At 64.0% G+C, this 57,671-nt stretch carries 47 protein-coding genes and 1 tRNA gene (1 of these 48 cut by a window edge); 17 read left to right on the forward strand and 31 right to left on the reverse strand.

Annotated features, from left to right (window positions below; all coding sequences use genetic code 11):
* Window positions 1-516: 516 nt before the first annotated feature.
* Window positions 517-1,125: a tyrosine-type recombinase/integrase gene (locus tag LQ772_RS15875; protein WP_231322202.1), complete on the forward strand. Its 609-nt coding sequence runs from the start codon at window positions 517-519 to the stop codon at window positions 1,123-1,125.
* Between the two features lie 7 nt (window positions 1,126-1,132).
* Window positions 1,133-1,549, forward strand: a complete 417-nt coding sequence (locus LQ772_RS15880; RefSeq protein WP_231322205.1) for an H-NS histone family protein — start codon at window positions 1,133-1,135, stop codon at window positions 1,547-1,549.
* A gap of 131 nt (window positions 1,550-1,680) precedes the next feature.
* On the opposite strand, the gene LQ772_RS15885 is transcribed toward LQ772_RS15880, so the two are convergent.
* The 9 genes from LQ772_RS15885 to LQ772_RS15925 form a co-directional block, all read right to left on the reverse strand.
* Window positions 1,681-2,577: a hypothetical protein gene (locus tag LQ772_RS15885; protein ID WP_231322207.1), complete on the reverse strand. Its 897-nt coding sequence runs from the start codon at window positions 2,575-2,577 to the stop codon at window positions 1,681-1,683.
* 131 nt (window positions 2,578-2,708) lie between these two features.
* Complete coding sequence (locus LQ772_RS15890; RefSeq protein ID WP_231322210.1) at window positions 2,709-3,746, reverse strand: alpha/beta fold hydrolase; 1,038 nt, start codon at window positions 3,744-3,746, stop codon at window positions 2,709-2,711.
* Between the two features lie 52 nt (window positions 3,747-3,798).
* The gene (locus LQ772_RS15895; RefSeq protein ID WP_231322212.1) at window positions 3,799-4,662 is read right to left on the reverse strand and encodes an enoyl-CoA hydratase/isomerase family protein; all 864 of its coding nucleotides are present in this window, start codon (window positions 4,660-4,662) and stop codon (window positions 3,799-3,801) included.
* Window positions 4,659-5,282, reverse strand: a complete 624-nt coding sequence (locus tag LQ772_RS15900; RefSeq protein WP_231322214.1) for a cysteine hydrolase family protein — start codon at window positions 5,280-5,282, stop codon at window positions 4,659-4,661. The genes LQ772_RS15895 and LQ772_RS15900 overlap by 4 nt, the downstream gene beginning before the upstream one ends.
* Before the next feature lie 11 nt (window positions 5,283-5,293).
* Window positions 5,294-5,833 (reverse strand): hypothetical protein, encoded by a 540-nt coding sequence (locus tag LQ772_RS15905; RefSeq protein WP_231322217.1) that lies wholly within the window; start codon window positions 5,831-5,833, stop codon window positions 5,294-5,296.
* Window positions 5,834-6,098: 265 nt separating this feature from the next.
* Window positions 6,099-6,368: a DUF1330 domain-containing protein gene (locus LQ772_RS15910; protein ID WP_231322219.1), complete on the reverse strand. Its 270-nt coding sequence runs from the start codon at window positions 6,366-6,368 to the stop codon at window positions 6,099-6,101.
* 86 nt (window positions 6,369-6,454) lie between these two features.
* Window positions 6,455-7,858, reverse strand: coding sequence for an epoxide hydrolase family protein (locus LQ772_RS15915; protein ID WP_231322220.1), 1,404 nt, complete (start codon window positions 7,856-7,858; stop codon window positions 6,455-6,457).
* Window positions 7,859-8,214: 356 nt separating this feature from the next.
* Window positions 8,215-13,827, reverse strand: a complete 5,613-nt coding sequence (locus LQ772_RS15920; protein WP_231322222.1) for a trifunctional serine/threonine-protein kinase/ATP-binding protein/sensor histidine kinase — start codon at window positions 13,825-13,827, stop codon at window positions 8,215-8,217.
* A 168-nt stretch (window positions 13,828-13,995) separates the two neighbouring features.
* Complete coding sequence (locus LQ772_RS15925) at window positions 13,996-14,418, reverse strand: organic hydroperoxide resistance protein (protein ID WP_231322224.1); 423 nt, start codon at window positions 14,416-14,418, stop codon at window positions 13,996-13,998.
* 240 nt (window positions 14,419-14,658) lie between these two features.
* On the opposite strand from LQ772_RS15925, the gene LQ772_RS15930 reads away from it, so the two are divergent.
* The 4 genes from LQ772_RS15930 to LQ772_RS15945 all read left to right on the forward strand — a co-directional run bounded on the left by LQ772_RS15930 (window position 14,659) and on the right by LQ772_RS15945 (window position 17,545).
* On the forward strand, window positions 14,659-15,030 hold the full coding sequence (locus LQ772_RS15930) for a response regulator transcription factor (RefSeq protein ID WP_231322225.1): 372 nt from the start codon (window positions 14,659-14,661) through the stop codon (window positions 15,028-15,030).
* 78 nt (window positions 15,031-15,108) lie between these two features.
* The gene (locus LQ772_RS15935) at window positions 15,109-15,747 is read left to right on the forward strand and encodes a response regulator transcription factor (protein WP_231322227.1); all 639 of its coding nucleotides are present in this window, start codon (window positions 15,109-15,111) and stop codon (window positions 15,745-15,747) included.
* 293 nt (window positions 15,748-16,040) lie between these two features.
* The gene (locus LQ772_RS15940; protein WP_231322230.1) at window positions 16,041-16,892 is read left to right on the forward strand and encodes an SDR family NAD(P)-dependent oxidoreductase; all 852 of its coding nucleotides are present in this window, start codon (window positions 16,041-16,043) and stop codon (window positions 16,890-16,892) included.
* An 80-nt stretch (window positions 16,893-16,972) separates the two neighbouring features.
* Window positions 16,973-17,545 (forward strand): NADPH-dependent FMN reductase, encoded by a 573-nt coding sequence (locus LQ772_RS15945; RefSeq protein WP_231322233.1) that lies wholly within the window; start codon window positions 16,973-16,975, stop codon window positions 17,543-17,545.
* Window positions 17,546-17,575: 30 nt separating this feature from the next.
* Here LQ772_RS15945 and LQ772_RS15950 read toward each other — a convergent pair whose 3' ends face one another.
* The 5 genes from LQ772_RS15950 to LQ772_RS15970 all read right to left on the reverse strand — a co-directional run bounded on the left by LQ772_RS15950 (window position 17,576) and on the right by LQ772_RS15970 (window position 22,164).
* Complete coding sequence (locus LQ772_RS15950; protein ID WP_231322235.1) at window positions 17,576-18,784, reverse strand: YbfB/YjiJ family MFS transporter; 1,209 nt, start codon at window positions 18,782-18,784, stop codon at window positions 17,576-17,578.
* 103 nt (window positions 18,785-18,887) lie between these two features.
* Window positions 18,888-19,124, reverse strand: a complete 237-nt coding sequence (locus LQ772_RS15955) for a tautomerase family protein (RefSeq protein ID WP_231322237.1) — start codon at window positions 19,122-19,124, stop codon at window positions 18,888-18,890.
* Between the two features lie 65 nt (window positions 19,125-19,189).
* On the reverse strand, window positions 19,190-19,900 hold the full coding sequence (locus tag LQ772_RS15960) for an SDR family NAD(P)-dependent oxidoreductase (RefSeq protein WP_231322239.1): 711 nt from the start codon (window positions 19,898-19,900) through the stop codon (window positions 19,190-19,192).
* A 119-nt stretch (window positions 19,901-20,019) separates the two neighbouring features.
* Complete coding sequence (locus LQ772_RS15965; protein ID WP_231322241.1) at window positions 20,020-20,952, reverse strand: LysR family transcriptional regulator; 933 nt, start codon at window positions 20,950-20,952, stop codon at window positions 20,020-20,022.
* Between the two features lie 114 nt (window positions 20,953-21,066).
* A complete protein-coding gene (locus LQ772_RS15970; RefSeq protein ID WP_231322242.1) occupies window positions 21,067-22,164 on the reverse strand; it encodes an alpha/beta fold hydrolase in 1,098 nt (365 codons plus the stop codon).
* Between LQ772_RS15970 and LQ772_RS15975 the strand changes: the two genes are divergently transcribed.
* The gene (locus LQ772_RS15975) at window positions 22,163-22,732 is read left to right on the forward strand and encodes a cytochrome P460 family protein (protein ID WP_231322244.1); all 570 of its coding nucleotides are present in this window, start codon (window positions 22,163-22,165) and stop codon (window positions 22,730-22,732) included. The genes LQ772_RS15970 and LQ772_RS15975 overlap by 2 nt on opposite strands.
* 127 nt (window positions 22,733-22,859) lie before the next feature.
* On the opposite strand, the gene LQ772_RS15980 is transcribed toward LQ772_RS15975, so the two are convergent.
* The 7 genes from LQ772_RS15980 to LQ772_RS16005 all read right to left on the reverse strand — a co-directional run bounded on the left by LQ772_RS15980 (window position 22,860) and on the right by LQ772_RS16005 (window position 27,022).
* On the reverse strand, window positions 22,860-23,216 hold the full coding sequence (locus tag LQ772_RS15980; protein ID WP_231322246.1) for a cupin domain-containing protein: 357 nt from the start codon (window positions 23,214-23,216) through the stop codon (window positions 22,860-22,862).
* A gap of 62 nt (window positions 23,217-23,278) precedes the next feature.
* Complete coding sequence (locus LQ772_RS15985) at window positions 23,279-23,980, reverse strand: type 1 glutamine amidotransferase domain-containing protein (RefSeq protein WP_231322248.1); 702 nt, start codon at window positions 23,978-23,980, stop codon at window positions 23,279-23,281.
* 322 nt (window positions 23,981-24,302) lie between these two features.
* Complete coding sequence (locus tag LQ772_RS15990) at window positions 24,303-24,668, reverse strand: nuclear transport factor 2 family protein (protein ID WP_231322250.1); 366 nt, start codon at window positions 24,666-24,668, stop codon at window positions 24,303-24,305.
* Window positions 24,665-24,808, reverse strand: coding sequence for a heme-binding protein (locus tag LQ772_RS15995; protein ID WP_231322251.1), 144 nt, complete (start codon window positions 24,806-24,808; stop codon window positions 24,665-24,667). Before LQ772_RS15995 ends, LQ772_RS15990 begins: the two co-directional genes overlap by 4 nt.
* Entirely contained in the window at window positions 24,769-25,212 is a 444-nt protein-coding gene (locus tag LQ772_RS17455) for a GlcG/HbpS family heme-binding protein (protein ID WP_425600811.1), read from the reverse strand. Before LQ772_RS17455 ends, LQ772_RS15995 begins: the two co-directional genes overlap by 40 nt.
* Window positions 25,130-25,966 carry an enoyl-CoA hydratase/isomerase family protein gene (locus LQ772_RS16000; RefSeq protein WP_231322253.1) on the reverse strand — a complete coding sequence of 279 codons (837 nt, stop codon included), beginning with the start codon at window positions 25,964-25,966 and terminating at the stop codon, window positions 25,130-25,132. Before LQ772_RS16000 ends, LQ772_RS17455 begins: the two co-directional genes overlap by 83 nt.
* Window positions 25,967-26,806: 840 nt before the next feature.
* Window positions 26,807-27,022 carry a TonB-dependent receptor gene (locus tag LQ772_RS16005; protein WP_231322256.1) on the reverse strand — a complete coding sequence of 72 codons (216 nt, stop codon included), beginning with the start codon at window positions 27,020-27,022 and terminating at the stop codon, window positions 26,807-26,809.
* Window positions 27,023-27,501: 479 nt separating this feature from the next.
* Between LQ772_RS16005 and LQ772_RS16010 the strand changes: the two genes are divergently transcribed.
* Entirely contained in the window at window positions 27,502-27,645 is a 144-nt protein-coding gene (locus tag LQ772_RS16010) for a hypothetical protein (RefSeq protein ID WP_231322257.1), read from the forward strand.
* Between the two features lie 307 nt (window positions 27,646-27,952).
* Here LQ772_RS16010 and LQ772_RS16015 read toward each other — a convergent pair whose 3' ends face one another.
* Window positions 27,953-29,179, reverse strand: coding sequence for a DesA family fatty acid desaturase (locus LQ772_RS16015; protein WP_231322259.1), 1,227 nt, complete (start codon window positions 29,177-29,179; stop codon window positions 27,953-27,955).
* Between the two features lie 357 nt (window positions 29,180-29,536).
* Between LQ772_RS16015 and nhaA the strand changes: the two genes are divergently transcribed.
* Both nhaA and LQ772_RS16025 read left to right on the forward strand, forming a co-directional pair.
* Window positions 29,537-30,760 carry a Na+/H+ antiporter NhaA gene (nhaA, locus tag LQ772_RS16020; protein ID WP_231322261.1) on the forward strand — a complete coding sequence of 408 codons (1,224 nt, stop codon included), beginning with the start codon at window positions 29,537-29,539 and terminating at the stop codon, window positions 30,758-30,760.
* 131 nt (window positions 30,761-30,891) lie between these two features.
* Window positions 30,892-32,028 (forward strand): sensor histidine kinase, encoded by a 1,137-nt coding sequence (locus LQ772_RS16025; RefSeq protein ID WP_231322263.1) that lies wholly within the window; start codon window positions 30,892-30,894, stop codon window positions 32,026-32,028.
* Between the two features lie 212 nt (window positions 32,029-32,240).
* On the opposite strand, the gene LQ772_RS16030 is transcribed toward LQ772_RS16025, so the two are convergent.
* Entirely contained in the window at window positions 32,241-32,600 is a 360-nt protein-coding gene (locus LQ772_RS16030) for a hypothetical protein (RefSeq protein WP_231322265.1), read from the reverse strand.
* Window positions 32,601-33,823: 1,223 nt separating this feature from the next.
* Here LQ772_RS16030 and LQ772_RS16035 point away from each other — a divergent pair.
* Entirely contained in the window at window positions 33,824-34,438 is a 615-nt protein-coding gene (locus LQ772_RS16035; protein WP_231322267.1) for a tyrosine-type recombinase/integrase, read from the forward strand.
* A 296-nt stretch (window positions 34,439-34,734) separates the two neighbouring features.
* Here LQ772_RS16035 and LQ772_RS16040 read toward each other — a convergent pair whose 3' ends face one another.
* On the reverse strand, window positions 34,735-35,982 hold the full coding sequence (locus LQ772_RS16040; protein WP_231326081.1) for a site-specific integrase: 1,248 nt from the start codon (window positions 35,980-35,982) through the stop codon (window positions 34,735-34,737).
* Window positions 35,975-36,208, reverse strand: a complete 234-nt coding sequence (locus LQ772_RS16045) for a hypothetical protein (protein ID WP_231322270.1) — start codon at window positions 36,206-36,208, stop codon at window positions 35,975-35,977. The genes LQ772_RS16040 and LQ772_RS16045 overlap by 8 nt, the downstream gene beginning before the upstream one ends.
* Window positions 36,209-36,337: 129 nt before the next feature.
* Here LQ772_RS16045 and LQ772_RS16050 point away from each other — a divergent pair, with 129 nt between their 5' ends.
* The 6 genes from LQ772_RS16050 to LQ772_RS16075 all read left to right on the forward strand — a co-directional run bounded on the left by LQ772_RS16050 (window position 36,338) and on the right by LQ772_RS16075 (window position 47,395).
* Window positions 36,338-36,601, forward strand: coding sequence for a helix-turn-helix domain-containing protein (locus LQ772_RS16050; RefSeq protein WP_231322272.1), 264 nt, complete (start codon window positions 36,338-36,340; stop codon window positions 36,599-36,601).
* Window positions 36,602-37,351: 750 nt separating this feature from the next.
* The gene (gene hsdR, locus LQ772_RS16055) at window positions 37,352-39,823 is read left to right on the forward strand and encodes an EcoAI/FtnUII family type I restriction enzme subunit R (protein ID WP_231322274.1); all 2,472 of its coding nucleotides are present in this window, start codon (window positions 37,352-37,354) and stop codon (window positions 39,821-39,823) included.
* 3 nt (window positions 39,824-39,826) lie between these two features.
* Complete coding sequence (locus LQ772_RS16060) at window positions 39,827-41,284, forward strand: type I restriction-modification system subunit M (protein WP_231322277.1); 1,458 nt, start codon at window positions 39,827-39,829, stop codon at window positions 41,282-41,284.
* A complete protein-coding gene (locus LQ772_RS16065; protein WP_231322280.1) occupies window positions 41,281-43,563 on the forward strand; it encodes a restriction endonuclease subunit S in 2,283 nt (760 codons plus the stop codon). Before LQ772_RS16060 ends, LQ772_RS16065 begins: the two co-directional genes overlap by 4 nt.
* A 3-nt stretch (window positions 43,564-43,566) precedes the next feature.
* Window positions 43,567-46,095, forward strand: a complete 2,529-nt coding sequence (locus LQ772_RS16070) for an AAA family ATPase (RefSeq protein ID WP_231322282.1) — start codon at window positions 43,567-43,569, stop codon at window positions 46,093-46,095.
* 4 nt (window positions 46,096-46,099) lie between these two features.
* The gene (locus LQ772_RS16075) at window positions 46,100-47,395 is read left to right on the forward strand and encodes an McrC family protein (protein WP_231322284.1); all 1,296 of its coding nucleotides are present in this window, start codon (window positions 46,100-46,102) and stop codon (window positions 47,393-47,395) included.
* Window positions 47,396-47,750: 355 nt separating this feature from the next.
* On the opposite strand, the gene LQ772_RS16080 is transcribed toward LQ772_RS16075, so the two are convergent.
* From LQ772_RS16080 to LQ772_RS16105, 6 genes are all read right to left on the reverse strand, one after another.
* Window positions 47,751-47,827 (reverse strand) — tRNA-Arg (locus tag LQ772_RS16080).
* A gap of 278 nt (window positions 47,828-48,105) precedes the next feature.
* Complete coding sequence (locus LQ772_RS16085) at window positions 48,106-50,004, reverse strand: M61 family metallopeptidase (protein ID WP_425600812.1); 1,899 nt, start codon at window positions 50,002-50,004, stop codon at window positions 48,106-48,108.
* A 136-nt stretch (window positions 50,005-50,140) separates the two neighbouring features.
* Window positions 50,141-52,039 (reverse strand): M61 family metallopeptidase, encoded by a 1,899-nt coding sequence (locus LQ772_RS16090; RefSeq protein ID WP_231322287.1) that lies wholly within the window; start codon window positions 52,037-52,039, stop codon window positions 50,141-50,143.
* Between the two features lie 270 nt (window positions 52,040-52,309).
* A complete protein-coding gene (locus tag LQ772_RS16095) occupies window positions 52,310-53,800 on the reverse strand; it encodes an amino acid permease (protein WP_231322289.1) in 1,491 nt (496 codons plus the stop codon).
* Window positions 53,801-54,055: 255 nt separating this feature from the next.
* Complete coding sequence (locus LQ772_RS16100) at window positions 54,056-55,351, reverse strand: sterol desaturase family protein (protein ID WP_231322291.1); 1,296 nt, start codon at window positions 55,349-55,351, stop codon at window positions 54,056-54,058.
* Window positions 55,352-55,526: 175 nt separating this feature from the next.
* A protein-coding gene (locus LQ772_RS16105) for an outer membrane beta-barrel protein (RefSeq protein WP_231322293.1) crosses the window boundary here: on the reverse strand, window positions 55,527-57,671 show its 3' portion. The gene runs 933 nt beyond the window's last position; only the last 2,145 of its 3,078 coding nucleotides appear in the window; its start codon lies off the right edge, out of view; the stop codon is at window positions 55,527-55,529.

Below are 57,671 nucleotides of genomic sequence, written 5' to 3' on the forward strand. Positions count from 1 at the left end.
CCGAATGATCGCTGGCGGCTGGGTGCTCACACGTCCGTATGCATCAAGCGCCTCTTCCTCCGCCTTCGAGGTTGGCACCAGTGCGCTCAGCCGGCCAGAAGCTTCACAAAAACGTCATGAACTGGACCGAGCAGGCTTCGCAGCCGCACGCGCCTGCGCAGGGAACCGCGCAAGTGGGGGTGCAAACGCAGGGTATCGGGCTGGCCTGATCCACGTTATATCCCGCCGTCTCGGGATAGCGCTTCAGGCCTTCAGCTGTCGGTTCGGACACCGCACACTCCTCGTATAGGACGCTGGCAACACATAGTGACGTTTGCATGTTGAGGGTTTGTTGGCCGGACCTTGCCGCTGACCTGGCACCTCGGGTGGAGCACGGTTCCCCGCGCTCAGTCATGACCACAGCAGCGCGCAGACCGACGTTGGTGATCCAATCTTCCTCAATGCTCGCCAGTAGTACCGCGCGCCAACGTAGGTGCTGCACCCTTGCTGGGGGAAACCCATCACGAGGGTTCAACCATGAAGAACACGCACCGCAAAGTCCCTTGGAACAAGGGCAAGCTGATCGGGCAAAAGGCACCACTCAAGCTCAAGGAACTCTGGGCCATACGGGTAAGGCTCCAGCTAACCGGGCACACACGCAACCTTGCCCTGTTCAACCTCGAGATCGATTCGAAGCTCCGAGGCTGCGACTTGATCTGCTTGCGTGTCCATGACGTCTCGCAAGGAACATCAATCTCTTCGCGGGCAATCGTTCTTCAGCGTAAGACGCGCCGCCCGGTGCAGTTCGAGATCAGCGAGCAGACGAGAGCCGCGCTCCTCTCATGGATTCACTCAGCGCGGCTCGGCTTGGCTGACTACCTGTTCCCCGGCCGGCACGGCCGTGACACCTGTCTCTCGACCAGGCAGTACGCGCGGATTGTGGACGCGTGGGTCGCGTCGATCGGCTTGGACCCGCACATGTACGGTACCCACAGCATGCGTCGCACCAAGGCGGCGCTCATCTACCGGCAAACCAAAAACCTACGAGCCGTGCAACTGCTCCTAGGGCACACCAAGCTTGAAAGTACCGTCAGGTATTTGGGGATTGAGGTGGATGACGCACTTGAAAGCGATCCAGCCCCTTAGGACAACTATGGCCATCAATCTCGATTCGCTTTCGCCAGCCGAACTTCAGGCTCTCATCAAGAGCGCCGAAGCGCAGATGCAATCTGCCCGCAAGAACCACATCCAAGAGGTCAGGACCAAGATTGAGGGGCTCCTTAAGAGCGCAGGCCTGACCATCGACGACGTATACCCCCGCCGCGGTGGGCAAGGCGGCAAAGGTCCGAAGGCTGCTGTAGCACCGAAGTATCGCAACCCGGAGAACCCTGCCCAAACGTGGTCGGGACGCGGCAAGCGCCCACTTTGGCTCTCGGAGGCTCTGAAGAAGAAGGGAGTAACAGCAGACAGCATGCTCATTGGCGGTGCCGCAACGAAGCCCACCCCTGCCAGGAAGGTTGCTGCGAAGGCCACCAAGAAGGCCCCCGCCAAGAAGCCACTAAAGAAGTAGCACGAGCCACTTCGCCATGAGACCCCGCAGGGCTCCTGTCGGGGTTTTTTATGCTCGTGCATTGGAGGAAGCCGAGGCCGGCTTACGGCCAGGAGCGGAAGACAAACGCGGCCCGGGCGCCTAATGATCGATCATGCCAGCAGAGTGTCCACCGGGCGACCGGCAAGCCAAAGTGCCAGGTTGCGCACGTAGCGCCCGGTGGACCGCTGTGCATCGACGCTGTGCGCCAACGCGTTCCCGGGCGCCTCGCTGACGAAGCTCGGTGCGCCCATCGAGGGATCCCAGTTGTAGTCGGCAAAGTGGTGGAAGGTCGATTCGGCGATGGCGGGTCCGCCGGCGTCGGAGACCTCGAATGCGACCACCAGGTTGAACGCCCGGCCAGTCGCCTGGCTCCGGCCCGTGGCGATCACCCGCGCGGTGGGATCGTGCGGTGGGAGTCCGATTGCGCCTTCATGCGGATGAGCCGGCAGATAGCGGACTGCGCCCTCCTCCGCCTCCGGATCCGCGAGCACGGGATGCAGCGGCGGGACGATGTCGACCTGCTGGAAATCGCCATTGGCGCCGGAATGATAGTTGGGCCAGGAAATTTCACGGGTCTGGGTGTCGTCACGCGTTCGTCGGGACGGATCCGGATCAGGGTTCTTGGAATGGAAGAAATGCGCCGCACCAACGCCGCCCAATGTGCAGACCGAGCTGCCCAGGTCCATGTGATCGCGCGTCACCAGCAAGCCGCGGCCTTGCCGACGGAAGCGCGAGATAGCGTCGCAGTCCGCGCTGGTAAGCCCGTCGCCCGTATCCACCGCGAACAACCACAACTGGTCGAACGAGGCGGTGTCGATATGCGACAGCACGCTGTCCGGCGCGCCCGGCGGTTCACGGTCGCGAGCCGTTATCTGGAACAGCGGCATGCCTTGGCTGTCGCGCAGGCTGGCCAGGTAATCGCGCAAAAGACTGAAGCGTCCGATGTTCCAGTCGTCGGCCACCGGCGGGATGGTCGTTTGCAGGAGAATACGGCTGGGCTGCTGCATGGTTCGCTCCGCTCAGCAGGCTGAGAAGTGGGGCCGGGATCGAAGGCCCTCACCGCGGCGATCGTAGGCTCCGCCGGTGACAAAAGCGACCATGCTCGGCAGGCAGAGGCTGCATTCTGCCGTGGATGCGGTTACAGGTGGTCCGCGTCGACCACCGCCTGGACGAATGCTTGGGGTGCTTCTTGCGGCAGGTCGTGGCCTATGCCGCCTTTGACGAGCCTGTGCTGGTACTTGCCGGTGAAACGCTTCGCGTACGCCTCCGCCGGCGGGTGCGGCGCGCCGTTGGCGTCGCCTTCCATGGTGATGGCCGGCACGCCGATGGACGGGAAACGTGCCAGGCGTTGCTCAAGTGCCGCATATTTCGACTCGCCCTTGGCCAGGCCCAGGCGCCAGCGGTAGTTGTGGATGACGATGGCGACCTGGTCGGGATTGTCCAGTGCCGCCGCACTGCGCTCGAATGTGGCCTCGTCGAATTTCCATTGCGGCGAAGCAAGCCGCCAGATCAGCCGGGCGAAGTCGCGGCGATATTTCTCGTAGCCCATGCGACCGCGCTCGGTGGCGAAGTAATACTGGTACCACCATTGCAGTTCGGCCTCGGGCGGCAGCGGTTGACTGCCAGACGCCTGGCTACCGATGAGATAGCCACTCACCGACACCAGGGCCTTCACCCGCTCCGGCCACAGCGCGGCCACGACGTCGGCCGAACGCGCACCCCAGTCGAAGCCCGCCAGGACCGCACGCCTGATCCGGAGCGTATCCATGAAGTCGACCAGGTCCTTCGCGAGCGCGGCGGGTTCGGCGTTGCGCATCGTGCCCGTGGAAAGGAAGCGCGTGGCGCCGTAGCCCCGCGCGTACGGCACCAGCACCCGATAGCCTCTCGCCGCGAGCGCTGGCGCCACCTTGTCGTAGCTGTGGATGTCGTAAGGCCATCCATGCAGCAGGATCACGACGGGTCCATTGGCGGGGCCAAGTTCAGCGTATGCCACGTCGAGCACGCCGGCGTGCACATGCTTCAGCGGACCCAGGGGGCCTTCTGCTCGAGCCAGGTTCGCCACGAGGGCGGGCCGCCCCTGCCCTGCGTGTGCCGGGCCTGGCATGAACAATTGCACTGCAGCCAAGACGGCCGCGGTCAGGGCGCCATGGCGATCGAATCTAAATGTCTTGAACATCGGTTTCTTCCTGTTTGGAGACAAAGTATGTCGGGCGGTGTCGCTCTCCGGCTCACTCAGCTTGCGCACCGGAGCGCACGTCGAAGGTGGGCGCGTCTGGCCTCAGATCGACCAGCCGGCGCCCGAAATCGAGCTCGAAGCTGCTTTGCGTGCCGTAACCGAGCCGGTCGAGTTTCGAGCGGCGCGCACGACTGGCCGAGCTGCTGAGCGCCTCCCAGAAGATCGTGTTGCTGGCCTCAAAGTCCGCTCCCGTCGGTACACCCACACGATTTATCTGGGCCTTCAAAGCAGCCAGCGTGTCGCGGTCGAATGTGGCCAGGCGTCGGGCCAAGCCGTCGACGAACGCATCGAGCGTGTCGTCGTCGATGGTGCGGTTTATCCACCCATAGCGTTCCGCGACATCCGCGTCGAAGTCGTCTCCACTGAGCACGATCTCCAGCGAGCGCGATCGCCCGACCAGGCGTGGCAGCCACTCCAGCGCCCCGCCGCCAAGCGGCAAGCCGACGCCCACCTCGGGATTGCCCAGGAGCGCGCGCTGCCGGCTGGCAAAGCGCAGGTCACAGGCCAGGACAAATTCATTGCCGACGCCGCGTGTGCGGCCGCGGATCTTGGCCACGCTGATCACGGGCGAGCGGCACAACTGCAGGACCACGTCGGTCCACGCGTGTCCGCCCGCGGCGGCCTGGTCCTGCCGTTCGGCGGCCTTGGACGTATCGAAATGGGCGATGAAGAAGTCCGGATCGGCGGACTCGAAGACAAGCACCTTTACCGATAGGTCCTGATCCGCCGCGCCCAGCAACGCATGCAGGTCGGCAATGGCGGACGGAGTGAGCATGTTGATGGGAGGGTTGTCGAAGGCGACCACCCAGATCCCGGCCCGGGATCGGTCAACCGTCCAATGGACCAGGCCGCTCATGAGCCTGGCCGCTCGAGGTCGGCGATCAGCGCATCCGTGGTGGTGATCACATGGGCGTACGTAGGCCCGTTGAGCTCGTGCGCGGCATGCATGGCTTCGGCGCTGAAGGCGGCGGTGGCGTCCTTTACCAGCGTGAGGTGGTAGCCGAGCTCCATGGCGAACCGTCCGGTGGCTTCAATACACGTATTCGCGATGAGGCCGATCAGAATCACGTGGGTGATCTCGTGCTGCTTGAGTTGCACGTCGAGGTCGGTGTTGGCGAAGCCGCTCGAGCCCCAGTGTTCGGCAACCACCACGTCACCCTCCTGCGGCTGGAAGTCGTCGTGGAAAGTGCCGCCCCAACTGCCCTTCTCGAAGATCTGCCGTTGTGCGCCGGAAAGCTGGTACGGCGTCGCGTGCCGCCAGTGGACGTAATCGCCACGTTCCCACCGGTGATGCGGCACGAAAAACACCATCAATCCGACTCGCCGAGCGATGGCGACCAGCGCCCGGAGGTGATCGAGCAGGCGGACCTCCTCGGAAACGGCCCTCAGCCTCGGCCACGACTTTCCCCCTTCACTGAGAAAGTCGTTGTAGGGATCGACGAGCAGCAACGCGGTGGCATGGGACGGATAGCGCATGAGAGCCACCCTCAGGCCGCCGCTTTCGCGTGGCGCAGTGCATGTCGCTCGATGCTTGCCGCGAACAGGGGCGTCTCACCGGCGTTATGTGCGGCGCTGACGGGTTGCCGTTGCGCGCGGAAAAGGTCGAACGGGATCCCTTGTCGGTCGAGGTATGCGGAGAACTCCTCGGTTGGCCGGGTATACACCCGGTTGGTGAATTCGCAGCGTCCATCATCCATCGCCTTGACGCTCAATTCCCAGTTCACTTCCATGGTGGTTCGGCCGGAAGACGTGAAGAGATCCGAGATGGAGCGGAGCAGCAAATGGTGGGGCGAGGATTTCTGCTCGACGTAATGCTGGACCATCGGCGTGCCGCCGATGACCTCGACGTTGATGGACATCCGGCGGCCGTCGCGGGCCCTCGTAGCCCCGGCTGCGACGTGCGCAGGCGAGCAGCCTTGGTACTCCTCGTCCGGCAGGCTGAAGCACCATGCAGGAATGTCGATGTTGTCGAGGGGCGCGTTGATGATGGCCGAGTAGCTGGTATCGACGATGACTGTGTCTTCCATAGGATGCTCCGGGGATAGTCGCTTGCGGGACGGTTTCCGGTAGCTTCCGCCGGCATGAGGGCCGGTGCCATTACCCATTGGTATCGACCGCTACCTTGGTATCGAGCAGGCGTTTCGGAAGCTGCAGCTCGTGTGCCCCACCGCCGCCGGAAGCTCGATCCCGAGCCGCGTGATTACACGCACGGCTTGTCCACATCAGGAGCGCAACCGGAAACCATCCGGGCAGTCGCCGAGTTCGCCCGGCCGCACTGGAAACAGGTAGAGCTCACCTCCCCTCGATGAGGCGCACGTCGCGCTCCGCTGCGCCATCAAGATGGCGAACTGCGAGTTGATATTCAGGGCTGCGATACGCCGCGTTCGCCGTGGCAAGGTCCGCGAATTCAACCACGGCAACATGCTGCAGTTTTCCCGACTCATAGGCGAAAGCCGGCGTGCCAACGGCCAACACCCGGCCACCGTGGGCCTTGATTACCGGCGTCGCCGCTGCCACGTATTTCTCTACGCCAGCCGCGTCCGAGATTGATTGAAAGGTCATGACCCAGTATCCGCTTGGCATCGTTTTTCTCCCGGACGTAAAGCATGCGAGCTGGCGCGTCTCCGCATTAGCGGTTGCCGCGTGTCTCATCGAAGTGGCTTGAACGTCGCGCGCAACTCGTCGACAAACACGGCCGGCTGTTCCCACGCGGCGAAGTGACCGCCTTTGTCGAGCCGGTTGTAGTGGATGAGCTTCGGATACGCGCGCTCGCTCCAGCTCCTGGGCGCCTGATAGAGCTCGTCCGGGAACGCGCTCACGCCGACTGGGATGTCGACGCCTTTGGGCGCGAAGAAGGCCAGCTTGCTTTCCCAGTACAAGCGCGCGGAGGACACGGCCGTGTTGGTCAGCCAGTACAGGGTCACGTTGTCGAGGATATCGTCGCGCGACAGGCCTTCACGGTGGCCATCGAACACGCGCGCGATCAGGGCGTAGCTGCGCGCGTCGTGGTCGAGCATCCAGGCGGCCAGTCCCACCGGGGAATCGGCGAGGGCATACAGGGTCTGCGGGCGGCCTGCCATTTCCTGCGCGTATCCAAGGCCGTGCCGATAGAAGAAGTCGAGCTGTTCATAGGCGTGCTTCTCGTCGGCGGAGAGATCCGCCGGCGCCGGCCGGTGCGCCTGCAATGCGGCTTCGATGTCGGCGGGCACCGTCGCGGGCATGTTGGTATGGATGCCGATGAGTTCGGGCGCCTTGAGTAAGGCCATCTGCTCGGTGACCGCATTGCCCCAGTCGCCGCCCTGGGCGACGAAGCGGTTGTAGCCCAGGCGCTTCATCAGCACGACCCAGGCGCGCGCGATTCGGACGGGATCCCAGCCGGTTTGCGTGGGCTTGCCGGAAAACCCGTAGCCAGGCAGCGACGGGATCACCACATCGAACGCGTCCGCGGGGGAGCCGCCGTATGCGGTCGGATCGGTCAGCGGCCCGATGATTTTCATCTGTTCGGCGATCGAGCCCGGCCACCCGTGCGTGATGATGATGGGCATGGCGTGGGGGTGCTTGGAACGCACGTGGATGAAGTGAATGTCCACACCATCGATGCGCGTGACGAACTGGGGGACCGCATCGAGTCGCGCCTCGAACCGGCGCCAGTCGTAGTCCTTTGCCCAATATGCAGCGAGCTTTCGAAGCGTCGCCAACTGGACGCCCTGGGACTGGTCGTCGACGGTTTCCTTCTCGGGCCACCGGGTGGCCTCGATCCGGCGGCGCAGGTCGTCGAGTTGCGCCTGTGTCGCGTGGAATCGGAACGGCCGGATCGACGTGTCCTGCGCGCTGGTGACGGCCGTTGTGGGGGAGATTGCGGTTGGAGTGTTCATGGCTTGCTCGGAATATGGGGAGGCTGAGACGACCCGGCAGGCGAGTAGCGTGGCCACCGAGATGGCAAGAGCGCACAGGCGGGTCGACGCGCCCCGCACGGCCGTCCGCGACGGGCAGCTGCGCGGGGCGTACATGGCGCTGCCGCGCGATGCATGCGTGGGATAACGGGCGATCATGTCGAATCCTCGGATGGAAAAACCGATGCTCTGGACGCTGCGGCTGCGGAAAGGCACCCGTGCACATGGAGCATGGGCAATCACACCAAGCGTGCCGCGCGCAGTCGATTGCACGAAGGTGTTGCCCGATACCTTCGTATGCGTTTCGGAAACGGGCGTGAGGCATTGGCCTGGGTTCGCGATCGCGCGGTCCTGGGCCGGCAAAAATGAGCGTCACATTCGCCGAGGAAACGCGGGTAACGGCCGAGTCCGCCCCCGGGATGGTGTTAGATCCGTGGCGCCCAGGTATCCCCCGCTCGTGCGCGATGGCGCGTGCCCCGCCCCATCGCGGCGCAGGAGCTCAACGGGCAACGACCCTATTCCGGGATCGCCCCGGTTGCCTGCGCCCCGTCGATCGCTGGCAGCGTGCCGTCGAGCGCCGCCCTCACCTCACCCGCCACGAGTGGAATGACGAAGGAAAATGTGGCGCCGCCATCCTGGTTGGGCTCGGCCCACAGCCGGCCCCGATGGGTTTCGATGATCGTCCGGCTGATGGACAGACCCACGCCCATTCCATCGTCCTTGGTGGTGTAGAAGGCCTCGAAGTACTTCTCCAGTTGCCGCGGGTCCAGACCGATTCCCGAATCCTGGACGCTCAGCCGCACGCCCTCGCCTTTCTCGAACCGTGTACGAATCACCAGTTGTCTTGGGCGTCCTTGCTCCAGCGTGCTCATCGCATCGGAAGCATTGGTCAGCAGGTTGAGGATGACCTGCTGCAACTGCACGCGGTCGCCCGTGACGAGCGGCAGGCGATCGGCAAACTCCGTGCGCAGGCTGACCTGGCTGCACAACAGCGCATTGGACGCCAGCGCCACGACCTCACCGGCCGCCTCGTTGAGGTCGACCAGCTCGGCGAAGGTTTCCTTGCGGGCGAACAGCGAGCGCAGGCGCTTGATGACTTCCGATGCACGGTTGGCGTCGCGGATCGTGCGACGCGCCGTCTCCATCGCGCCCTCGGTGGCCGGCGGCTCGACGGCGAGCATGCGCAGACAAGTCGATGCGTTGGTCATGATGCCCGCCAGTGGCTGGTTCAGCTCATGCGCAATGGAGGCCGAGAGCTGGCCGATGCTCGCGACGCGGTTGGCGTCGGCCAGGCGCAACTGCACTTCGTGGTACCGGCGCAGGCTGTCGCTGGCGGCGGCCTCGGCCGCAACGCGATCGGACAGGTCGAGCACGAAGGAAACGCCCTCCGTCGGCGTGGCCTCGAACAGCGCAGCACCGATGAGCACGGGGACGCGCGAGCCATCCTTGCGCATGAGCTCGCCCTCGAAGGGCGGCGCCACGCCGGTTTCCAGCATCGTCTGCATGACGCGATCGTTGCTTTCAGCCCACTCCGGCGGCAGCAACGCTTTCCACTGCATGCGACCGCTGGCGCGATCGGCGCTGTCGTAACCGATGATCTCCAGGAACGCGTCGTTGCCATCGATGATCCGGCCGTCGAGCGCCCAGGTGAATATCCCGATGATGTTGGAATTGAACAAGCGCCGCACCCTCGCTTCGCGCTCTTGCACTTCCTTGTACAAACGGATGTTCTCCAGCGAGATCGCCGCTTCCGACGCCAGCAGCTTCAGTACCGCGATGCGCGCTGGCGTAAATACGTGGCTCGCGAGCCTGTTCTCCAGGTACAGGACGCCGATGAGGCGGGCCTGCTTGAGCAGCGGCAGGCAGAGCAGCGAGCGAGACGCGTGCTCGATCAGGTAGGGGTCCTGGGAAAACGCGGTCTCCGTAGTCGCATCGGTGATCAGCAGCGGCTCCTGAGTGCGCAGCACGTACTGGAAGACCGACAGGGGCAGCCTGTCGCCGGTCACGATGGACGATTGCTGCAGGACATCCACCGTGTCGCTGTGCGTTACGGCGTCGGCCTCGATGCGATACTCCGCGCCACGCGGAAGTATCAGCAGCCCGCGCTCTGCGCCTGCGTGCTCGATGGCCAGGTGCATGATCGTGTCGACGAGCCGGTCAACCTCGATCGCGGACGAGATCGCCTGGGACACCTGAATCACGGTGGCCAGGTCGAGCTGCTCGACCGGGGTCAGCCAGGTACGACTGGCGTCATGGTGCTCCGCAGGCCTGTCCAGCCCGGGATGCAACCGCTCGAGCTGGCGCACCTTTCCCTGCGCACCCCAACGGCGGTAACCCTCCTGGGCATCGCTCAGATATGCGCGCGCCGCCTTTCCCATGCCGCGGACAAGGAAGAAGTTGCCGGCGCATTCGTTGGCCACCGCCTCGTTGTGGACGTGCCCGTTGTCGCGTGCGGAGCGGATTGCGGCTTCATACAGATGCTCTGCTTCGAGCATGCGCCCCTCGATCCGCGCGATCTCTGCCCCCACGAGAGCGGCCCGGTTTTCGAAGTTCGCAGCCGAACACCCGGCCCAGATTTCCAGTTGGCGGTGATAGCGTGTCGCGATGTCGAAGTGCCGCCCCCGTTCATCCAGAGGCGCGAGATGCCAGCGGGCGGCATGCGCAAGCGCGCCGTAGAAGAAGAAGTCGGCAGTCTCCAGCTGCGATGGCGAGGTCCACAGCAGCCGGTCCGCGTTGTCCGAGGCGCGGATCGCCTCCTCCAGGTCGCCGCAGAAATAACGTCCCTGCAGTTTCCGTGTCCAGTAAAAGAACGTCGCCAGGGCTAGTACCGGGCTGCCGGTGAGGTGGGCCTCGGCCTCGGCTTCGTCGTAGTCGTCGTCGTCGAAGCAGCCGAACCGCGGGGTCAAGCCACGCAGCGTGCGGATCAGCCCCACTTGCGCCGCGCACAGGTCGACCACCATGCCAAAGCCGGCATCGCGTGCGAAGGCCAGTCCGGTTTCCGCATCGGCCTGGATGCCCGCCAGTTCATCGCCGGCCGCGAGGCAGTTGGTGATGAGCGCATCCCAGCTGTACGCGGCGAAAGTGAGGTCGCCCCTGCCGAAGGCGGTGTCGAACGCACGGCGGATCAGATCTCGCCCGCTGGCAAACGGCTCGAACCATGGCATTACCATGTTGCCGAAGACGATGTACGTGCGCGCCTGATAGCGTGTGAGTCCGCGCTGCTCGACCAGTTCGTAGCCCAGGCGGCCGAAGCGGTAGCCATCGCGGTAATTGCCGAAACGTGGCCCGGCGAACGTGGCGAAGAACACGTAGCCGAAGCAGGAACCATCGCTGTGCCCGTGTTCGAGACTGAGGTTGACCATGCGGCACAGAACGAGCGAAGACAGGTTTTCGTCGAAGAAGAAAGCCGGCGTCACGATCTCGGTGAACACATCGAGCATGTCCAGAACGTCCGGATCGGTCGCCAGTGGCAGGTCGACCAGGTCCTCGATACTCCTGTCACCCAGCTGGGCCCAGATGCGCTCATACTCCTGCATGACGACCTCGCGCGGCGGGCGCGCCGTCCAGTCGGTGCCGTTGCGGCGCAGGTAGTCGAGGAAGACTTCCACGCAGAGATCGCCGCGCGAACGCGTGGTGTAAAGGGTCAACCGCAGGCGCGTCACGGTGGCGAAGTCGTGGCGCGTCCCTGCTCGCCGGGCTAGCATTTCCAGCCGCCGTTCGGCCGCGTCGAGATCGGCGGTCATCAGTTCGCATTCGGCGATGAGCGATTCCAGCGCGAACATCAGTTCGTAGTGGAGGGTCCAGTCATCCTCGGCCAGCAGCGCACGCCCTGCCCGCAGATAGGTGAGCGCCGATGCGTATGCCGTGGATGCGCGTGCACGCCGGGCGGCGACCAGATTGAACGCGGCGACCTGCAGCCGCTCGTGGACCGATTCCAGCAGGTGCGCAGCACGGTTGTACTGGTTCACGATCTCGAAGATCGCTTCTTCCCGTCGATCGGCCGGCGTGTGTGCGGCAAGCAACCGGCCGATGCGCAAGTGGGCAGCCGCTCGCGCCGTGGACGGCACCTGCGAATATGCCGCTTCTTGCACCCTGTCGTGGACAAAGCGGTAAGCGCTCCCGTGGCGCCGGACCAGCTCCTGCCGCAGTGCTTCCCACAGGTCCGCCTCCAGGTCCTCGGCCGAGGTCTCGCAGACCGCGCTCAACGTCTGCAGGTCGCTGGCATGGCCCAGGCAGGCGAACGTCTGGATGGTCGCCAGGGTCCGTGGCGGAAGACGAGAGAGCTTGCGCACCATCAGGTCGACGATGTTGTCGCTGTAGCCCTTGGCGAGCGTTCGCTCGCGGTCCCACGTCCATCGCATCGTCGCATGGTCGAACGCGAGCAACCCCTCCTCCGCCAGTGACTTGAGAAACTGGATGGCGAAGAAGGGATTGCCGCCCGTCCTGGCGTGGATGAGTTCGGCGAGCGAGCGCATCTGCGCGGCCGGCGCGCGCAGCGATTCGGCGACGAGCTGTTGCAGGTCGCGCGGGGTCAGCGCAGGCAGGATGAGCGTGCGGACATCCGCGCCGTGTTGGCGGAGCGCATCGAGCGTCCGTGCCAGGGGGTGAAGCATGCTCACTTCATTGTCGCGATAGGCGCCGATCAGCAACACATGGCGCATGTCGCCGGCGGTCAGCAGATCGCCAAGCAGATCCAGGGTCGCCGAATCCAGCCACTGCAGGTCGTCCAGGAACAGCGCCAGCGGGTGTTCCGGACGTGCGAATACGGAGATGAAGCGGCGCACGGCGAGCTGGAAGCGCCGCTGGGCGTCCCGCGCGGGGAGCGCGACGACCGGCGGTTGCTCGCCGATGATCAGCTTCAGTTCGGGCACCAGGTCGAGCAGCAATGCACCGTTGGGCCCCAGCACATCGGCGAACGCATCGCGCCAATGCGCCAGTTCGTCGTCCGGCCTGGCCAGCAGCGGCCTGACCAGTTGCCGGAACGCCTGTGCGAAGGTGGCGTAAGGAATGCCGGCCTTGTACTGATCGAACTTGCCGGAGGCGAACAACCCCCGCGGCGACACCAGCACCTTGTGCAGCTCGTTCACGACGGACGATTTGCCGATGCCGGAGTAACCCGCGACCAGCACCAGCGCGGGCGCTCCGGTTTCGACGACGTCGTTGAACGCGCCGATCAGCTGCTCGATCTCCGCTTCGCGACCGTACAGCTTTTCCGGAATCACCAGGCGCCCGGGATGGTCGTGTTCGCCGAGAGCGATCGCCGCGTCCGGTATCCCTCTCTCGCACGCGTCGATGCACAGCCGAAGATCGTGCGCGACGCCCCGGGCGGTCTGGTATCGGTCTTCCGGCATCTTGCTGAGCAGCCGCATGATGAGATCGGACACTGCCACCGGAAGGCCAGGCACGCATTGCACCGGCGGCGGAGGCCTGCGGGCAATGTGGCAATGCACCCATTCCATCGGATCCGATGCGTTGAACGGCAGTGCGCCGGCGACCATGCGGTACAGAAGGACGCCGAGCGAGTAAAGGTCGCTGCGCGAGTCGACCGAGCGGTTCATGCGTCCGGTCTGCTCCGGCGCCATGTAGGCCAGTGTTCCTGCGATCAGTTCAGGCGGATCGGGCGCCTGCCGCTCGCGGGGCAGCCGCGAGGCGATGCCGAACCCGAACAGCATGACGCGGTCTTCCCCGGGAGCGACCAGAACGTTCGTCGGCTTGATGTCGCGATGTACCAGGCCGCTCTCATGGACTCGCCCGAGCGCACCTGCAAGCGACAGGGCGAGACGGAGAAAACGCGACAGCTCCATGGGCCGCCCATCGAGGCGGCGCTCGAGCGGCTCGCCTTCCTGATGCTCGAGCAGGAGCAGCGTGCGTCCACGTTCGCTCAGCAGATCGATCGGCCGCAGCGCCCACTCGCCATCCAGGTGCGCTCTCAATGCGTACTCGTGCTTCAGGCCTTCGGCCACGGCGGAATGCGGTCGCCCCGAAAGCGGCAGCACCGCGATGCATGCCTGCTCGGTGCCGTCCTCCTGTGTCAGGCTGGCCCGATGGAATTCACGCTCGCCGTCGTCCCAAAGAAACTCGCGGGAGGCGTGGCCACCCTCGATCCCCCACAGAGACGTCAGCGCCATCGGGGCCTCCGGCCGGCAATCGCAACGGATCACGCACGGGCGTGTCGGATGGGATCGACGATACTGCTGCGCTCTGCAGGTTGGCAATCGGGACCGTTACCGACGCGATGCAGCCAATGATGGACCACGCGGCGCCACCGCTGCGTAGCGGTGGCCGCCTGCGGTGGATCAGACCACGTTGATCATCACCCCGATGCTGTCCCTTAGCGCTTTTGAGTACGGACAGATGTCGTGGCCCGCCTTGGCCAATGCTTGCGCGGTCTCCCGGTCCAGGCCGGGCAGCGTGATGTTCAGGCGGGCTGCGAGGGAATAGCCGTCCGCCCCCTGACGCAGGTCGACTTCGGCGTCGACCGCCGCGTCGGGCGGCAGCACCACACGCAGCTTGCGTGCGGCGACACCCATCGCGCCGATGAAGCACGCCGACCAGCCGGCGGCCAGCAACTGCTCGGGGTTGGTGCCGGTGCCGTGCGTCCCGGGCGTGGAGAATCCGACCTCGAGGATGCCGTCATCGCTCTTGGCCTTGCCTCCGTCGCGTCCACCCACCGTGTGGGTCCGCGCCGTGTAGATGACTTTCCGTTCTTGCTCGTTCACGTTGAGCTCCCAAAAAATGACCAGGGGCCCGATGAAACTACGGTTCCGCGCTGCAGGCGATTGCACCTAGGTATCGATCCGTGCCGCAAACCGCGTAGTCCGGTCGAAATCGACACCTAAGTACCATGTGAAGAGAGCCACTACCTGGTGCACCCTTGCGTCAGGAGCTCATCGCGGGGGATCTGGCATGAACAGACATTCGGGCCGCGTAATCCGTGTGCTCGTCACGGATGGCTCGCCATGACTGTGCGTCGCTTAGTGGCGATCGTCGACGACGACCAGTCGGTGCGCGAGTCGCTGCCGGACCTGTTGAAGACGGGCGGATACGATGCCGACGTGTTTGCATCCGCCGAAGACTTTCTCGTCTCGAGCGCCCCCGACCTGGCCGCCTGTCTGGTGGTGGACGTCTACATGCCGGGCATGTCCGGCCCTGCCCTGCAGGAGGAACTGGCGCGGCGGCGCAACCGCATCGCCATCGTTTTCATGAGCGCGCACATCGATGCCAACGTGCGTCGTGAACTGATTGCACGCGGTGCCGCCGACTGCCTGTTCAAGCCGTTCAATGGCGAGGCGCTGCTCGATGCGATCGCTGCGGCCATCGACAACGGATGAGGCCGCATGATGCTTGCATCAGTGTCCCGAAAGGATTATTCACCGCTACGCGACGGCAACTCCGACGAGGTGGCCCCCATGAACAGCGCCGCGCCCATCGTATTCATCGTGGACGACGACATATCGGTGAGGGAGTCACTGGAATCGCTGGTGAAGTTCGAGGGCTGGTGCACCCGGGCATTCGCGACGGCAGGCGACTTTCTCGCGCATCCGAGGGAAGCCCGGCCTTCCTGCCTGATCCTGGATGTCACCCTGCCCGACATCAACGGCCTGGACCTGCAGAGGTTGATCGCCGTGGACCGCGCCGACATGCCGATCATCTTCATCTCGGGCTATGGCGACATTCCCATGACCGTGCGGGCCATGCGCGCGGGGGCGGCGGAATTTCTCACCAAGCCGGTGGAAGACGGAATTTTGCTGGAGAGCATCCGGGCTGCCATTGCGCGCAGCACGGCCGCGCTCGAGGACGTCGCGCGGACCCGGTCGTTGCGTGAAGCGCATGCCTCACTGACGCGGCGCGAGCGCGAAGTCATGGCGCTGGTGGTCTCGGGCTTGCTGAACAAGCAGATCGGCGGGCAACTGGGGATCAGCGAGATCACCGTCAAGGCCCATCGCGGCCGGGTGATGCAGAAGATGCGCGCCAGGTCGGTGCCGGACCTGGTGAAAATGGCGGTGGTGCTGGAGCACGCCAGCGCACCCGCCAGGAATGACGAATAGCCTCTCGCCGGCGAGCCTAGTGGTTCGAACGGATAGCGCTTGATCGAAATCGATCGATGCGCACGACGACTCGCAGCGTCCGCGAGAACATTGGGTTTGGGATTCAGACCGCAGGCTGCAGCCCTACTGCCCCTTCCGCGCGGCAGCTTCTTCAGCAGGGCATTCGGTCGTAGTCGTCGAAGACAACCCGCATCCCCAGGGACAGCCGACACCAAAGTCCACTATCCGGCCCAACGCCTGAGCGTGACACTTTGGCTCGCTGGCAAATGGCCAGATCGAGAAGGTGCACGTCCATGGCACACGAACAACCGACGACGAAAACGCGAACCGGGACGTCACCCGGCACTGCCATGATCACAGGGGCTTCGTCAGGCATGGGGGCGGTGTATGCCGATCGCCTGGCCAGGCGCGGCCACGACCTGATCCTTGTGGCGCGAAGCGCCGAACGACTGTCGGCACTCGCCAACGCGATCTCCGCTGATACCGGTCGCCACGTCGACTACCTTGCGGCCGATCTGCAGCAGTCTGACGAGGTGGACCGCATCGAGGACAGGCTGCGCGGCGACACGCGGATCTCCATGCTCGTCAACAACGCCGGGATCGGATCCTCGATGCCGCTGATCCATTCGGACGTTGCCACGATGCGCGCGATGGTCACGCTCAACGTCGAAGTGCTGATGCGCCTGACCTACGCCGCTGTTCCCCGGTTCGTGCGCCAGGGGCGAGGAACGATCATCAACATGGCCTCCATCGTCGCCATCGCCCCGGAGATCCTCAACGGCGTCTACGGCGGAACGAAGGCGTTCGTGGTCGGTTTCACCCAGTCGCTGCATCACGAGCTGGCGGACAAGGGCATCCGCGTGCAGGCGGTATTGCCAGGCGCGGTAGGCACGCCGTTCTGGGACAAGGCGGGCACTCCGCTGTCGGCTGTCCCCAAGGACATCGTCATGAGTGCGGAAGATGCCGTGGATGCGGCTCTCGTCGGCCTGGACCAGGATGAGCTCATCACCCTGCCCGCGCTCCCGGACATCTCTGCGTGGCAGGCCTACGAGGAGGCGCGGCAGCGGATGATGCCCAATCTCTCGCGCACCGCGCCTGCCGCGCGCTACCGGATGGACCGCTCGCAAGCGGCGGCCTCGGGTTAGCGCAGGGCGATACCACAGGCGCAGCCCAGGCCTGGCCTCGATAGCGCCTCCGTGAAGCCGATTTCGAGAGGGAAAGCACCGTGGAAACCCCACTGAACGTGGCCGTGCTGGTCGGAAGCCTTCGCCGTGCGTCCTACACGCGCAAGGTCGTGATGGCGCTTGCCGGCCTGGCACCGCCCACCCTTGCCTGCCATATCGTCGAAATCGGCGACCTGCCCCTGTATACCGAGGACCTGGATTCGACACCGCCTGCAGCGTGGACGCGATTCCGCGACGAGATCCGCAGGGCGGATGCCGTGCTCATCGCCACGCCGGAGTACAACCGCTCGGTGCCCGGCTGCCTGAAGAACGCGATCGACGTCGGCTCGCGGCCGGATTATCCCAGCGCCTGGGACGGCCTGCCGGCCGCGGTGGTGAGCGTATCGCCCTACAAGCTCGGCGGTTTCGGCGCAAACCACCATGTCCGCCAGAGCCTGGTGTTTCTCAACATGCCGGTGATGCAGCAGCCGGAGGCCTACATCGGCGACGTGGCGACCATGTTCGATGCGCACGACCGGATTTCCTCGCCCGAAAGTCGGGCGTTCCTCGAGCGCCTGATCGGCAGTTTCGCGGATTGGGCGACCCTGACCCGCCGCGCAAGCGCGGTGCCGTAGCTCGTCACGCCCATTGCATGATGCGCCCGCTCACGTCCCGGACGGACGGGCAAGCGGCAGTTTCTGGCGCCACACCAGCACCACGTCGATCGACAGCGCCGCCAGCAGCGCGACACTGCCGCATATGAAGAGCACCGCATAGTTGCCTGTATGCGCGAACAGGTACGACATCGCATACGCTGCCACCGCTTGCAGGACCGCGAAGCTGATCGTTGCCCTGCTCCACGCCGCCTTCTGCTGGGCCGGATGATGCGGCAACAGCTCGTGGATGCGCCCCAGCGCGAGCGGCACGATGCCTGGCGTAAAGGCGCCGACCACGAAGCTCGACAGCATCAGCGAAGCGGCGCCCGATCCCAGGGCCGGGAGCGCCACGGTCACCGCCTCCGCCAGATACGCCAGCCGCAACGCACGCCCGAAGCCCGTGCGATCGGCCATGTGCCCGGTCAGCACCGGTCCCACCAGCGCGCCCAGGCCGAACAGCACCCAATAAGCGGCGCCGACCTGCATGCCCTGGCCCAGGCCGTGCGCGATGAAGGCGACCAGGAAGATCATGTGCGGCACCAGGCCTACGGCGTTCAAGGCGTACTCGGTGTACAGCCCGCGCACCAGTCCCGCGTGCGGCGGCGCAGTGTGGGGATGGCTGGCGGCATTCGCATGTTCCGCGTCCGCCGGCCAACCGCGCCAGGCGGCAATGGTGAGCACCAGCGATATCCCACCCAGGCCCAGCCAGGTACCGGCCAGGCCTCCGCGAAGCAGCAACGGCACGACCGTTCCGGATGCCGCGATACCGGCGCCCACACCCATGAAGATCACTCCGCTCGCTAGTCCGCGCCGGGCTGGCGGCACGTGCGGCAGCACGGTCGGTGCGGCCAGCACCATCAGCGCGCCGCCGGCGAGGCCCGACGCGAAGCGCCAGGCGAAAAACCAGACGAACGACCACGGCCACGCGCAGGCGGCGAGCGCGATCGACGCCAGCAGCATCATGGCGCGGATGGTTACCCGCGATGTCGCCAGGCGCGCGGCGCTGCGCGCCACCAATGCGCCGGCCAGGTAGCCGGCAAGATTGGCCGCGCCAAGGTACGCCGCACTGGAGGCGGCGAACCAGTGGGCGTCCACGATGGCCGGCAACAACGGCGTGTAGGCGAAGCGTGCCAAGCCGATGCCGACCAGGCTGGCGCAAAAGCCCGCCAGCGTGGCTCGCCAGGATGAAACCGCCTGGATGGATGAGAATGTGCGCATGCCTTGGCTCTCCAGCGGCGGGACGACCGCCCGGGCCGGCCCGTCCGCGCCACATCGTCAGGTGGGCCGCCGGTGCCATACACCAGCGTGCGCCGTCGGGGTGCTACTTGGGCTCTGTCGCCCGCCGGCGGCGGAATTCCATCGCCGGCAGCCCGCCCCAACCCCAGTTCTCCAGGTCCACCTCGTCGATCACGACAAAGGTCGATTCGAGCGGCTTGTGCAGCACGTCGAGCAGCAGTTCGCTGACGCCCTTGATGAGTGCGGCTTTCTCTTCCGACGTCGCGGCGTCGCGGCCCGGGGCGGTTCCTTCGCGGGTGATCTGGATGTTCACGTACGGCATGGTGGTCTCCTCGATGGGTGGGGACGGATGCTGACCATCCGTCCCGGGGGTTTCCGATCGATGCGTCAGTGGCCAGCGCTCTGGCCGCCGTCGACGTGCAGGATCTCGCCCGTCACGAAGCCTGCCGCATCCAGGTAGAGCACGGCATTGACGATGTCATCGATCTCGCCCATGCGGCCTACCGGATGCAGGGCGGACAGGAACCCGTGCGTTTCGGGCGCATGCATCGGCGTCTTGATGACGCCCGGCGAAACCGCGTTCACCCGCACGCCGCGCTTGGCGTATTCGATGGCGAGCGACTTGGTGGCCGCGTTGAGACCGCCCTTGGTGAGCGAAGCGAGCACCGAGGGCACGCCGTCGATCGCGTGGTCGGTCAGGCTGGTGGTGACACTCACCACGTGCCCGCTGCCCTGCTTCTCCATCTCGGCGATGGCCAGCTGGGTGATGTGGAAGAAGCCGGTAAGGTTGACCGCGAGATTGCTGGCGTAGTCTTCCGCCGTGAAGGCCGTGAAAGGCTTGGCGGTGAACGTGCCGGCGTTGTTGACCAGCGTATCGATGCGGCCAAAACGCGAGAGCGCTTCGGCAACGATGCGCTCGGCCGTGGCATGATCGGCGATATCGCCGGGTACGGCGATCACGCCGGCGTCGCTCGACGGCCGGATGGAACGGGAGTTGGCGATGACGTGGTAGTTGCGGTCACGGAAGGCCTTTACCAGGCCTGCGCCAATACCCTGGGATGCGCCGGTAACGATGGCGACTTTCTGTTGGCTGTTCATGGTGTTCGTCTCCAGTGAGCTTGATTCGGTTGCTTTGCCGATCGGCGGTCGCCGACACGCCGGAATCTATGAGCGCCCCCGGGGTTTGCGAATCCCCGTCATCCGGCAGACATCCTTCCTCAGCGTGGATGAATCGATCGGCCCGGCGCCGTTTCCATCTCCTTCGCAAGACTGGCGAAACGGGCCCGCAGGCGCGGCAGCGCGAAATCGACGAAGGCCCGCACTTTGGGCACTGACAATCGCCCGTACGGCGACACGAGGTGGATCGGAATCGGCGCCGGCTCCGCATCCGCCAGCACGATGCGCAGCTTTCCCTGCGCCACTTCCTCTGCCACGTGATAGGAAAGCAGGCGCGTGACACCGTATCCCTCTACCGCCGATGCAACCGCGGCACGCACGTTGTTCACCACCAGCCGCGGCGCGAACGGCACGGCGTGGGGCGGTGACGAACCTTGCAGTGGCGGGAAGCTCCAGGACTCCGATCCCATGTGCGCCATCGCGATGATCTGCTGCTTGGCCAGGTCGGCCGGCTCGACGATGCGAGGGTGCCTGGCCAGGTAACGTGGCGACGCCACCACCACCCGGCGCACCTCGCCGATGGCTTGGGCAACCAGCGTCGAATCCGGCAGATGCGCGACTCGCAGTGCCAGGTCCATCCCTTCGTCCACCAGGTTCACCGGTCGCTCGAGCAGATGCAGCCGGACTTTTACCGTGGGGTACTCGTCCATGAAGGCGTCGACGATGGGTCGCAGCAGCTCCACCCCGGCAAACATCGTTGCGGATATGGCGAGCGTGCCACGGGGCACCGAGCGCTCGCCGGCGGCCTGTCGGTCAGCTTCCTCCAGATCCATGAGCAGCTTGCGGCAGGCGACCGCGTAGCGCTCTCCCGCATCGCTCAACTTGAGGGAGCGTGTGGTCCGGTGAAGCAGCGGCACGCCGACGTGACCTTCGAGAAACGCAATCGCCCGACTTACGGCGGCGGGCGAGCGTCCGGTCTTGCGGCTCGCTCCGGCGAGGCTCCCCTCGTCGAGCGCGGCAACGAAGACCTTCATGGCGACTATGCGGTCCACAGGCATGGCCTCGAGGTGTGGCGGCGGCATCCAAAGGCATTCGGAGACAAGGCCGGCGCACCGGCGCACCGGGTCCGGTCCGTCTCGTGCATGCCCTCAATCGCGGCCATCGCCATCGGTCCCGTCCTGCGCTCGGGCGATCCGGCGATCCAGGAAGTCCTGGGTGATGAGGGCGATCTCCTCGCAGCGGGTGTCCATCGCAAAATGCCCTGCCTCCTGCAGATGGATGTTGGCGTCGGGAACATCGCGCCGGTACGCCCATGCGCCCGCTTCGGTGAACGATGGGTCGTACTTCCCCCAGATCACCAGCAGCGGTGGCTGCCATTCCCGCAAATAGGACTGCCATACCGGATACGCCTGCACGTTGCGGCGGTAGTCGTAGAACAGCTCCTCTTGGATCGCGGCTTGTCCCGGCCTGGCCAGAAAGGCCGTCTCGTCGGCCCAAAGGTCCGAATCGTAGAGCTCCGGGCGCGGGTCGGTTCCCACGTGCCGCCGCCTGGCCGCTTCGGGCGAAATGAGGTTCCCGCGAAGAGGGCCGGCCCAGGCGTTGCGGTCGGCCCAGTATCGTCGCCGCGTTTCCCACAACGGACCCAGGCCTTCCTCGTGCGCGACGGCGTTCTGCACGACGATGGCGCTGATCCGTTCCGGATGTGCGATCGCCAGGCGAAAACCCACCGGTCCGCCGTAGTCCTGCACGAACAGAGCGAAGTGATCCATGCCAAGCCGACGCGCGAAGGCGTCCACCACGGACGCGATCCGATCGAAGGTGTACGCAAATGCCTCGGGGACAGGAGCGCTCGAATGGCCGAATCCCGGATAGTCCGGCGCCACGAGGTGGTAGCGCGGCGAAAGCATGGGCATCAATCGTTCGAACATCCGGGACGACGAGGGAAAGCCATGCAACAGCAGCAGGTGCGGGCAGTCGGTACGCCCGCCTTCCCGGTAGAAGATATCCAGTCCCTGCACGCGTAGGGTTCGATAGGCAGTCATGCATGAGTCCCGATACCGCATGCGCCCAACCTGCAACATCGGCTGGCTCGGGTCTATCGCGCTTTGGTATCGATTGCGGGGCGCCACCTGCCAACCGACACCATCGTGCAATGGCGTCGGCGCTGCGGATCGCATCTCATCGACCAGGAAAGTCGTCGGCTTGACCGATCGAGCCCGCCCACCTGAGTGAAGTGAGGAAGCCATGAAACGCAAATCCCAGCTTGCGATCGCCCTGGCCGGGGCGCTGGTCGCCATCCTCGGCGGTACGACCTTGTACGGACAGGGAAAGAGCAACAACAGTCGCGCCAAGGCCAGCGAGAAGTACACGCTGGTCTCGCCCAGCGGCATCGCCTTCGCAGATTTCCGGGGATACGAGGCCTGGTCGATCGTGTCCTCTGCCCGGACCAAAGAAGTACTCAAGGTGATCGTGGCCAATCCGGCCATGATCGAGGCGTACAGGTCCGGTATCCCGGGCAACGGGAAGCCGTTCCCGGATGGCTCAAGGATCGTCAAGCTGCAGTGGAAGCCGAAGAAGAGCAGCGAGGCGCCATTCGATGTCGATGTTCCGGATGTCTTTACGCAGGCATTCGTGATCGAGAAGGACAGCAAGCGATTCCCCGGAACCGGCGGTTGGGGATACGCCCTGTTCGATTACGACGTGCGGAGCGATACCTTTTCGGCCGATCCGACGGGTGTGGCCGATTGTGGCCACGCGTGTCACGTGAAGGTGGCCGCGAAGGACCACATTTTTCATCCCTACCAGATGCGCTGACTTTTCTGCGGTCCGGAAACTGCTTACCCGCACGCGGGGTTCTGTGGCGCCCGACCGCGAGTGGACCAAAGGCGGCTGCAGCCCGCCTGCTGCAGACCGCCACTCTCAACCGCAGTGCGGAATTGTTTCAGGAACCCAGGTAGTCGATGCCCAATGGCCCGTAGCCGGTCACCTGCGTGACATATTCGCCCGATTTCGCCCAGTGGAAATGGGCTGTGCTCCCGGGGAGCACGATGACGCTGCCTGGGGCGAACGCCACCAGCCTGGACTCGTCAAACAGTTCCCCCAGTCCGATGTAGAAGACTCCGGAGATCACCGTGTAGATGCGGTCTTCCGGATGCGTGTGCGGCATCAGCTTGACTCCTGCCGATACCTTCACCCGTATGACATACGGGCCGGCCTCGCCCGGATCCCCCACGACCACCGCCAGGCGAGCCCCAATGGGGAATGGTGCGAACGGCTCGAAGCGGATGTCTTCGGCCAACACGGATCCGAAGCTCTGCGGCGGCAAGCTGCCGCCGCAGACTCGCGCAGGCGCTGAGCAGCTCACGCCGTCTCCGCTTCCGGCAACCACTTCATGACGCGCAGCAATGCCTGGGCGGTGGCCGTCGAGGAAGCGGGGTTCTGGCCGGTGATAAGACGGCCGTCGACAATGGTGTGGACCTCCCAGTTGGGTTTCTTCTCGAAGAAGGCGCCCAGCTGCTTGAGTTCGTCCTCGACGAGGAACGGCACGACCCTCGTCAGCTGCACTTCCTCTTCCTCTTTGTTCGTAAAGCCCGTGACGCGTTTGCCCTTGACCAGAGCTTCGCCCTTGTACTTGACGTGGCGAAGTACACCGGGCGCGTGGCACACGAAACCGATGTTCTTGCCGCTGTCGTAGAAGGACTCGATCAGCCGGATCGAGGCCGGATCCTCGGCCAGATCCCACATCGGGCCATGCCCGCCCGGGTAAAAGACCGTGTCGAAGTCCTCCGACGACATGCTGTCCAGGCGATGGGTAGTGGCCAGTACGCGGATCGCATCGGGATCGCCCTTGAAGCGCGTCTGGGCCGGTGTCTGGTTGTTCGGGTCATCGCTCTTCGGATCGATCGGCGGCTGGCCACCTTTGGGAGACGCCACGGTCACGTCGATGCCCGCATCCGTGAAGACGTAATAGGGGGCTGCGAATTCCTCCAGCCAGAAGCCAGTCTTGCGCCCGGTGTTTCCCAGCGTGTCGTGCGATGTCAGCACCATCAGGATCTTCTTCATGGCTTTGCCCTCCAGTGATTTAGTCCAGTCGCGTCCGGGATCGGATTTCGCATGACTGGAACGCAGCAGCCGGATGCATTACGTCGCAAGCCTGGTCGCCTGCAACCGAGGGTGCGCCCCGTGCCTGGCGTCGTCCATTGCGCTTTGGTATCGGTTTCAACTGACGGTGGTTGCGTGTTTCGCGCGCGCCGTTGCACGCCGCAAAGAGCTGGACGCCACGAGCACCGTGTGCGCCCAACTGCGGACGCCACGTCGCCGCCGGTTTGCCAGCTTGTGGAGACTGCGGTGGAATGCTTGCGACCGGCGCAACGGCCTCACGGTTCTAGGAGCGCGGCGGACCAAACGCCTTGTGGACGATGAGCCAGCGACCATCGATGCGTAGCAGCGAGAGTACGTTGATGTAGTCGTTGCCGAGAAAACGGAGTTCCGCCGTCACCACGGCCATGTCTGCCAGGACCTCAATGGACAACGGCGACATGGTGAATGGCTCTCCCGCCGCCGCCGGACTCTGCCGCGAAGCCACACCCTGGATGTACTCGCCCGCCGATCGGGAGCGGAACACTCCCGTCACCGTGTCCTGCACGCGTGCATCGGGATGGAACACCGCCCTAAGCTGCGCAACGTCACCCTCGTAGATCGCACGCAGATACTGCTCGACGAGAGCGAGCACGGCCTGGTGTCCGTTCATGGCTTCTGCTTCTCGAACCCCGCACGAGCCTGACTGAGTGCAGCCTCGACGATGGCTATGTCCTGCTCGGTGGTGCCGCCGCTGACCCCGATGCCACCGATCAGTTGCTGCCCATCCTTGATGGGTATGCCTCCACCCATGGCGGTAAAGCCCCCCCGGCGACAGACAGCAGTGCAAAGAGCGGCGCGCCCGGCTGCACCTGGGGAACCAGCTCGGCCGTTCGTACCCCGACCAAGGCAGACGTGTACGCCTTGCGCCGGGAGAGCACGAGCGAAAACAAAGGCGCCCCGTTCATTCTCTCCTGCAGGACGAGGTTGCCATGGACATCGATTACACAGACGGCCACCGGTGTCTGTGCTTTAGCCGACTCCGCTTCCACGCGCTCGGCCAAGGCCTTGGCACTAGCAAGCAAGTTCATAACATGTGTCCTCGAGAAAGTCGGCAACCAGGCCGCGCCACCGTCAGCGCGCGAGCTGTCCGAGATGGAATCCAAGGCGATCTTCCACATCGCCTGGCTTGTGAAAGCCCTTCGCCATAAGCGCATTGATGCCGGCCTGCGCGGCGGGGCGGCCGAGCGAACTGATGCAAGCGTCCCAGCCGGCTCCGAGTTCCACGTCGGGCACGAGGGTCGTGTTGACCAGCCGCTTGGTGTTCGCAATGGCCCATTTGTCGAACATTGAAATGCGCACGGCGAGCGCGTCCACGTACGCTTCGATTTCGACGTCCGGCAGCGACCGGTTGACGTAGCCATAGGCCTCCGCCTGCTCGCCGTCCATGTCGTCCGAGCCCAGAAGTACCTCCAGAGCCCGGTTTCGGCCGATCAGGCGCGGCAGCCTGGCCATCGGGCCGCCACCAGCGACCATGCCCACACCCACCTCCCATTGCGAGAGGATCGCCTTCTCGCGGCTGGCGAAGGCCATGTCGCAGGCCAGCGCGATTTCGCTGCCATTGCCCGTGGCGCGGCCACGTATGAGCGCAATGGAGGCGACCGGCGCGCGAGGCAACCTCGCCAGAAAATCCGGCCACGGTGGAAGACCGGTCGGCCCCGGCGTCATGGACGTCAGGTCCTCGAGCTTGGCCGTGAAATCCGAATGGTTGAGGAAATAGCCGTCCACGGCGCTGTCAAAGACAACCACCCGCAGGTCGTCCGCTCTCTCGATAGCGTCGATTAGCTGGCGAAACTCGCGGACCATGGGCGGGCCCATCACGTTCATCGGCGGATTATCGATGGTCACCCGCCAGTAGGCAGGCGATCGCTTGGTTACCCGAAGTGGGGAGGGGTTGGTTTTTGCGTTCATCGCACTCTCGATGCGGCCGCGGAACGGGAACGCCATTTGCCACCGCAACCATCGGCCGCGCCAGTAGACGATGGTGTCGCCGACACCAAGGTATCGATTCGGTGAGGACCACCGAGCCAAGCGAGGAAATATAGCGATGAGCCAGATGTGCGCCCTGCCCGTCGGCCATCTCAAAGTGCCGTTTGATCGACGCTGACCGCACGAATGCCACGGAGCCCGAGTCTGGAGGCAGGCAATGTGAACCGCGGGATGCTGTAGCCCTTCCTGGGAACTTGTGGCCGGTCGACCCGCCAGACCAGGCCGCATTACACCTTGGCGTGGTCGACCACGTCAGCCACAGGAGGGACCACGATTTCCATGGGGGCATCCCCTTTGCGGAGTCGCCCGGCTTCGGTTGTTTATCGCAACGAGCCGCCATTGCGCGGCGCGCCGGTCCGTGAGCTGTCAACGATCGCGCCAGCGTGTCTCAGCCTTAGCCTATCGCTCTGTAGCAGTCCTATCACCGATAACGCTTGCTTACGCCCTGCCCCAACGTCTGCTATCGGCCAAGAGCGGACCCGTTGCGCGTCCGCTTGAGCGAGCGGCTCAGCTCGCCTAGGTGACCAAACTGGACTGCTCCGGGCGGGCAGCGTTGGCGATTGCCATCGTGGATACGGCGAGAGGCGTACGTTACCGACCAGAAGCGAGCACCGGCCGTGCGTGCAGCCTCGGGCGATCGAGCTTAAATTGGAACGACCGGCGGCCCCTGCATGGTGCTCCCGATCACAGAGGTTACAGCAGGTCGGCCGCTCCCTGAGGCGCAGACCTCATTTGAGCCGCTTCGGAAGCGCCTGATCCAGCTCAATTAAACCAGGCTTCCTCGATGTCGTCTTTCACGACGTCATCAACCTCTTCAGTGGGTATGCTGCGGAGTCCGTTGATACGACCGTGGCGCATACCGAAGAAGACGCCGTTGCGTCGAAACGTGGCGGCCCAGGTGATTCGATCCGGGCTTGCATTGGCATAGATGCCTTCGTACGTATAGCCGTTAACGGTTTTGCCGGATAAGTTCACCATGAAAGCCTGCCTCTGGAGTGATGTTCGCGCCCCTTGTTGCATCTGGAGCCGTGGAGGATGTCCAGGCCGGATGCCATCGTGTCCTGGGCGGGGCAATGGCTAACCATCGTCTTGCCGGGATCTTAGAGGGTCCCCATCATCGTCCATACGATCGAACTCCTTTGCCTGGCGATCAATTCAACTTGCTCGGGCCTGATGTTTCCACGCGCGGGTAGGAGGTGGGCGCTCGTGGGATGAGCCCATCGCCCCCTGCGATCCATGATTCCGTAGCAGCCAGTGATCGCGCACCATTTGCGCCTCCGGAGGAGCAAAGCTGAGCGTATGCGGAAAGAAGTACAGCGAGTTGGTTTGATTGAGGGCGTACATGGCGACTTCCTCTATTCGACAATCTGGGCGAGGCGTTGCAGGAGAGCGACCTGCCGTTGGCGTGCGTCCATCCTCGTCATTGCTTGTCTGCCATCAAGTCCGCAACTCCGAACATGCTCTCGGTGCTGCTGTTCCAGCCTGAGATGCTGCTGGGCATTCGGGAGGCGGGCCGCGATTCTCGTATCCCGTGCACGCCGCTCACTATCGTGGACCTCGGTCTGCTCGTGGTTGCCGTTCCCGGTGGCCACAAGGGATGAGCAGAACGAACCAAAGTAGGTCGGCTTGGACACGGCTGAGACTTCAGGAGGGATCAAGCCAGATGCCTGGCTGCCCCGTTCTGGCACGCCGGCGCGTCGTTCAGCCGCAATCCGCATCGCCCGATGACGGCGGATTGGGTCGCGCACGGCGGGCGCTCGCACCAGGCCGATCTTTTGGCAAAGCTGGAGTAGAAGCCTGCCCATCGAAGCATGGGCGTCGGCCAACGGGAATTGGTGGCTTTGCATGATGCGGCCCTCTGGCCGCGGCGCGCGTAGCGCCAAGACACCCACAGTGCTCCTGTCGATGTTACGGTTTTGGTTGCATCAGGCTGGGCCTCGTTGGGCGCTCGGCCCTTACCTCCACTACGTGGCAGCCCTTCAGTCGCTCGGCGAATTCGACCAGTACGCGGATGCCGCTGCTTTCCGCGTCGGTGCACCAGCGCCGCAGATCCTGCGCCAACGCCGAAATGTCGCGCCGATTGCGCGTGGTTATGTCAGCCAATCGGTCGCGAAAATCGCACACCTCGGGCAGGTATCGCCGCGCATGTACCAGCGCCGCAAGTTCGGAGCGGGTCAATGGGTCCAGCCAGCGCCCTCCATTGGCCAGCGCCCGTCGAAGCCGACGCACGCTGCGACCGCCGAAGCGCTGTTGCGCAAGAATCGGTGCGATCACGCTGGACGCGTAGTCATGCAGGATCCGCCCGTGCTGCACGCGCAACGCTCGTATCGTTTCCAGGTCGGGTTCCTGGATGTGCGCGCGGTACTCGAGGGCGGGCGCAACCCGCCGCACCTTTGCCAGGCCAAACCAGCGCAGAAGACAAATCACCAGCCAGCCTCCATCGAATTCGAACCGGCGCTGCGAGAACTTGGCTGAAGCGGGAAACGCGTGATGGTTGTTGTGCAACTCCTCTCCGCCGACCAGCAGCCCCCACGGCACGAGGTTTGCGGACGTATCGGAGGTTTCGAAGTTGCGGTAGCCGCACCAATGCCCGAGGCCGTTGATCACCCCGGCCGCCCAGAATGGGATCCACGCCATCTGCAATGCCCACAGCGCTACGCCGACCACGCCGAACAGAGCGATGCTGACCGCTGCCAGCAGGGTCGGCCCCAGCCACGACCAGGGTTCATAAAGGTGGCATTCGATCCAGTCCGTCGGTGTGCCGGCTCCGAAGGTCGCCAGATCGTCCTTGTTTGCTGCCGCCCTCTTGTACAGGTCGACCCCTCCCCATAACACGGTACCGATGCCAAAGACCTGCGGGCTATGCGGATCCTCGACGGTCTCGCAGCGAGCATGATGCTTGCGATGCACGGCAACCCATTGCCGCGTCACCATGCCGGTGGTCAACCAGCACCAGAAGCGGAAAAGGTGTGCGATCACGGGATGGAACTGCACGCCACGATGGGCCTGGCTGCGGTGCAGATAAAGTGTCACCGCGACGATGGTCCCCTGTGTGGTGGCAAGGAAGTAGAGGACCCACGCATTCCACGACGCCCCCGTCAGTCCGCGTGACGCCAAGGAAAGAAGGTCCGACATGGTGCTCACCCCAGTGGGATCATGCTAAAGCCGGCTCCATATGTAGCGCGCGATGGCGAAGGCCGAGGCCAAGCGCGCGTGAACTGGTTCTCCCTCGGCATCCACCTATGTCGTTCCAACATGACGAAGGACGCGACTGCACAGGCAACCGCCAGCTTCCGCCCGGCAAGGTGAAGCCAGACCACGAAATGCACTTGCGGCCGGCGACTTTGATGGACAGGTGAAATACCGAAAGGCATCAACTCCATGCAGGATGAGCGCTTGCCGCGCGCACCGATCCGATTGCCAGGCGAGCTGATCGACTGGCTGACTCGCCCGTTCCTGCGCTTCATGCGCATCGAGGCCGGCGCCGGCGCGATGCTGCTGCTGGCCGCCATCGCCGCATTGGTGTTGTCGAACTCGCCGTTGGCGCAATCCTTCGACAGGCTTTGGGCCACGCCCATGGGCGTGCGGCTGGGGCCCATCGAGCTGGTCCGCTCGCTCAAAGGGTGGATCAACGATGCGCTGATGACCCTGTTCTTCTTCCTCGTCGCGCTGGAACTCAAACGTGAACTGGTGCTTGGCGAGCTGCGCAAGCCCCGCGTGGCTGCGCTGTCGATCGCGGGCGCGTTGGGCGGCATGCTGGTGCCCGCGGGGCTCTACCTGCTGCTGCTGTCGGGCCGTCCCGGCGCGGCGGGCTGGGGCACCGTCATGGCGACCGACACTGCCTTCGTGAGCGGTTGCCTGGCGTTGCTCGGCACGCGCATTCCCAAGCGGTTGCGGGTCTTCATGCTTTCGCTCGCCATCGTCGACGACATCGGCGCAGTGCTCGTGGTCGCGATCGGCTATAGCCACGCGATCAACTGGCAGGCGCTCGCGCTGGCGGCGCTGGGCCTGGTCGCGATACGCGCGTTGGCGTGGGCGGGATTGCGAAGCCTTCCGCTCTACTTCGCAGTCGGCGCCATGGTCTGGGTCGCGGTGGACGCATCCGGTGTGCATGCAACGATCACCGGCGTCATCCTCGGCCTGATGACCCCGGCCCGACCCTGGGTCAGCGCCGATCGCCTGTACGCCATATTGCGCCAGGTGGTTGCGCACCCCGCAGCGGACCGCGGTAGCGGCCCGACGCGCGACCGCCAGACCGTGTTGCTGGCCGAGATCGCGGCGCGCGAAACGCTCTCCCCCGTCGAAAGGCTCGAGCTCGGCCTGCACCCCTGGGTGGCGTTCCTGATCATGCCGCTGTTCGCCCTCGCCAACGCCGGGCTCGTGCTCTCACGGCAGCATCTCGGGGGGCCGATCACCTGGGCGGTGTTCGCCGGATTCGCATTGGGCAAGCCGGTTGGGGTATTCACCTTCAGCTGGTTTGCGGTGCGCCTGGGCATCGCCACGCGCCCGCCGGATCTCGACTGGCGCATGCTGGCCGGCGGCGGCCTGCTCGCAGGCATCGGATTCACGATGGCCATGTTCATCGCCAACCTGGCCTTTCGGGAAAGCGAACTTGCCAACGCCAAGCTGGGGATATTCCTGGCATCGGGATGTGCCGGACTTGCAGGATTGGCGCTGCTGTGGAGGTCAAGAAAGCTACCGGCAAGGGCCAACTAGCCGCGCGATGAGGTCCGTGGCGCTAAGCTGGCGGTCGTCGCTCTTCGGCAAGCGCTGCTTTGTTCGAAGGAGTGGACAGCACGGCGGAGTCCGCCCGGGGACCGCCCCCCTCATGCTACGAGGGCACCCTTTTGAAACTGTCGACCTTCATCCGGTACCACATCGAATCCATCCTTGCGCAATGGGACGCTTTCGCGCGAGAGAACACACCGCAGCCGGGGCTGCTTTCGGACGAAGCACTTCGCGACCATGCACGCCAGATGCTTGCGGCGATTGCCGACGACATGGAGACCGAGCAGACCGACCCCGAGCAACGGCGCAAGTCCCAAGGGCACGGGCCAAAGGTGGCGGTCGAAGAAAGTGCCGCGGCCGAACACGGCAAGAGCCGGCACTTGCACAAATACACGCTGTTGCAGCTGAGTGCGGAATTCCGCTCCCTCAGGGCCGCCGTCCTGCGACTGTGGGGGCCCTACATGGAGCATGCCGATGTCGACGCACTGCATGAGGTGATCCGCTTCAATGAGGGGATCGATCAGGCACTGGCCGAATCGATCAAGGGGTGGACCCGGCACACAGGAGACACGCGGGACCTGTTCCTGGCCGTACTCGGTCACGATTTGCGCTCCCCGCTGGCGAGCATCGCTCTTGCCGGGGAGATGCTGGCGGAACCATCGCTGTCAACTAAGGATATCGGCGCGTTGGCATCCACCGTGACCCGCGCGAGTCGGATCATGTCCCACATGATCAATGACCTGATGGGTTATGCCAGTAACCAACTCGGGGGCGGCATACCCCAGCACCCCGAGCCTTGCGATCTGCTGGAACCGCTCAACGACGCGATCGCCGATGCCACCGCCACCTATCCAGGTGCGCGCTTCGAACTGCACGCGCCTGCCGGTCTATATGGCCACTACGATAGGGGTCGCTTGTACCAGATGTTCCTCAACCTGCTGGTCAACGCCGCTCGCCATGGTGCAAAAGGATGCCCGGTTCTTGTCGAGGCCGGCGCCCGATCTACCGGGTACGTGGTGAGCGTTACCAACAAGGGCGTACCGATACCCGCAGCGGCGCTGGAGTCCATCTTTCAGCCGCTGGTCCAATTGACCAAGGAAGACCACGTCACGCGCCCACCGACCAGCCTGGGTCTGGGCCTTTTCATTGCACGCAAGATTGCCGAAGGGCACGGCGGCGGCGTCCAGGTAACGTCGAATCACTCCGACGGCACCCGGTTCACCGTCGTACTGCCTAATGAGGCATCGAAAGCATGATCTCGCTGCGTTGCCTGCTAATGTCCCTTGCGCAACGCAAGAACCTAAGTGGCTGCAGGTTCGGTGAGATCGCTCTAAGCTCCAACGGTTCTCGAGCTGCATCGCGCAGCTCAATGGCGAGGCGGAAGGCCGGTAGAAGCGTCGTTGCAGGCATCCTTGCGTGTTCACCGCCCACTGACATGGACTCAGGCGCACGACGGACGGCCTCGTGGTCAAGTCGCTCCCGAACTTGCCCGTGCGTACCGAAGTGCGTCGCTCAGGTTGTCGTAGCGGTATTCGCGGTAGCAGAATTTCGCCGCGTCAATGCGGGTCACACCCAACGCGTCCATCTCCTCTTGTTCCTCAATCGAGGCTGCTCGCCCTTGTGTGCCCGTGCGTTCTCCGGGCACGTCCAAGCTACTCAATTTGCTTAGGACAGCGCAGTACAATTCAACGGCCTGGTCGGCCGCCATTGCCACGTTATCGGCGGTACGGAGCGTAAAACCCTGACCAATCAGTGCCGCTGCCAGCGTTGCAGCGATCTGCTTGTCTGAAGGGTCTCCGTCGCTTTTGCGGCACCATTCGTTAGCCATTTGCGTTCCCCCAGACAGTCGATGCGTCACTGAGACGAGGCGCTTTTTGGGCACCTCGATCCGCGGTTGCGCCGGTCCGCTCCCGTCCGTCGACAGCGACTGGCCTATTCTGATTCATCCGACAGAGGCTGTACCTCAAGTCGCCGAAACGGCCTAGATCCGAGATGCCGTCGAGATGGCGGTGGCTTGCCCTTCAAGCCGATGACAGGCGGCCATCGCGGCGTTGAGAGGTCGCCTAGTGGTCGCGGGACCGTCCGTTCACGAGCGAAGCGAACCGATTTAGGATATCAATCTCAGTAACTCGGGCAACGCAGCTACAGCCCATTGGCATCTGGACAAGCGAGCTCACGCTTGCTTGCCTTCCTTCCGCGTTGTGAAGCCCACGCAATTCACAGGTCCGCGGGAATGTCGAAACGGCGGAGCGGCACAGACCCCGGAAGGACGGTGCGCTGCCACATGTGACAGCTCGGTGAGCTGCTATCGTGGCTTGCTGTTTGCATTGCGTGCAACCGCCCGCCCGCCGACTTGGCCATGGCCATCAGCCTACCTGGAGGACGGGGCGCCCTTGGCGTTGCTTCCTTTGAGCCGGCATCGACCTCAAGCTTGCATATCCCGTCGAGAAGCCGAAAACGGTGGAGAGGATGAGGTCATCCGCTATCTATTGGCCGGGAGCGGACGGACATCGAACAGTGGTTCACTTTGCTTCTGAAACCACGCCTTGGACCGCATGCACGTCCATCGCGGGCATTGGGAATGGAAGAGTTGGAGCCTTGGCCTGGAACCGCCCGATGACGGTAGCCACCGCCCGCATTCCTTGGACACGCAACCCTCGCTCGAAGCTTCGGATGTCCCTGTGACCTGAGATGCGATCTGCCACGGTCAGCTGGACTGCCTGCCCATGGCACTGAGGGTCGCTGATGTTCGTCACATCCGCACCGGCATAAACCTGCCCACGCACAACAACTTCCTTTCCATCGAACGTGACGGGCTCTGCCTGGATGTCACAGACGCTCGCCCGAAGCAGCTCTAAAGCAGATGCCTAAGAAGGGGCTCCCGCCAGCAAGGCGAGCAAAAGGAACACCTGCGACGGTTTACAGCTCATACGCCCTCCACCGAGATGGCTGAATATCCTGCTCTGCCGGGAAGCCAACAGGGGGGGGGCTCGTCGCGAATCTTAGCCGTCAGTCAAAGCACGGTTGAACTCTCTGCATGAGGGTTCAACCATGAAGACCATCCAACGCAAGGCACCTTGGAACAAGGGCAAGCTCATCGGGCAGAAAGCACCCCTCAGGCTCCGTGAGCTCTGGGCCATTCGGGTAAGGCTCCAATTATCCGGCACGGCCCGCAACTTGGCGCTGTTCAACCTCGCAATCGATTCGAAGCTTCGCGGCTGCGACCTTGTCAGCTTGCGTGTTCGAGATGTCTCGCAAGGAACCGTGGTGTCGAGTCGCGCGATCGTCCTTCAGCGGAAGACCAATCGCCCGGTGCAGTTTGAAATCACAGAACAGACCAGGGCTTGTCTTTTGGCCTGGATCCACACAGCCCGCCTCAGTCTGGCCGACTACCTATTCCCTGGCGGCCATAGTCAGGACGCCCACCTCTCAACCAGACAGTACGCACGTATCGTCCACGCATGGGTACGGTCTATCGGTTTGGACCCGTGCAGCTACGGCACCCACAGCATGCGCCGCACCAAGGTGGCGCTCATCTACCGGCACACGAAGAACCTGCGCGCGGTACAGCTGCTGCTCGGGCACACGAAGCTTGAAAGCACGGTCCGCTACTTGGGTGTCGAGGTCGATGATGCGCTTGAGCTAGCCGAGCAGACGGAAGCATGACCGCTTTCGGCCATCAGCGGCCATGGAGCGCTTGGATCTTGTGCTGAAGTAGTCGCGCCTCGAAGGCTTTGCAACGGTCTATGCGTGACAGCGCCTTGGCAGCACGCGGAACTGAAAAGGTTGCCAGCGATCAAACGCGCTGAGCGCCCCAAGGCGAGCAGCCGAAGACTCAGGCACCTAGCGTTGAGAGCCTCGGGGTACGACGGCGAAGTCCTTCAGCTCGGCGATTCGACAGCCCGACTTCATGCCTTGCCTGCCTTCCTTCAGCGCCTCGGAGTGGACCAGATGAAGATGCCTCATTGGGTCACCTCCTTATGGCCGTGGCTGCTTACGCCACCATGGATGGCGCCGGCGATCAGCCGATCGAACGCGGTGCCGTCGCGGCGCACCAGGTTAGGCACATAGCGCGAATAGGTTCGGAACAGCATCTCGGTTGTCGTGTGGCCGAGCTGGCGCGCGATCCATTCCGGAGCCTCGCCGGCCGCGAGCCACAACGTGGCGCACGTATGGCGCATTTCGTACGGTCGCCGGTAGGGGATCTCCAGCCGTTCCAGCAAGGGCTTCCACACGCGGTAGACGAAATTGGTGGTGTCCACCGGCCGGCCTGACCGCGTGGGAAACACGTAGGCCTCCGCGTAGGCAGCAGGATCGCCGTCGTAACCTTCCGGCCGCATGGCTTTAAGTGCCTCGATCACAGGAGCGCTGACCTGCAGGTCCCGTTGCGAGCCGTCCGTCTTGGTGTACTCGGTGCGGCCATCCTGATAGGTCTCGCGGATCAGGACTTGGCCACGGGCGAAGTCCACGTACTTCCACTTCAGGCCGTTGGCCTCGGCCGACCGCACGCCGGTGAAGAAGCGGAACATCAGGTAGGGCTTGTAGTCCGGGCGCACCGCGGCAAGCATTCGGTTAATGTCCTCCAGCGAAAAGGGCTGGATATCCGTGCGCTTGAGCTTGAGCCGACGGATCTCCGCGCACGGGTTGTCGAGTCCGAAGCGTAGACCCGCCTCGGTCATCACCATGCGCAGCATGCCCACGATGCGATTAATGGTGGCCGGGGCGAGCACGCCACGGCGCCGCCCGTGCTTCTGCTCCGGATCGGCCAGCTTGCGACGGAAGTCCATGACCTTTGCACGATCGATCTGATCCAGGTGGAGCTCACCAAAGGCCGGCATCAGGTGCGTCTTGAAGATGGATTCGACCGCCAGCTTGTGGGTGTGGCGCCACTCCAGGCTGTGCTCAGCGAACCACTGTTCGGAGAACTCCCTGAACTTCGGGAGATGGCCGATTTGCCGCCGCGGGACCGCGTGCTTAGCCGAGGGCGCAGCGTCGGCGAATTCCTGCGCCTTCTTGCTGCCGGGAAAGGTTCGGGCGTAATCGAACGTGCCCGAGCTGATCTCCGCTTCAATCCGGGCGAGGACCTTCTCCATCTGCCGCCGGTTCGAGGGCGTATCGGGGAGCGCCGCGTACTCGCGGCAGCGGACACCGCGGTAAAGGAAATCGAAGTAGAGGCGCTTGGTATCGGGGCGAAACCGCACACTACCCATGGCAGAGGGCGCCCGAAGCCATCGGGATGGAGATGTCGCGCTCTTCGGCGCGACGGAGCATGTCCCGCTCAATGTGCTCCCAGATGTAGAGGATCTTCCTTCCGCCAAAGGGTCGGAAGTAGTGCACGCCCTCCAGGAGCACGGTGTCCTTGAGGCGGTTACGTATGGTTCGCGGGTCGTACTGGATCCGAGTAGCCAGCTGCTCGGTGGTCAGGTAAGTTTGCACGTTGGTTCTCCCGTTGACTGTGGTCGACAGGCGTCGTCGTTAAGCGACGCTTGTTGCCGATAATAGTCGACGGGTGCTGCTTGTAAACACCGTTTGTCGCTTTTAGGCGACGTGATTCAGGATGCATTCATGATCCGGTTTCGGCTAGCTGAGCTCATCGCGGACAAGGCGTTCAAAGAACGCCGCGTGGTATCGCTCACCGAGGTCGCGGAAGCCACGGGCGTCCACCGAGCCACGTTGTCCAAGATGGCCAACCAGCCAGGGGCCAACATCGGCACGGAGGTCATCGACAAGCTATGTCGATACTTCGACTGTCAGCCAGGTGATTTGCTGACCTACGTTCCACCTGAGCCCTCAGTAGCCTCGAGTAGGACGGAGAGCAGTCCTCCGTGACCATAGGGCAGCTGTCCTTCCCGCTACTCCGCCTTACGCAGCCTCTGGCGCTCCCAGATCTTTTTGACATCCCTCTCGATGACACCACCTGGGAGCCAGGCCGCTACCAAGGGAACCAACCAGAGCGCCGACCATCATCTTTTGGGTCGGTAGGCCGAGCGTTAGTGCCAAAGGAGCGTTGGCATAGCCTCGAGGCGGGTGAGCGTGGGATTTACATCCTTGGATTCAGTGTTCCCGAACCCGCCGTTTACGTTGGTCTGGCGGTGGGTGAAACGTTTCTTTCGAGGCTGCGCAAACACCGGGCGAAGGTGACCGCCTCCAACGTTGGCGCTGGCGTGTCCCACACAGGGGGATGGAAACCCTTTGCCACCTCCCGGTACCACTACCACACCCGACATGGCCTCCAGGACACACTGGCCGATGCCGTGGTCATGCTTGGCCGCTGCGAAGTTGCCTCCGGCACATCGCTGAGAGAGTCATGCAAGTGGTATGAGTCGCGCCTCATTCGGGATGGGGAGCCACGACATACGTTGATATCTCTGCTATTGGGCTCAACAAATGCTCAAAGACTCAATGCAAACGGCGGGAGCAAAGCCGTCGCTTCGATCGGGGGCGGTCATATATCTCTAGGTCGAGGCGTATCGATTTCCGTCAGCGCTTGAAACCCAGCTGTCCCGGTATGGCGCAGGCCCTTTGCTAAGCTTAGAGGCGATCTGCCTCCACTTGGGGCGATCAGACAGGGGGCCATCTGTGGTTACAGGGACGAAGCTCAGCGAGCGCGACGTTTGTACCAAGCTCATTACCCCGGCGCTGGTCAGTGCCGGGTGGGACGTGCAGACGCAGATCCGCGAAGAAGTCAGCTTCACCAAGGGCCGCATCATCGTACGGGGCCGGCTGGTTACCCGCGGCAAGGCCAAGCGGGCCGATTACGTCCTCTATTACAAGCACCTGCCATTGGCGCTTATTGAGGCCAAGGATCACGTTCACGCCGTCGGTGACGGCATGCAGCAGGCCTTGGGCTACGCCGAAACGCTGGACATTCCCTATGTGTTCTCGTCGAACGGCAAGGGGTTCGTGTTTCACGATCGCAGTGGCGCATCGGCACAGCCCGAAAGGTCGTTGGCGCTAGGCGACTTTCCGAGCCCCACCGAACTGTGGAATCGTTACTGCGCCTGGAAAGGACTCGCCCCGGACGAGGAGAGCACCGTCCTGCAGGCGTATTACGAAGACGGCAGCGGCAAGGAGCCGCGCTACTACCAGCGCAATGCCATCAACGCGGCCGTCGAAGCCATCGCCAAGGGGCAGAGACGAATCCTGCTGGTCATGGCAACCGGAACCGGCAAGACCTATACCGCCTTCCAAATCATCTGGCGGCTGTGGAAAGCCGGGCAGAAGAAACGCATCCTGTTCCTGGCCGACCGCAACGTGCTGATCGATCAGACCATGGTCAACGACTTCCGCCCGTTCGGGCCGGCGATGGCCAAGCTGAGCACCGCCAGCAAGACCATTGAGCGCGCGGACGGCAGTGAGGTCGAGCTCACCCTGGCGCTGGACAAGAAGCGCCGCATCGATCCCGCCTACGAAATCTATTTGGGCTTGTACCAAGCCATCACCGGACCGGAAGAACAGCAAAAGCTGTTCCGCGAGTTCTCCTCGGACTTCTTCGACCTGATCGTCATCGACGAGTGCCACCGCGGCAGCGCCGCCGAGGATTCCGCCTGGCGCGAGATTCTGGAGTACTTCGGCAACGCCACTCAGATCGGCCTGACCGCCACACCGAAGGAAACCGAGTACGTCTCCAACATCCACTACTTCGGCGAGCCGGTTTACACCTACTCGCTCAAGCAAGGCATCAGCGACGGCTTCCTGGCGCCGTACAAGGTCATCAAGGTGCACCTGAATGTCGACGTGCAGGGCTACCGGCCCAAATCGGGCGAGACCGACAAGCACGGTTATCTCATTGACGACCGGCTCTACAACGAGAAGGACTTCGACCGCACGCTGGTGATCGACGAGCGCACCCAGCGCGTGGCAAAGTGGATCTCCGACTACCTCAAGCAGAGCGGCGACCGCTTCCAGAAAACCATCGTGTTCTGCGTCGACACCGAGCACGCCGCGCGCATGCGCCAGGCGCTGATCAACGAGAACGCCGATCTGGTGCAGCAGAACGCCCGCTATGTCATGCGCATCACCGGGGACGACAGCGAAGGCACCGCCCAGCTCGGCAACTTCATCGACCCGGAGTCCATCTACCCGGTCATCGTCACCACCTCGCGCCTGCTCTCCACCGGCGTGGATGCGCAGACCTGCCGCCTGATCGTTCTGGACCGCGAGGTCGGCTCCATGACGGAGTTCAAGCAGATCGTCGGGCGCGGCACCCGCGTGCACGAGGACACCCACAAGTACTACTTCACCCTGGTGGACTTCCGAAAGGCCACCAACCACTTCGCCGATCCCGACTTCGATGGCGAGCCGGTGCAGATCTACCAGCCCGCCGAATACGATCCGCCGGTGCCGCCGGACGACATTCCGCACGATGACGACGGCACGCCCTTGCCACCCGAGCCCACCGACGAGGAAACCATCGTCGACCGCCCGCCACCGGCAATCCCGCCACCCGGCGTGGATGACGGCCAGCCGCGCAAGTACTACGTCAAGCAGCGCCCGGTCACCGTGGTGCTGGAGCGCGTCGAATACCTCGACGAATCCGGCAAGCTGGTCACCGAGTCGTTGCGCGATTACAGCCGCAATGCCATCCGTCGGCACTTCACCAGCCTCGACGCCTTCCTGCGCCGCTGGCGCCAAGCCGAGCGCAAGGAGTCGGTGATTGCCGAGCTGGCCGAGGAGGGTCTGCTGCTGGAGCCGCTGCAGGAAGAAGTCGGCAAGGATCTGGATCCGTTCGATCTGATCTGCCACATCGCTTTCGACCAGCCGCCGCTCAGCCGCCGCGAGCGCGCCGACAACGTGACCAAGCGCGACGTGTTCACCAAGTACGGCCCGCAGGCGCGCGCCGTGCTGGAAGCGCTGCTCGCCAAGTATCGCGATGAGGGCGTGGTCACCGATCTAGACAATGTGCGGGTGCTGGAGATCCCGCCCTTCAACGCAATGGGCACGCCCATCCAGCTGATCAAACCCTTCGGCAGCAAGGCCGGCTTCGAACGCGCCGTGCACGAGCTGCAGAACGCCCTCTACGCCAGCGAAACCCAGCAGGAATCCGCTTAACCCATGTCAGCCCGCACCACCGTCAAATCCATCCAGGACCTCATGCGCCAGGATGTCGGCGTCGATGGCGACGCCCAGCGCCTCTCCCAACTTTGCTGGATGTTTTTCCTCAAGATCATCGACGACCAGGATCAGCAGCTAGAGCTGATGCAGGACGGCTTCACCTCACCCATTCCGCCGCGCCTGCAATGGCGCAGCTGGGCCGCCGATCCCGAGGGCGACACCGGCGACACGCTGATGGCCTTCGTCAACGACGACCTGTTTCCCGCGCTCAAGGAGCTGCCCGCGCTGGGCAAGCAGGCCAACCGCGCCCGCGTCATCCGCAGCCTATTCGAGGACGCCTACAATTACATGAAGTCCGGCCACCTGATGCGTCAGGTGATCAACAAGATCAACACCGTAGACTTCAACGATCTGGCCGAGCGCAAGCACTTCGGCGAGGTCTACGAGCAGCTGCTCAACGATCTGCAGAACGCGGGCAACGCCGGCGAGTACTACACGCCGCGCGCGGTCACTGCCTTCATGGTCGACCGCATCGACCCGCATCCCGGCGAAAAGCTGTTTGATCCCGCCTGCGGCACGGGCGGCTTTCTCACCTGCGCCATTCGCCACATGCGCGACCGCTACGTGAAATCCGTGGCTGACGAAAAGGCCCTGCAAGCGGGCCTGCGCGCGGTGGAAAAAAAGCCGCTGCCGCACATGCTGTGCGTCACCAACATGCTGCTGCACGGCATCGAAGACCCCAGCTTTGTGCAGCACGACAACACCCTGGCCCGGCCCTACATCAGCTGGGAGCAGAAAGAGCGCGTCGACATCATCCTCGCCAACCCGCCGTTCGGCGGCAAGGAAGAGGACGGCATCGAATCCAATTTCCCCGCGCACTTCCGCACCAAGGAAACCGCCGACCTGTTCCTGGCGCTGTTCATCCGCCTGCTCAAGCCCGGCGGCCGCGCCGCCATCGTGCTGCCGGACGGCTCGCTGTTCGGCGAGGGCGTGAAAACGCGGCTCAAGGAACATCTGCTGGAAGAGTGCAACCTGCATACGATCGTGCGGCTACCCAACAGCGTGTTCAAACCCTACGCCAGCATTGGCACCAACCTGCTGTTCTTCGAAAAGGGCAGCCCCACGCAGGACATCTGGTACTACGAGCACCGCGTGCCCGAAGGCCAGAAGGCCTACTCCATGACTCGGCCGATCAGGGTCGAGCACCTGCAGGATTGCGTCGACTGGTGGGGCGGAGCGAGTCACGAAGGCCGCGTGGAAACACCCCAGGCATGGAAGGTCACAGCGGACGAGGTGAAGGCTCGCGGCTACAACCTCGATATCAAGAATCCGCACACCGAGGCCGAAGATCACGGCAACCCGAAAGCCCTGCTGGCCGAACTGGATGCGGCGGAAGCCGAGGCGGCGCGGTTGCGCGAGCAGCTGAAGGTGATCCTGGCCGAGGCGCTGGCGCGATGAATAGCGAAGGCTTTCTTGCTGCTCTAGCTCATGCCGGCGATGGACCTGCGCAGATTCAGCAGGTGCGCAAGGTCATCATCGCACTCGCGATCTCGGGAAAGCTGACGAACTTCGATCGCGCGATCGGTTCCGCACAAGTAGTAGATGTAGATCGGTCAGGCGCTTTCGTCCTGGCGGCGGGAGGATCACCACGCCGAAAGAAATCGGTCGTCACGATCAATCAAGACGATCTCCCAGAGGGCTTTGACGAACCCAGTCGCTTCATTCGTCTGGGCTCAGTGGCAACGATTGAAAAGGGGCGCACCGGCATCAGAGGAGCGCCACCCGGACCGTACCCGATGGTCGTCACCGCTGCCGAACGGATGACGAGCGATCACTATGACTTCGACGGTGCCGCTGCAATCGTGCCGCTGGTGTCTTCCACAGGACATGGCAGGGCAAGCTTGCACCGCCTTCACTATCAAGAGGGGCGGTTCGCGTTAGGCACCATTCTTGCGGCGATCTTCCCTCACGATCCGCAAAAGCTATCGGCTCGCTTTCTCTACGAATATCTGACGACTTTCAAGGATGAACTACTCGTCTCGCGCATGATCGGTACAGCAAATGTCTCGCTAAGCATCGGGAAAATAGCTGAAGTCCCTGTGCCACTTGTCGACCGCTCGACCCAGAAGCAGGTCGACGAGCTGATGGCGCTGTGCGACCAGCTGGAAGCGGCGCGGGCGCAGCGCGAGGCCACGCGCGACCGGCTGGCCGCGGCAAGCCTGGCCCGCCTGAACGCGCCCGATCCGGACACCTTCCCCACCGACGCCCGCTTCGCCCTCGACGCCCTCCCGGCCCTCACCGCCCGCCCTGACCAGATCAAGCAACTTCGCCAAACCATCCTCAACCTCGCCGTCCGCGGCAAGCTCGTACCGCAAGACCCTTCGAACGAGCCGGCAACATCCTTGCTGAAAAAAATTGCCTCACTTCGATCCAAGAAGCTTGAAGGGGGCTATCCGAATGAAGTTGAAGCTCGTGCCCAACTTAAAAAGTCGCAAACGCAACGTGTGCCGGATCAGCTAGCTCCGCCTCCCGCTGGTTGGACATGGGCGACATTGATGCAGTGCTCGATCCTTGTCGTTGACTGCAAGAACAAGACTGCGCCTTACGCGAAATCCGGCATTCGCTTGATCCGAACAACGAACGTGCGCGATGGCCAGATGAACAACATCGACCAGAGGTATGTTGACCAGCGTACATACGAGGAGTGGAGCGCCAGGTGCACACCCGAACCAGGCGACGTGTTGATAACCCGGGAGGCCCCCATGGGCGAGGTCTGCCTGATTCCTCCGGGCGAAAGAATATGTCTCGGCCAGCGAATGATGCTTGCTCGCTTGCCAGACGACTTGATGGATCCGCGCTTCATTCTCTATTCACTCCAAGACCAGCGACTGATGGATCGGGTTCAAGACAAGCCTATCGGAGCAACGGTTCAGCATCTCCGCGTGGGTGGCGTTGAAACACTGCTTATGCCAGTCCCTCCTCTAGAGGAGCAACGCCGTATCGTCGCCAAGCTCGACGAGCTGATGGCGCTGTGCGACCAACTGGAAGCCAGCCTCACCACCGGCGAAGCCGCCCGCAGCCAGTTGCTCGAAGCGTTGCTGCATGAGGCGCTTGCTCCCGCTCCCACAGCAAGTAGCGAACATCCACGCGCCGCCGTGAGTGGCTACGTGGTCTCGCGTCTCGCCCACAGGCGGAACTTCGGCCGTACGGCGCACATGAAGCACCTCTATCTGGCCGAGTCGCGCCTCGGCCTGAAGCTGGGAGGCCGCTACATGCGCGAAGCAGCCGGCCCACTGGATACCGGCATCTACGAGTTGGAGAAGCAGGCGGAGGCCGCTGGCTGGTACACCCACAACGTCGAAAAGCTTCCCTCCGGCAAGGAGAAGGTGAGCTACGTGCCCGGCAAGGCTCTCGAGGCTTTGGTCGAAGAAGGCGCCGCCGTGCTTGGACCTTCGCGCGAGGAGATGGATCGGCTGATCGATCTCATGGGCGGTTTGACGACCGAGCAGGTCGAGATCATCGCCACGCTTTTTGCCGCCTGGAACGACGTCCTAATCGATGGCCACACCCCGGATGACGACTGGATCGTCAAAGAGGTACGCGAGCACTGGCACGCCAGCAAGCGGCGCTTCGCGCCAGCCGAGCTGCACAAATGGCTGGGGTGGATGCGTCAGAACGACGTGATCCCGCTCGGCCACCCGCCTCGCACGATGCAACAAACCACGATGGAGCTTTGACCCATGGCCTTCAGCACGGACGACACGTTGTGGCGCGAATTTCTCCAGGTTTGGCCGCTCGAACGGCTCCGCACCATGACTCTGGCCGAGTACACCACGGCGGGTGACAAGGACTGCTTCGTCTATTGGCTGGAGTTCCGGTTGATCGATTACGGCAGCATCGCCGGGGGCTCCGCGTTCAAGTTCGGGATCTTCTCCCGCAAGGACACCGTGGCGCGCGAGGGTGACACCTCGCTGGCTTACGACGAGCACTACGGCTGGTACCGCCGATTCGGCAAGTCGCCCGAAGAGGCATTTCAGGCGATCCGTGGCCACGTGGTCGCCGTGGCCGAGGCTGCTCGTGATGGCCGCCTCGACGAGATCGACAGCAGCCCGCTCGGCGCGGCCTATCGCTGGAAAGTTGCCTTTCACTATCAGCCGCTGCAGAACCCGAGCATTCCCTGCGTATACGTACGCAAGCCTCTTCTGCACTTTCTCGGCCTACCCGCGTCGGATAGCACGACCGCTCAAAGTGACCTCTACCGATCGCTAGCGAAGTTGCGCCAGGCGGACGAGAGCATCTTCGCGTTCAGCGAACGGCTCTGGAAAGACTGGGTGGCCAACACACCGTTTGTCGTGAGGCTGAGCGAGGGGGCCATCAAGAACGGCTACCTCGCTGTCAATCTCATATCCGCTCCCTTCCCCGAGACCATGTACGGCGGCAAGACGCCAGCGGACGCCGCCGACACGGCACATTTCCGCACTGACTCCGGGCTTGAGTTCGACACCGACATACGCGTTGTAGGGCCCGGCAGTGGTCGACTGCGCCATCGATTAGGCAGCTACTTCAAGGACATTGGTGCAGCCGCAGGTGACGTCATCACCATTATTCAGGACGGCGATGGGACGTACCAGTTGTTTTCAAAGGTGGCGAACCATACAGCCGGGCCGGTGGTACCGGTCGCAGCAACCTCCACCCCTACCTCGGCGAAAGAGACCACGACCGAGCGGCCTCCTTTGAACCAGATCCTTTTTGGACCGCCGGGAACGGGAAAGACCTACCAGGCCATCGAGAAGGCCCTGGAAATCCTCGACCCTTCATTCCTATTGCGGTTGGGCTACGACGAAAGCGACGAGCGCCGCAAGGAACTCAAGCAGCGCTACGACGAACTGGCAAACGAGGGGCTTGTGCAGTTCGTGACGTTCCACCAGAGCTTCAGCTACGAGAACTTCGTCGAGGGCCTGAGCGCCAGCTCTGATCCGGATACCAGGCAGATTCGCTATGACGTGGAAGACGGCGTCTTCAAAGAGCTTTGTGCGTCCGCCCGTACGCGGCTGGTACGCAAGAGCGAGGACGCCCCACTGGAACTTTCGGAACGGCGCATCTGGAAGTTGTCGTTGGGCGACGCCAACACCGAGGGACACATCTACGAAGAGTGCATGGAGAAAGGCCTTGCCCTGATGGGCTTTGGCAACAATGCAGACTTCTCTAAGTGCCAATCCCGCGAAGATATCCAGAGGGTGTTTGCCGCCTCCGGTGAACCGCTTTCGCTTGGCGATTACCCAATCACGGCCATCAACACGTTTGTCCGCCAGATGAAGAAGGGCGACCTCGTTGTCGTGAGCGAAGGCAACTTGAAGCTCCGCGCCATAGGCGAAATTACCGGCGACTATCAGGTGGTCGCTCGTGAAGATGACAACTACTCTCAGGCGCGGACCGTACGCTGGCTTCGCGCCTATAAGCCCGGCCTACCCTACGGCGCGTTGATGGAGAAACGCTTCCAACAAAAGACGACCTATGAACTGCACCGGGGCTCCATCAACCACGACAAGCTGCGGGCACTGCTGAAGGCGGAGGACAGCGCGGCGTTTGCCGATCATCCACGTGTATTGATCATCGACGAGATCAACCGAGGCAATGTCTCGCGAATCTTCGGCGAGCTGATTACGCTGATCGAACCCTCCAAGCGCGCAGGTGCTGCCGAGGCGCTGGAGGTCTTGCTGCCCTATTCGAAAGATCCATTCAGCGTGCCGGATAACGTGTACCTGATCGGCACCATGAATACGGCAGACCGTTCGCTGGCGGGCCTCGACATAGCGCTTCGTCGACGCTTCGTCTTCGTGGAAATGCCGCCCAGGCCGGACAAGCTGACCGGCATCAAGGTGGCCGGGATCGACGTGTCGGCTGTCCTCGAGACGATGAACCGCCGCATCGAGATCCTGCTCGATCGCGATCACCAGCTCGGGCATGCCTATTTCATGTCGCTCGAGAACAGCAACGACTTGTCGAGGCTGTCGAGCATCTTCCGACAACAGGTCATCCCGCTGCTTCAGGAGTACTTCTTCGAGGACTGGCAGCGCATCGCGTGGGTACTGAACGACCATCGCAAGGAGAAGGGATTCCGTTTCGTCGTGCCCGCCGGGTATCCCATGGACTCGTTGTTTGGCGACACCGGGGAGTTGGTACCGGACGCCAAAGCGTGGCGATTGGACGAAGAAGCCTTCGACAAGCCGCAGAGCTATCTGGGCATTCTCGGTGGCGTCAAGGGCTGAGCAGGTGCGAGAGCACGTCGTCGTCAGGGAATACGCTCGGCTAACCACGTCCGCCGTTACCGATGCGTCGCTCGACGTGGCCCGCGTACCGGAATCGGCCTTCGACTGGCTGTGCAGGGAAAGCGCTCGACTGCAGAGGTCGGGCGCTGCGCTGGTACAGGTGGACGATCGCCGCTGGTTGCGGCTGGACAGCTACGTTGGCGTGATTGAGACCCCTTGCGGCACGCGCATCGAAATCCTCCCGAAGACAGCGGAACACGGGGACAACCGCGAGGCGGCCCGCAGGTTGCTGCGCAAGATGCTGGCTCGTTGCCTCGATGTACCTACCCGTGAGACGTCGCCGACCGACATCCAGACCTTCGACGCGCCACTCACCGAATGGGTAATGGGCCAGTTCCTGCATTCGCTGGACCGGCTGGTCAAGCGCGGCCTGCGCTTCGACTACCACCGCGTGCAGGAGGAGCAGCGCTTTCTGCGCGGGCGGCTGGACCTACCACGCCAACTCCGCCAGCCGCCGGGACGTGACCACCTGTTTCAGATCGAGCACGACGTATTCGACGCCGACCGCCCCGAGAACCGGTTGCTGTGCTCGGCGCTGGATCGCGTCTGCCGGCTTACCCGCGACGCCGGCAATTGGCGCCTGGCGCACGAGCTGGCGACTTTCCTCGCACCGGTACCCCGCAGCCGAAACGTCAACGACGACTTCCGTCGTTGGCGCACTGATCGGTTGCTGGCGCACTACCAGCCAGCACGCCCATGGTGCGCGCTGATTCTTGGCGAGCACACCCCGTTATCGGTATTGGGCGGGTGGCATGGCACCAGCTTGCTTTTCCCGATGGAAAAGATTTTTGAACGCTACGTGGAAGCCTGCCTGCGCAAGACCCTGCCGCCGGACGCGACGCTCAAGACGCAGGCATCCAGTGGGTATCTGTGCCGGCACAACAGTCAGAACTGGTTCCAGCTCAAACCCGACTTCCTCATCAAACAGGGCGAGCAAACCTGGGTTCTGGACACGAAATGGAAGCTGCTCGATCAGTCTTTGGGCAACACCAAGGAGAAGTACAGACTCAGTCAGTCCGACTTTTACCAGCTGTTTGCGTATGGCCACCGTTACCTGCCTGCCGCAGGACAGATGCTGCTGATCTATCCCATGACGACCCGCTTCGACCTTCCCTTGCCGATCTTCACTTACTCCCAAGAGCTGCATCTGAGGGTAGTGCCGTTTGATCTTGAGAAAGGACGCATCGCAGTAGGGCCGGGAGAGGCTTGGCGTCTACCTTGGGTTCGCGAGTTCGCGTGATCCCCCCGTCTTACGCGGGACTGGATTCACGTCAAAAAGAAAGTCGCCAGACAAAGCAACCGACGCGGACCGCCTCTTCACGAGGTGATCTGTCCCGTGGGCCATTGGTCACCGACCACAATCAACAGGATGCATCTCGCCCGGGAATGTCCCGCTTGTGTCCCGAACGGCCTCTTACGCAAGATTTCGTCCCGTGGGCCATGGATCAATTCCGGGGGCTCCTGACGCGAGCCGCCAAAGCTCAAAGGCCCTGCCGAGTATTCGACAGGGCCTGAGGCTTGCTGGGAAACGGCTTGCGCCGCTTGCGAGCCACCGCGCTACATCCGGAACGGATGAGGCGATGACCTATGGCAGATGGCGCGCCTGGAGGGATTCGAACCCCCGACCAATGGCTTCGGAAGCCACTACTCTATCCGGCTGAGCTACAGGCGCGTGGTGTTGCGGGGTGCGCGGGATCGGAGCTCGATCCTCGGCGGACCGGCAGTATAGCGGAGTTGGGTGGGGAGGTTCATGCCGTTCCTTCGCCCCGTCGCAGCGGTACGGATCGACCTGGCAAGGATGGGCGGAGCGCGGAGTCGGGGTACCGCCTCACGCTCCCCCTGCCCCTCCGAGAGGGAGAGGGGCTTTTGGTTTCGGCATGGAGGGGCCTTGGGCAAGCTTGGCCCCTCACCCCAACCCTCTCCCCCGAAGGGAGAGGGAGCGGCGTGCGCTTACAGCGGCTTGATCAGGTCGGACAGGGTGTCCGGCTTGCTGTCGTCGCGAACCAGGTGCGGGTACTTGAGGCCGCCGTGGTAGTCGATGCGGACGGTCTTGTATTCGTCGAAGTTCTTTACCAGCAGTTCGACCGGCTGGCTCTTGTTCTTCGCCGCGGCGCTGACCGCGTCCTTGACGGCGTCGGCGGAGTACTCCTTGCCGTTGACCGCGACGATGGTCATCGCGGGCGAGAGGCCGGCCTTGAACGCGGGGCTGTCCCACAGCACGTCGCCGATGGAGCCGTCCTTGCCGAGCGACAGGCCCAGCGAGTAGGTCAGGTCGGCCGCGTGGCGGCGCGATTCCATCGCCTTGACCGCCTTGGACGGCTTGTCGGTGTAGACCAGTTTCCAGCCGTGCGAGGCGATGCCGCCGATCAGCGGACCATGGCCGTCCAGGCGGGTGCGCAGGTAGCTCGTCCAGTCATACGGCGCGATGTCGTTGAGCGTCTTCACCACGTCTTCGAAGGTGTAGGTATTGACGCTCCAGTCGCCGTTGTTCATGCCGAAGAAGGCGCGCGCGAAGTCGTCGATCTTCTTCTTGCCGCGGGTGAGCTCACGCAGCTTGCCGTCGACGTCCAGCCAGATCATTGCGCCGGCCGAGTAGTAGTCCTCGGACGCCTGGTAATTGCGGTAGGGCAGCGGGCGGCGCTGGGCGATGGTCGGGTCGTTGGTGGTGTCCTGCACGTTGCGCCAGCTGGCCAGGCCCGGGCGGCCCTGGTCGTAGGTGGCGGCGACGAGAGCGAACATGTCCAGCGTCTCGTCCTTGTTCCAGAGCCCCGCGCGGGCGGCGATGACGTTGCCCCAGAACTGGGTCTGGCCCTCGTACACCCACAGCAACGTGTCGCTCATCGGCACGTTGAAGTTGGGCGTGGTCAGATCCGCGCCGCGGCGGTATTTGCCGTCCCAGGAATGGTTGAACTCGTGCGAGAACAGGTCGCGCGCGTAGACGTTCTTGTCCCATTCGGTGAAGTAGTCGGCGCCCACGCCGTCTTCGCTGGAGCGGTGGTGCTCCAGGCCGTTGCCGCTCATCTTGTCGCTGAGCGAGACCAGGAAGTCGTAGTGGTCGTAGTGGTGCGCGCCGTAGAGCTTGTACATCTGCTGGACCAGCTCGCGGTGCGGCTTGATCTGCTCGGGCTTCATCTCGAGGTATTTCGGATCGTCGGCGACGAAGTTCATGAACACCGGCGTCTTGGCGCCCGGATCGAGATCGACGCGCTTGAAGTACTTGCCGGCGTAGATCGGCGAATCGACCAGCGCGTTGTAGGTCAGCGGCTTGTAGGTGACGGTGTCGCCACTGGTGGAGGCCACTTCCAGCGCGGTGCCGGCCTTCCAGCCCGCCGGGTAGGTGACGCTGCCCTGCGCGCTGATCTTGCGGATGTTGTAGCCGGCCGGGTACAGGCTCATCGCATCCCACTGCAGGTTGAGCATTTCCGGCGTCATCACGACGCGGCCCTGGCGCGGGTCCTGCGGCGAGAGGAACTCGAAGTAGGCCTGCACCTCCGTGGCGCCCTGCGGCACGTCGACATGGAAGGCGTAGACGTTGAGCGGGTCGCGGGTCCACGGCAGCACCTTGCCGTTGGCCTTGATGACCAGGCCGGCGAACTTGTCGATCGGGCCGGTCGGCGAATGGTGGCCGGGGATCCACTGCGGGAACAGCAGGGTCAGCGGGCCGGCTTGTGCGGGGATCGTCTCGTTGACACGGAACACGCGGTGGGCGAGGTCGGTGGCGTCGACGGCGATCTTGAGGGTGCCGTTGAAGGGTGCGTCGCCGATCGCCGGCACGTCGGCGAAGGCGGGCGCGGCGACCAGCGCGAAGCCGGCGAGCAGCAGGGCGGATGCAAGGGGTTTGGTTTTCACGGAAGGGGCTCTCCGGTGGTGGCGCTCGAAGCTCGCCGTTCGTTCCGGGCGCGGCGCGGCAAGTGATCGCCGCGTGCCGCTCCTTCGGCTTCGGCCCTGCGGGCCTGCGCTCGGGCGAACGGTGAGGGTGGATGGGTTACTTGCGCGGGGTGGTGATCACGGTCAGCAGGTCCTTGCCGTCGGCGCGGACCAGGTGCGGGTATTTCAGGCCACCGTGGTAGTCCACCTTGACGGTGGTATAGACGTCCACGTTCTTGACCAGCAGTTCGACCGGCGCCTTGCTGGTCTTCGCTGCCTTGACCGCGTCCTTCAGCGCGTCGGGCGAGTAGTCCTTGCCGTTGACCGCGACGATGTCCAGGCCCGGCACCAGGCCGGCCTTGAACGCAGGGCCATCCCACTGCACGTCGTAGATGTTGCCGCTCTTGGACGCGGATAGGCCCAGCGAATAAGCCAGGTTGACGTTGTGGCGCAGCGACTCGGCGGCCTTGGTTTCGGCGTTGGGCGCGTCGGTGTAGACCAGCTTCCAGCCGCCGCGCTCGATGCCGTGCTCGGGCAACTGGTCGCCGGTGTAGTCCAGGCGCGTGCGCAGGAAGGTTTTCCAGTCGTACGGCTGCACCTGGTTGAGGGTGTTCACCACGTCGTCGAAGGTGTAGGTCTTCGTCACGTAGCTGCCGTTGTCCATGCCGAAGAAGGCGCGGGCGAAATCGTCCAGCGAGTGCTTGCCGCGGGAGAGCTCGCGGATCTGCGTGTCGACGTCCAGCCACAGGAGCTGGCCTTCCGGGTAGAAGTCGGTGCCGCGGCGGTAGTTGCCCCAGCCGCCACCGCCGTAATAGGTCAGCGGCGCGGCGTCGGCGGTGTCCTGCAGCGAGCGCCAGGCGCGGCCGGTGCGCGCGGACATGGCGGCGGCGATGTCGGCCATCGAGTCGCGGTACTGCTCGGCCGTCCACATGCCCGAACGGGTGGTCAGCACGCCGGCCCAGTAGTCGGTGAGGCCTTCGTAGACCCACAGCAGGTCGTCTTCCTCGACCGTGTTGAAGTCCGGCGCCCACAGCTTGGCCGGTCGGCGGAATTTGCCGCACCAGGAATGCACGTACTCGTGCGGCATCAGGCTGGCCATCAGCGCGTAGGACTTGTCGTCCGTCAGCATGTCCGCCGGCAGGCGGTCGTCGCTGGACTGGTGGTGCTCCAGGCCGAAGTGGCCGGTGTGGTCGGACAGCGTAAGCAGGAAGTCGTAGTGCTGGTAGTGGTGCGCGCCGAACAGCAGGCCCGCCTGGTCGACGAGCTCGCGATGCTGCTTGAGCTGTGCGTCGGTGAGCTTGACCTGGTCCGCCTCGTCGGCCACCACGTTCAAGTGCACGGGGACGTCGCCCTTGGGGTCAAGGTCCACGCGGTTGAAATGCTCGCCGGCGATCAGCGGCGAGTCGACGAAGTTGTTGAAGCTGACCGGCTTGAACGTGGTGCTCGCGCCGTTGCGCGCCTGCACGTCCATCGCGGTGGCGAACTGCCAGCCCATGGGCAGCGTCACGGTCGGCTTGATCTGGATCTGCCGCGTGTAGTAGCCCGCCGGATAGAAGGCGACCTGGTTGAACTCCACGTCGACCAGGTTCGGCGTGGACGAGGCGCTCGCGCCGAACATGCCGCCTTCGCCCGGGGAGAGGAACTGGAACTCGAGCTCAAGCGCGCTGGCGCCCTCGGGCACGGTCATGTGCAGCGAGTACATGTCGCGCAGGTCGCGGCGCCACGGTACGCGCTTGCCGTTGGCGGTGATGATCAAACCCGCGAGGTTGTCGATCGGGCCGGAGGGCGAATGCTCCCCGGGAATCCACTGCGGGTAGTACAGCGTGAACGCACCCGGCTTGGCCGGAATGGTTTCGTGCACGCGGAAAATCTTCTTCGGCGCGTCGGTGAGGTCCACCTTCAGCGTGAGCATGCCCGGATAGGGCACGTCCTGCGCCGGCGCGTGGCCCGCCTGCGCAGCCATCGAGAAGGCCGCACCCAGCGCGACCACCAGCAACTTCGATCGAACGTCTTTCACTTTCGCTTCCCCTGGCGAGCATCGGCGGCGCGCACGCCGCGCCGTCACCTGCCAGGCCGGGGTAGAGACACCGCCCGATAGCCGACATGACAGTCATCCGATGGTAGGACGAAGGTCACGCCCCTCCCCCTGCCAGAGGTCACGCCGGACGGGTCCACTGTCGCGTGCAGCGGCAGGCCAGACATTCCGCAGAGGGTTGGCCCACCATCGCCGCCTGGCAGCGGGGTGGGCCGAAGCCCATCCTGCGGCCGCACCGTCGCGACGACTCCGCTACCGCTCCTGCCGCTCCAGGTTGCTGTGCCGCGCGCCGTAAAAGAGGTAGATCGCCAGGCCAAGGACCATCCACGCCACGAAGCGCCAGATCGTGATGGCCGGCAGCCCACCGAGGAAGTGCAGGCGGCCGTCGGTGATCCAGGGCCAGCCGACGATCAGGAACAGCGAGAACAACATGCCGGCCGGCGCGATCAGCCACAGCGCCGGCGTGCGGAAGCTGCGCTCGAGGTAAGGTTTGCGCACGCGCAGGATGAGCACCGACGCGCAGATCACGATGAATGCCGAAAGCGTGCCGATGTTGACCAGCTCGGCCACTTCGCCGATCGGCAGGAAACCGGCGACCAGCGCGGTGAACACGCCCAGGATCATGGTCGGGCGCGCGGGCGTGCCATATTTGGGGTGGATTTGCGAAAACCACTTCGGCAGCAGTCCGTCACGCGACAGGGCGAACCAGATGCGCGCGGCACCGAGCATGAAGGCGAACATGACGCTGGTGATGCCGGCGATCGCCGCCACCGAAATGATGCCGCGCACCCAGTCCAGCCCCAATGCCTTGAACGCCGCATCCACTGGCGCCGGCGAGTTGAGCTGCGCGTACGGCACCATGCCGGTGAGGACCAGCGAAACCGCCAGATACAGCGCCATCGACACGGCCAGCGACAGCAGCACGGCGCGCGGCAGGTCGCGCTGCGGGTTCTTCGCCTCCTCGGCCGCGGTGGTCAGGGTGTCGTAACCGAACACCGCGAAGAACACCACGCTGGACGCGGCCAGTACGCCGCCCCAGCCGAAATGGCTGCCAGCCGCGTCAGTGACCACCGGCGGGATGAACGGGTGCCAGTTGGCGGTATCGACGAAAAACGCGCCGACGCCGATCACCAGCGCCACGCCGAGCACCTTGATCACCACCACCGCCGTATTGAAGCGTGCGCCCCATTCGGTCTTGACCATGAGCATCACCGCGATCAGCAGCGAGATGGCCGCGGCGATCACGTTGAACACGCGGCCGTTGTCCGGATGCAGCGGGTCGTAGGCGCCCTGCGCCCACACCGGCAGCTGTACGTGGAAGACCTGCTCGATCAGCGCCTGCACGTAACCGGACCAGCCGATCGCCACCACGCCCACGATCAGCGCGTACTCGATCAGCAGGTCCCAGCCGATGATCCAGGCGAACAGTTCGCCCAGCACCGCGTAGCCGTAGGTGTAGGCGCTGCCGGTGACCGGGATCATGCCGGAGAACTCAGCGTACGCGAGCGCGGCGCAGCAGCTGCCCAGGCCCGCGACGATGAAGGAAAGGATCACCGCCGGACCGGCGTTGACCGCGGCTTGCTGTCCCGCCAGCACGAACACGCCCACGCCGATGATGGCGCCGATACCGATCGCGGTGAGCTGCCAAAGCCCCAGTACGCGACGGAAATCCTTCGAGCCGCCTGCTTCGGACTGCAGCTGTTCGACTGACTTGTGACGCACCAGCTTGGCAAGAAAGCCCATCGGATATCCCCTTGAAAACAAGCGGGCATCATAGCTTGGGGGTTGCACGTGGCCGCAAGCCGTGTTCGGCTGTTGGCATCCATCGTTCCGTCTGGAAGATCTCTGTCGGGAGATGGCGGTGTGCGGGCATCAGCTACAGCGATGCTTGATCACCTCACGCACGCCTTCGGGCGCGACCGCCTGCCGCCCTCCGCGATGGCCTTCCTGCCCACGCGGTCGCGGGGCGCTCTCGCAATGGATCGGTCGGGTCTGGGGTCAGTGGATTCCCACCGAGGGGCCTTTCGCGGCCGACGCCGGGTGCGTTCCCGCGACGGACGGCGCACGCGTCGGAATGAGCCAGGGCAATGCCAGGGCGGCCAGGCCGAAGATCCCCATCATCGCCATCGCGAACCGCGGGTCCAACTGCGCGACGCCGAACCAGCGACCGGTCGCCCAGGGCAACAGTGCCGTGGCCAGCACGCGCACCGCTTCGATCCAGCGCGCGGCGCGTCGGCCTTCCATCAGTGCGCCCAGCACGGTGAGGCTGCCGACAAGATAGGCCGCGTAGGCCAGCAGCGTCGACAGGCTCGCGCGAGCGCTGAGGTCAAGGAAGTGCGTGGCCATGCCCAGCAGCAACGCGAACTGCAACAGGCAGTAGAGGGTCAGCGCGCGCGGCATCGGCGGATCGAAGCGCTCGCGCCGGATGTCGAACGCGGGCCTGGGGAAACGCGCAGCCACGTCCGCCGGGCGCCAGCCTGGCGGCTTGAGCCAGACCAGCGCCTTGTCGCGCCAGCGTCGCGCATGCCACATGTCCTTCGCCGCCGCCCAGTACACCTCGGCGTTCGCCCACAACGGATTGAAGCTGCGTAGCGGGGCGCGGGTGCCGTACACCGGCGGGTCCGCATCGTCTTCTTCGACGAAGGTGCCGAACAGCCGGTCCCAGATGATCAGGATGCCGCCGTAGTTGCGGTCCAGGTAGCGATCATTGACCGCGTGGTGCGCACGGTGGTTGGAGGGCGAGCAGAACACGCGGTCGAACCAGCCCAGCCGGCCGACCTGTTCGGTGTGCACCCAGAACTGGTAGAGCAGGTCGATCAGCGCGACCACCACGAACACTTCGGTCGGGATGCCGGCCAGCGCCATCGGCAGGTAGAACAGCCAGCCCAGCAGCACGCCGCTGCCGGTCTGGCGCAACGCGGTGGAGAGGTTGTAGTGCTCGCTCTGGTGGTGCACCACATGGGCAGCCCAGAGGACGTTCACCTCGTGGCCGGCGCGATGCAGCCAGTAGTAAAGAAAGTCGTAGGCAAGCAGCGCGAACAGCCACACGGCGATGTTGCCGGCGGGCAGGTCAATCGGGGCGACGTGCACGGCGACCCAGGCGTAGATGCCGATCGAGAGCAGCTTGCCGAACACGCCCACGACCTGGGAGATCACGCCCAGGCCGATGCTGCTGATCGCGTCGCCGATGCGGTAGGCCGCACGGCCACGCCAGCGCGCCACCAGCAGTTCCAGGCCGATCAGTGCGAAGAACACCGGCGTGGCCCAGGTGATGATCAGTTCCTGCACGTGCATGGCGCTTGCGGCGAACGCCGTCCCCGAGTGGCGGTCCAGGCATTCATCCTACCGCGCGGCAAGGGGGGCCGGTGGCGAAGCGCGACCGGTTGCGTGCACAAAAAAAGGGCCGCAGGTAAACCTGCGGCCCCGGTGCTGCAACGGACTGCGGACAGTCCGGATGTTACTTACGACCTCAGAAGTCGTACGACACGCCGAAGCGGACGTAACGCGGGGTCTGCGAGCTGTACGGACGCTTGTAGCTGGCGCTCGTCGAGATCGGGTAGACCTGCGTGGTCTTCTGGCTGTCGAACACGTTGTAGACCATCACGTTGAAGGCCAGGTGCTTGTCCGCCCACTCCGGACGGTACTCGGCGCTCAGGCTCAGGTTGTAGGTCCACGGGTTGCGGCTGTCGCCCGGCGAAGACGGAACGCCGTCGCAGAAGTGGTAGTACGGACCGTAGCCCAGGCCCGGATTGGTCTGGTCGGCGCCGTAGTAACCCAGGCAGGTACGCGGCATGCCCGACAGGATCGCCAGGTTGCCCGACACCATCACCTCAGGCGTCAGCTGGTAGGAGCCGTACGCCTTGATCTGGTGGCGACGGTCGTTGGCCAGGGCGCCGTTGGCGTAGTCCATGGTCGCGGCGTAATCCCAGTCCACCGTGGCCGACACGTCGGTCTGGCCGATGTCGGTACGGACCTGGCCTTCGGCGTTGCCGTAGCTGCGCGAGAACAGGTAGTCGACCTTGCCGTACCACTTGCCGTCGAACGGATGCTCCAGGTACAGGTTCAGGCCGTAGTACTTGCGCTTCATCGTGGTGTTGAAGGCGAAGTCGCCACGCCAGGTCATCGGCACCTCGTAGTAGCCGCCGCCAAGCTTCGGCACCAGGAAGTTCGAGGTCGAACCCGGGTTGATCAGGAAGCTGGCCGGGATCTGGCTGGCGTCGTAGGTCGCCGGGTCGATGCCCATCGCGTTCATCTTGGCGATGATCGAGACGTTGTCGCCGATGTCGTCGATCGCGTTGCGCAGGTTGCGGAAGGTGCCCTTGGCGCCCCACACCCACGAATCGCCCAGCTTCTTGTCGAAGCCCAGGATGTACTCGTCCTGGTACTCGGACTTGAGGTTGGTCGACGCGGCGGTCTTGGGATCGCGCGGGAAACCGTACTCGCCGTTGTTGGACAGCGGCTCGCCGGCGCCACGGCTGGTGTCGATCGGGGTCAGGCCGGTCGGGACGCCGTTGGCGTCGATGCCGGTGTAGGTGTAGTACACGCGGGTGTACAGCGAGGTACCAGCCGAACGCAGCGCGACGGAAGTCGGCAGCGCCAGGTAGTAACGACCGGCGTTACCGTAGACCTTGAAGCTGGAGTCGCCGTTGACGTCCCAGCTGAAGCCCACGCGCGGCGCCCACTGCGGCTTGGTCAGCCGCAGGAACGCGTCGCCGCCGCCACCGTAGTTGGTGAACTGGTCGTTGCGCAGGCCGATCTTGACCATCCAGCGGTCGTTGACCTGCCAGGTGTCCTCGATGTACTGCGCCTTCTGGTCCACGCGGACCGAGGCGTTGTCGTGGTAGCGGTACTGGGCGACGTAGAAGCCGCTCTCACCACCCGGCTGCGAGCCGGTGTTGGCGACCCACGGCGAATTGCGCCAGTCGGCACCCGGCTGCGCGGTGCCCGGACCACCGATGATGTAGGTGTCCGCGTCGCCGTCCATGGTGTTGTATTCCCAGGCATAGCCCAGGCCGGCGTCGGGGAACTTGGTGCCCGCGTCGATGTTGGCCTGCTTCTGGTTGTCGATACCGGCGGTGATCGTGTGATCGCCGAGGTGGTAGCTGACGTCCAGGCGCAGGTTGGTGGTGGTCGAGCGGTGACCCGGCAGGTTGATCGTCGACACCGTCTGGTTGTTGGTGATCGGGTTGCCGCCGTTGATCGCCGGATTCTGGTCCTGCGCACCGAAGATGTACGGGTTGGTCGGATCGTAATCCGGCGTGTTGCTGTACCAGGTGCCCTTCATCTTGCCGTACATCGCCGACACGGTCAGGTCGTCGGTGATGTAGCTGGTGAACTTGGCGGAGTACATGTCCGCGCCGTTCTTGGTGTGGGTGTCGTTGCTGTTGAAGTCGCCTTCGGTCAGCGTGTCGTAATCGAAGCTGTTGAAACGGCCTTCATACGAGGACTTGCTCGACGCGCCGGTGACTTCGAGGATGTTGCTGTCGTTGATGTTCCAGTCCAGCTTGCCGTACCACTTCGGGTTGTCGTAGCGGTAGTGGTCGGTGAACGGGGCAACGTTCGAACCGGTGGACTTGCCCTGCTCGCGCTCCGCCTCGACGGCGGCGAACATGAA

It is taken from the genome of Frateuria edaphi, from assembly GCF_021117405.1.
Taxonomy (GTDB): domain Bacteria; phylum Pseudomonadota; class Gammaproteobacteria; order Xanthomonadales; family Rhodanobacteraceae; genus Frateuria_A; species Frateuria_A edaphi.

Coding starts and splice junctions, on each gene's coding strand:
- LQ772_RS15875 (WP_231322202.1), top strand. CDS start 517: ATGAAGAACACGCACCGCAAAGTCCCTTGGAACAAGGGCAAGCTGATC.
- LQ772_RS15880 (WP_231322205.1), top strand. CDS start 1,133: ATGGCCATCAATCTCGATTCGCTTTCGCCAGCCGAACTTCAGGCTCTC.
- LQ772_RS15885 (WP_231322207.1), bottom strand. CDS start 2,577: ATGCAGCAGCCCAGCCGTATTCTCCTGCAAACGACCATCCCGCCGGTG.
- LQ772_RS15890 (WP_231322210.1), bottom strand. CDS start 3,746: ATGTTCAAGACATTTAGATTCGATCGCCATGGCGCCCTGACCGCGGCC.
- LQ772_RS15895 (WP_231322212.1), bottom strand. CDS start 4,662: ATGAGCGGCCTGGTCCATTGGACGGTTGACCGATCCCGGGCCGGGATC.
- LQ772_RS15900 (WP_231322214.1), bottom strand. CDS start 5,282: ATGCGCTATCCGTCCCATGCCACCGCGTTGCTGCTCGTCGATCCCTAC.
- LQ772_RS15905 (WP_231322217.1), bottom strand. CDS start 5,833: ATGGAAGACACAGTCATCGTCGATACCAGCTACTCGGCCATCATCAAC.
- LQ772_RS15910 (WP_231322219.1), bottom strand. CDS start 6,368: ATGACCTTTCAATCAATCTCGGACGCGGCTGGCGTAGAGAAATACGTG.
- LQ772_RS15915 (WP_231322220.1), bottom strand. CDS start 7,858: ATGATCGCCCGTTATCCCACGCATGCATCGCGCGGCAGCGCCATGTAC.
- LQ772_RS15920 (WP_231322222.1), bottom strand. CDS start 13,827: ATGGCGCTGACGTCTCTGTGGGGGATCGAGGGTGGCCACGCCTCCCGC.
- LQ772_RS15930 (WP_231322225.1), top strand. CDS start 14,659: ATGACTGTGCGTCGCTTAGTGGCGATCGTCGACGACGACCAGTCGGTG.
- LQ772_RS15935 (WP_231322227.1), top strand. CDS start 15,109: ATGAACAGCGCCGCGCCCATCGTATTCATCGTGGACGACGACATATCG.
- LQ772_RS15940 (WP_231322230.1), top strand. CDS start 16,041: ATGGCACACGAACAACCGACGACGAAAACGCGAACCGGGACGTCACCC.
- LQ772_RS15950 (WP_231322235.1), bottom strand. CDS start 18,784: ATGCGCACATTCTCATCCATCCAGGCGGTTTCATCCTGGCGAGCCACG.
- LQ772_RS15955 (WP_231322237.1), bottom strand. CDS start 19,124: ATGCCGTACGTGAACATCCAGATCACCCGCGAAGGAACCGCCCCGGGC.
- LQ772_RS15960 (WP_231322239.1), bottom strand. CDS start 19,900: ATGAACAGCCAACAGAAAGTCGCCATCGTTACCGGCGCATCCCAGGGT.
- LQ772_RS15965 (WP_231322241.1), bottom strand. CDS start 20,952: ATGAAGGTCTTCGTTGCCGCGCTCGACGAGGGGAGCCTCGCCGGAGCG.
- LQ772_RS15975 (WP_231322244.1), top strand. CDS start 22,163: ATGAAACGCAAATCCCAGCTTGCGATCGCCCTGGCCGGGGCGCTGGTC.
- LQ772_RS15970 (WP_231322242.1), bottom strand. CDS start 22,164: ATGGCTTCCTCACTTCACTCAGGTGGGCGGGCTCGATCGGTCAAGCCG.
- LQ772_RS15985 (WP_231322248.1), bottom strand. CDS start 23,980: ATGAAGAAGATCCTGATGGTGCTGACATCGCACGACACGCTGGGAAAC.
- LQ772_RS15990 (WP_231322250.1), bottom strand. CDS start 24,668: ATGAACGGACACCAGGCCGTGCTCGCTCTCGTCGAGCAGTATCTGCGT.
- LQ772_RS15995 (WP_231322251.1), bottom strand. CDS start 24,808: ATGGGTGGAGGCATACCCATCAAGGATGGGCAGCAACTGATCGGTGGC.
- LQ772_RS17455 (WP_425600811.1), bottom strand. CDS start 25,212: ATGCGCTTATGGCGAAGGGCTTTCACAAGCCAGGCGATGTGGAAGATC.
- LQ772_RS16000 (WP_231322253.1), bottom strand. CDS start 25,966: ATGAACGCAAAAACCAACCCCTCCCCACTTCGGGTAACCAAGCGATCG.
- LQ772_RS16005 (WP_231322256.1), bottom strand. CDS start 27,022: ATGGTGAACTTATCCGGCAAAACCGTTAACGGCTATACGTACGAAGGC.
- LQ772_RS16010 (WP_231322257.1), top strand. CDS start 27,502: ATGCTCTCGGTGCTGCTGTTCCAGCCTGAGATGCTGCTGGGCATTCGG.
- LQ772_RS16015 (WP_231322259.1), bottom strand. CDS start 29,179: ATGTCGGACCTTCTTTCCTTGGCGTCACGCGGACTGACGGGGGCGTCG.
- nhaA (WP_231322261.1), top strand. CDS start 29,537: ATGCTGCTGCTGGCCGCCATCGCCGCATTGGTGTTGTCGAACTCGCCG.
- LQ772_RS16030 (WP_231322265.1), bottom strand. CDS start 32,600: ATGGCTAACGAATGGTGCCGCAAAAGCGACGGAGACCCTTCAGACAAG.
- LQ772_RS16035 (WP_231322267.1), top strand. CDS start 33,824: ATGAAGACCATCCAACGCAAGGCACCTTGGAACAAGGGCAAGCTCATC.
- LQ772_RS16040 (WP_231326081.1), bottom strand. CDS start 35,982: ATGGGTAGTGTGCGGTTTCGCCCCGATACCAAGCGCCTCTACTTCGAT.
- LQ772_RS16050 (WP_231322272.1), top strand. CDS start 36,338: ATGATCCGGTTTCGGCTAGCTGAGCTCATCGCGGACAAGGCGTTCAAA.
- LQ772_RS16060 (WP_231322277.1), top strand. CDS start 39,827: ATGTCAGCCCGCACCACCGTCAAATCCATCCAGGACCTCATGCGCCAG.
- LQ772_RS16065 (WP_231322280.1), top strand. CDS start 41,281: ATGAATAGCGAAGGCTTTCTTGCTGCTCTAGCTCATGCCGGCGATGGA.
- LQ772_RS16070 (WP_231322282.1), top strand. CDS start 43,567: ATGGCCTTCAGCACGGACGACACGTTGTGGCGCGAATTTCTCCAGGTT.
- LQ772_RS16095 (WP_231322289.1), bottom strand. CDS start 53,800: ATGGGCTTTCTTGCCAAGCTGGTGCGTCACAAGTCAGTCGAACAGCTG.
- LQ772_RS16100 (WP_231322291.1), bottom strand. CDS start 55,351: ATGCACGTGCAGGAACTGATCATCACCTGGGCCACGCCGGTGTTCTTC.